The sequence below is a fragment of the Dokdonella aquatica genome (assembly GCF_051987395.1).
GTDB lineage: Bacteria > Pseudomonadota > Gammaproteobacteria > Xanthomonadales > Rhodanobacteraceae > Dokdonella.
Map to the genome: position 1 here is coordinate 1941231 of NZ_CP197094.1, position 57671 is coordinate 1998901.

Sequence of the window (57671 nt, forward strand, 5' to 3'; positions counted from 1 at the left end):
GTCGGCTTGAGCATCGGCAGCGTGATGTGGCGCAGCTGCTTCCAGAACGAGGCGCCGTCGATGCGTGCGGCCTCGTACAGGTCGTGCGGGATCGCCTGAAGGCCGGCGAGCAGGATGATCATGTTGTAGCCGAAGTTCTTCCACACCGCGAACAGGATGATCGTCGGCATCGACCAGTCGGCACTGCCGAGCCAGTCGATCGGCGGGATGCCGACGAGGTCGAGCGTGTAGTTCACGAGGCCGTAGCGCGTGTGGAAGAAGTAGCGCCAGATCACCGCGACCGCGACGATCGTCGTGACCACGGGCGCGAACAGCGCGGTGCGGAAGAAGCCCTTGAAGCGCGCGAGCTTCGAATCGAGCAGCAGCGCGGCGGCGAGCGACACCGCGATCGACAGCGGCACGCCGACCAGCACGAAGTAGAACGTGTTGCCGAGCGACTGCCAGAACATCGGCGTACGCAGCAGGTCGAGGTAGTTGCCGAGGCCGACGAAACGCAGGTTGTCGCGGTCGGCGAGCGCGTAGAGGTCGAAGTCGGTCAGGCTCAGCGCGAACGCGGCGAGCACGGGCAGCAGGAAGAACACGCCGATGACGGCGAGCGCGGGCGTGACGAACAGCCAGGCGGCGCGGTTCGGATTCACTCCGCTGCCTCCTTGCGGTGCTCGAGGATCCAGCGGCGCTTCTCGAGGATCGCGTCGACCTCCTTGTCGAGTGCGGCAAGCGTCTTCGCAGGATCCGCGCCGCCACGCGCGACGCGCTCGGCGGCGCGCTGCATCTCGATGACGATGCGCTCCCACTCGGCCACCTTCGGCGTCGGCTTCACGCGCTCGAGCTGCTCGCGGAACGCGGCAGCGTGGCGGTCGTCGGCGAGCTGCGGATCGCTCCACACGCTGCGGCGCGGCGGCAGGTCGCCGGTGAGTTCGTGGAAGCGCAGCTGCACGGCCGGCTCGGCGAAGTACTCGATGAGCTTCCAGGCCGCGTCCTGCTTGTCCGACTGCCTGAACACGACGAGGCTGGTGCCGCCTGCGACGCTCGCACCGGCACCGTCGGGGCCCGGAAGCGGCATCGTCGTCCACTTGTCCTGGAAATCGGCCGGCAGGCGGCGCTGGAACTCGCCGATGTTCCACGGACCGTTGATGTAGAAGGCGAAGAAGCCGCGCGAGAACTCGTTCCAGACGTTCGAGATCTGGGTGTCGCTCATGCGCGGCGCCCACTCGCTCGCGAACATGCCGGTGTAGAAGTCGAACGAATCGCGGAAGTCGGGGCTCGAGAAGTTGCCGCGCGTGTCGTCGTCCTTGAGCAGCGGTGCGTCCTTCTGGATCGCAAGGCTCAGCAGCGGGCCGAACTCGTCGAGCGGCAGCAGGATCGAATAGTTCTTCGCACCGCCGAGCTGCTTGATCGCAGCCATCGCGCGGCGCCATTCGTTCCAGTCGCGCGGTGGCGTGGCGAAACCGGCCTCGGCGAGAAGGTCCTTGCGGTAGAACACGAGGCGCGTGTCGACGTACCACGGCACGCCGAGGGTCGCGCCGTCGATGACGTTGGTATCCCAGATGCCGGGGAAATAATCGTCGCGCGCGACCACCGACGATGCGGCGACGCGCGCGTCGAGCGGTTCGAGCGCTTCGAGCGCGGCGAACTCGGCGACCCAGCTGTTGCCGAGCTGGCCGACGTCGGGCAGTGCATCGCCTGCGAACGCGGTCAGCAGCTTCTCGTGCACGGCCGTCCACGGCAGCTGCTGGAGGCGGACACGGATGTCGGGATGGCGGCGCTCGAACTCGGGCAGCAGTTCGGCGACGACCTCGCCCTCGCGGCCCATCGCCCAGAACGTGATCGTCGTGCGCGTGTCGCGCGACGGCGCGCACGCCGCGAGCAGCGCGAGGCCGAGCGTGCAGGTGCACGCCGCGGCTGCGCGCCACGCGCGACGCGCGGCCGTCGGCGTGGATCGCGTCATGGCGTCTTCGCGGGCTCGGCAGGCTTCTCGAGCCAGCCACCCGTGAAACCGGCGCGCTCGAGGCCCTTGCGGATGTAGGGGTTCTTCTTCATGACCTCCCACACGAAGCCGTTGCGGTGGTTCTCGATCATGAGGACGATCGGGCCCTGGTCGATGCCGATGTAGTTGTCGTCGACCCAGCCGACGTCGGGCACGATGTGGCCGGTCTTGATCTCGACGTCGGTCCAGTTGAAGCTCGGGTTGATCGCGTCGATGAAGCCGTACTCGCGGTAGATGTGCTCGCCGTAGCGCGCCTTGAAGGCCTCGATGGCGGGGATCACGATGTCGGGCGCGAACGCGATCGACGCGGCCGCGGCGGTCGGCGCGAGCGTGCCGTCGTCGTAGGGATCGGCGAGGCCTGCGCCGCGCGCGGAGTAGTGACGGAACTCGCGCGGCACGAGGTTGTAGACCTGTGTCGTCACGGCCGGCCCGTCGCTCGCGGTGAGTCCCCAGATCGTCTCGCCGTAATCCTTCCAGCCCATCGGGTTGGCGATCGCGTAGTTGCGCTGGGCGACCGTGGCGCGACGGCTGTTCTCGAAGTAGTCGAAATCGTGCTCGCGCATCCACTCGTCGCGGATGCCGCGGAAGTCGACCCACGAATGCGAGTACTGGTGGCCGAAGTGCGGACCGAACGCGAGATATTTCTCGCCGTGGAACTCGCCGTAGGCATGGTCGTAGGTCTTCGTCCAGGCGGTCCATGCGGCCGGATCGACCGGATGCGTCGGCGAACCGAGCGCGAGGATGTAGACGAGCATGGCTTCGTTGTAGCCGATCCAGTCGTGGCTGATGACGCCGTCTTCCGGCACCCAGCCCATCGAGATCAGCGGCGAACGCTCCTGCAGCCACGGCCATTCGACGCGGCGGTAGATCGCGTCGGCGAGTGCGCGGATCTGCACCTCGTCGGCATCGGCACCGTCGTAGTAGCTCTGCGCGAACAGCACGCCGCCGAGCAGCAGCGCGGTGTCGACCGAGGACACCTCGACCCAGCGCGCATAGCGCAGGCCATTGGCGAGGCCGAGGAAGTGGTAGAAGAAACCGTGGTGGCCGGCATCGCTCTCGATGCTCGGGCCTTGCGGCAGGTCGTGCAGGAAGCGCAGCACCTTGAGCGTGCGCGCGCGTGCGTCCTCGCGCGTGACCCAGCCGCGTTCGACGCCGATGCCATAGGCGGTAAGGCCGAAGCCGATGGCCGCGATGCTCGAGAACGGCTCGACGTGCGGCGTGCGGTCGGGGATGAGGCCGTTGTCCTCGCGCGTGTGGTCCCAGAACCACTGGAACGAGCGCTTCTGGAGGTCCTCGACCGAGGCGGGCAGCGCGGGCGCTTCCGGCTTCGGTGTGGTGGTGTCGGCCGTGGCGGCCGGAGCCGGCGCGCTGGCCGAAGGCGGTGCGGGAGAGGTGCAGCCGGCAAGGGTCACGGCGGCGGCGAGCAGGGCAGGGGCGAAACGGAAGGCCATCGGGAATCTCTCGGTGGGAAGAAAGAGCGGCCGCCGTGCCGAGACAGCGGCGGCCGCGAAAGGCTGTGGAGCGTGAAGTGATGGCGCGCCGCCGCGAGGGCGGCGCGCCGCTGGATCAGAAGCTCGCGCCGACCGACAGCTTGAACGTGCGCGTCGGCGTCGTGATGCCGTAGCCGTTGCGCTGTCCGAAGTTGGCGTTGGCGTCGCCCACGAAGCCGCGCCAGGTCTCGTAGTCGTTCCAGTTGTAGGTGTTGAACAGGTTGAGGACGTCCGCACGGAAGCGCAGCGAGATGCGGTCGTCGACGTGCCAGTACTTGGTCGCGGCGATGTCGATCTGCTTCGTGCCGAACGTGCCTTCCGGCGTGAACGGATCGAAGAAGCAGGCGTTGCCGTTGGCGGCGTCGTAGCAGTTCGTGGCGTCCTTCGTGGTCGGACTCGCGAAGGTGGCCTTGGCCGAGTACGTCACGTCCCACGGGCCGTCGACGATGGCCGTGGCCACCAGGCGATGGCGCGGGATGCCGACCGAACGGTAGAACGGCTGGTTGTCGAGGTTGGCCACGTCGAACAGGTAGTGCTCGTCGTTGATTGCCGCGTTGAGGCGGTTCTCCTTGGCATCGGTGTACGTGTACGAGAACGTCACGCCCCAGCCCGAATCCTGCGTGTACGGCTTCTCGAGCGACAGCAGCACGGAGTTCGTGCGCGTTTCGATGCCGTTGTCGGCAATGATCAGCGTGCCGTAGCCCGGGATCGGCTGGCCCCAGGGCTGGTTGCCCCACGTGAAGCTGGGGTTGTTGTGGAAGCTGCCGTTCGGCCAGCGGTTGCCGAGCGTGAACACGATGCCGTCGTGGCTGAGCACGTGCGACAGCGTCGCCGAGGTGTTCCAGTCGATGCCGAACATCGTCACGGTGTTGCGCATGCCGAAGCTGAACTGATCCGAGTACGGCGTCTTGAGATCGTTGTTCATGAGGTTGATCTCGCCGCCCAGGTTCGGGTTGGCCGCGACGAGCGGGGCGAGGTTGGCCGGGTTGTAGTACGACGGGTTCCACGCAAGGCAGGTCGACTGCGTGGTGTCGCAGGGATGCTCGGGCGTGTTGAACCGGAACGTGTACGCCGGGTAGGAGCCCTTCGAACGCTCGAGCGCGAGGTAGTCGAAGAGGTTGCGGTCGTAGGAGCGGCCCGCACCGCCGAAGATCACGTGGCGCTGGTCCTCGAACAGGTCGTACGAGAAGCCGAGGCGCGGCTGGAAGGCATCCTTGAACGCCTTGCGGTTGCCGTTGCCGATGTAGTCCTCGATGTTGTAGTCGGCGTTGTTGAGATTGGCCCAGTTGCGCAGCGCGGCGGCGAGCTCGGGACGAGGCTGGTAGTCGAGGTAGCTCGGCACCTTCTCGTAGTCCCAGCGGATGCCGAGGTTGAGCGTGAGCTTGGCGTTGACTTCCCAGTCGTCCTGCACGTAGAGGCCGAACTGCTTGGCCGTCGTGACGACGTTCGGGTTGGTGCCGGGTACCGGCACGCCGAACGTCACGCGCGTCGGCGTGGAGAGATCGCCGTAGGCGTCGTAGAAGAACTGCGGGCTGTACGGCTGCTGCTCGAGCGCGCTGATCTCGATTTCCTTGTACTTGAAGCCTGCCTTGATCGTGTGGTTGCCGGCCCAGGTGAAGCCGGAGTAGGTCACGTCGTCCTGCAGGCCCCAGCCTTTCTGGCCCTTGCGCTGGTAGTTCGGGCCGGCGCCGTAGTTGAGGACGGCGCGACCATCGCCGCCGGCCGTGTAGTCGAGCAGGCGGATGCCGTAGCCGGTCAGCAGGCTCGGGCGTGGCTCGTAGGTCGAATCCTCGAACGTGAGGTGGGCGTCGTTGAGCCAGTCACCGGAGGTGTACTGCCAGCGCAGGTCGCCGCGCGTCTCCTCCTGGTGCTTCGTGCTCGCGAACGGCGTCGTGTTGACGCCCGTGTTGCCCTGTACGTCGTCTTCGACACGGTAGCGGCCGGTCAGCTCGAACAGGTTCTTGTCGTCCGGCGTCCAGGTCAGCTTGGTGAAATAGAGGTCTTCCTCGAACGGCGTCGAGGTCGCACCCACGAGGTTCTGCGCCTCGGGCGGGAGCAGCGAGACCGGGAAGTTCTCGCCTGGAGTGACCTCGGCCGGCGTGATGATGTTCTTGTATTCGTACGAGGCAAAGATGAAGAGCTTGTCCTTGATCAGCGGACCGCCGATCGACGCGCCGTACTGCTTGTCCTGCGTGTCGACCTTGCCGCTGCCGGCCGCTTCGGCCGGGCGCGTCGCACGCCAGTCCTGGTCGGTGTAGTCGAAGAACGCGTCGCCGTGCCACTCGTTCGAACCCGACTTGGTCAGCGCGGTGATCGCGGCGCTGCTGAGCTGGTCGTACTCGGCCTTGTAGTTCTGCGTGATCACCTTGTACTCGGCGATCGCCGACTGCGGGAACGGATTGCCACGCGAGCCGTCCTGGCCCGTGATGCCGCCCTTGAGCACGTAGTTCTTCTGGCCGACGCCGTCGATGTAGACATTGACGCCGTTGGAGTTCTGGCCACCGCCGCGCAGCTTGGTGGTGCCGTCGGTGTTCTGCGAGAAGATCACGCCCGGCACGGTGTCGGCGAAGGCGAGGAAGTTGCGGTTGACCTGCGGGATCGCGTCGATCTGCTTCTGCGTGATGTAGGTCGAGATCTCGGAGGTCTTGGTCTCGACCAGCGCGTCGGCGGTGACCGTGACGGTGTCCATCGAGGCGACGTCGGGCGCCGCGCTCTCGAGCGGCACGTTGAGGGTCGCGACCTGACCGACCTGCAGCACGACGGTCTTGGAGGAGGTCGCGCCGTCACCGCTGACGTCGACGCGGTACGTGCCCGGCGGCAGGCCGGCCAGCGAGTAGGTGCCGTTCGCATTGCTCTGCACACGGCGCACGAGGCCGGTCGCGATGTTCGTGGCGACGACTTCGGCGCTCGCGGCGGGGCCGGAACCCGTCGTGACCTGGCCTCGCACGGTCGCCGCGGTGCCCTGTGCGAACGCGGCCGGTGCGGCGGCGAAGGCGAGGCAACTGGCGAGCGCGCACGCGAGGACGCGCGGCTGCGGGAATCGGCTGGAACGGATCGGGTGCTTCATGGCATCTCCCCTCCCAAGGGTGGCCGGGTGGTCTGTCGGTAGGTGCAACGGTGGGTGGACGGGTGGATCAGGACGGAGCACGCGGTGCCGTGCTTCCGCACGATCCGCGCACGATGAGTTCGGGGGTGGCGATGCCTTCCGCTTCGGCATCCTGGCCGGCGAGGCGGGACAGCAGCGCGCGTGCGGCGCGCTCGCCCAGCTCGGCGATGTTGACGCGCATGGTCGTCAGCGGCGGCGCGACATAGCGCGCCATCGGGATGTCGTCGAAGCCGGCCAGCGCGATGTCGCCGGGGACCTGCAGGCCGCCTTCGTGCAGCGCGAACAGGCAGCCGAGCGCCATCATGTCGTTGGCCGCGAACACCGCATCGGGCCGTTCGGACAGGCCGCGCAGGTGCACGCCGGCGGCGTAGCCCGAGGCTTCGCTGAAATCGCCCTCGATGACGAACGGCGCGTGGCCGGGGCGATGCACGGCGAGCGCATCGCGATAGCCTTGCAGGCGTTCGTCGGCGTCGAAGTTGTCGGCGGGACCGGAAATCATCGCGATGCGTGCATGGCCGAGCGAGGCGAGGTGGGCGACGATCGCACGCGCGCCGCCGCGATTGTCGACCGCGAAGCTCATCGCGCCGTCGGCGGGACAGCGCGTGTTCATCAGCACGGTCGGTATCGCCCGCGGCAGCGCGTCGACCAGCATCGCCGCGTCGGCATGCGGCGACATCACGAGCAGGCCGTCGACGCGTCCACTCAGGGCGCGCAGTGCGGCGACGGTCTCGACCGCCGAGCCGTGCGAACTCGACACGAGCAGGTGCATGCGATGTGCGCGCGCGGCGATGTCCATGCCGCGCATGAGCTCGGAGAAGAACTCGCCGTAGAGATCCGGAAGGATCGCGCCGATCGTGTCGGTGCGGCGCGTGATGAGGCTGCGCGCCGCACCGTGCGGCGTGTAGCGCAGGCGGTCGGCGATCGCGCGGATGCGCTCGCGCAGCTCCACCGTCACGTTGACATGCCCGTTCAGCGCACGCGAGACGGTGGCCACGGACACGTTCGCCTCGCGGGCGACATCTTTGATGGTCACCGTCATACCGTCCGAACCCTTCCCCCGGACCGCAATCTCTGGGCTGTAAACGTTTTCATCGTGCCGGTTGCCGGCGGGAAAGTCATGTTGCATCACAGCAAGAGCGCGTCCGGGGCGACCCGCCGCGGTCGTGTCCACCTGTATACGAAGCGCACTCCGCGCATTCGCCTCATGCGGCCTGCGCGAGACCCTCGGCAAGGCGCGCGAAGTAGTCGCGTGTCAGGCGCATCTGCAGCTCGGCCGATTCGGCGCCGTTGACGACGGCACGGAAGGCAGCGTTCTCGGGACGGTCCTTCGCATACCAGCCGAGATGCTTGCGCGCGATGCGCACGCCGGCAAGCTCGCCGTAGAACGCGTACAAGGCCTCGAGGTGCCCGCACAGGATCGTGCACACCTCGCCGGGTGTCGGTGGCGCAAGGTGCTCGCCGGTGGCGAGGAAGTGCGCGACCTCGCGGAAGATCCACGGGCGACCCTGCGCGGCGCGTCCGATCATGACGGCGTCGGCGCCGGTACCCGCGAGCACCGCGCGTGCCTTCTGCGGCGAGTCGACGTCGCCGTTGGCGAGTACCGGAATCGACACCGCGGCCTTGATCGAGGCGATCGTCTCGTACTCGGCGTCACCGTTGTAGAGGTCGGCGCGCGTGCGGCCATGCACCGCGAGCGCGGCGATGCCGGCCTGCTCGGCGATGCGCGCGATGCGCACGCCGTTGCGGTTGTCGCGGTTCCAGCCGGTGCGGATCTTGAGCGTGACGGGTACCTCGACGGCCTTCGCCACGGCCTCGACGATGCGCGCGACGAGCGGCTCGTCCTGCAGCAGCGCGGAGCCCGCGTAGACGTTGCAGACCTTCTTGGCCGGGCAGCCCATGTTGATGTCGACGATCTGCGCGCCGTGGTCGACGTTGTAACGCGCGGCCTCGGCCAGCATCACGGGATCGTAACCGGCGATCTGCACGCTGATCGGCGCGGGCTCGTCGACGTGGTCCATGCGTTGCAGCGACTTGCGCGTGTGCCACAGGCGCGGATCGGCCGTGGTCATCTCCGACACGGCGAGGCCCGCGCCGAGCCGCTTGCACAGCTGGCGGAACGGCTTGTCGGTGACGCCGGCCATGGGCGCGAGCACCACGGCAGGCGCGATGCGGTAGGGTCCGATCTGCATGCTGCGCATTGTATCCCGCGCGTTGCGCCGTCGTTCGCCGGCGTTCGGGCTGCGCCTGCTAGACTCCCTGCGCTTTTTCTCCACGATGTCGCGCCTGATGACGAAACAAAGCCTTTTCCAGGGAGCCACGCGCCGCCACGGCGGACGGCACGCACGCTGATGGACCTGCTCGACACGCTCATCCAGTTCTTCACGGCGAACGGTTACCTCGCCGTGTTCCTCGTGCTCATGATCTGCGGCTTCGGCGTGCCGATCCCCGAGGACATCACGCTCGTCGCGGGCGGCGTGATCGCCGGCCTCGGCTACGTCAACGTTCACGTCATGGTCGCGGTCGGCCTCGCCGGCGTGCTGTGCGGCGACTCGCTGATGTTCGCCGTGGGCCGCCTGTTCGGCGAGCGTGCACTGCGCCTGCGCTGGGTCGCGATGCTGCTGACGCCCAAGCGCTACGCCCGCGTGCAGGCCAAGTTCGCGCGCTACGGCACGCGCCTGATGTTCATCGCGCGCTTCCTGCCGGGCCTGCGTTCGCCGATCTACCTCACCGCCGGCATGACGCGGCGCGTGTCGTTCCTCAAGTTCTTCCTGCTCGACGGCCTGGCCGCGCTGATCAGCGTGCCGGTGTGGGTCTACCTCGGCTATTACGGCGCCCAGAACCACGAGTGGCTGCTGACCTGGCTGGGCCGCGGCAAGACCGTGGTGCTGGCCATCGTCGGCGTGCTGATGATCGGCGCGATCTGGTACTTCGGACGCCGCTTCCTGCGTCGCCGCGCGCTGTTGAAGCGTCGTCGCGAGCGTCGCCGCCATGCGCATTGAGCGCCGTCCGTCACAGTTCCCGCGCGCCGCCACGCGCCTTTGCGTGGAATCGTGAACGGCGCCACCAACCGCGCCGGGCCACTCGACAGAATCCGCATCCACGCGATCCTCGCGTATTCCGGGTGGCGGCCCATGTCGATCCTTTCATCTCTCCTTCCCCGTTTCGCGCCCGGTCGCGCGGCCCTCTCCGGAGCGTTCGCGCTCGGCCTGGCCGCCGCGGGTGCGTCGGCGGCGCCGGTGCTGCAGAACCCGGTGATGTTCGTCACGCAGTTCCCGATCACGGCCGACTTCGCGACGATCGGGTCGGTGTTCGCGAACCATCGCGGCGGCATCCAGCAGGCCGGCCGTGGCGGTGACCTCTACATCCGCTACCCCGACGGCACGCTGCGCAACCTGACCCAGGAAGCCGGCTACGGCACGACCGGGCTGCAGGGCGCCAATGCGATCGCGGTGCGCGACCCGGCCGTGAGCTGGGACGGCACCAAGGCCGTCTTCAGCATGGTCGTCGGCGGGCCGTCCCAGCAGTACGCGCAGGGCACGTACTACTGGCAGCTCTACGAAATCACCGGCCTCGGCCGCGGCCAGACGGCGGCGATCACGCGCGTCGCCGGCCAGCCGGTCGACTTCAACAACGTGCAGCCGACGTACGCCTCGAACGGCGACCTCATCTTCGTCAGCGACCGTCCGCGCAACGGCGAGCGCCATCTCTACCCGCAGCACGACGAGTACGAGTCGACGCCGACGCCGACCGGCCTGTGGAAGCTCACGCGCGCCACGCAGCAGGTCAGCCTCATGCAGCACTCGCCGTCCGGCTCGTTCACGCCGACCGTCGACAGCTTCGGCCGCGTCATCTTCACGCGCTGGGACCACCTGCAGCGCGACCAGCAGGCCGAGGCCGCAGGCGCCGGCACGTTCAACTGGACGTCCGAGGCCGCCAACGCGACGAAGGTCACGGGCACCGAGGTGTTCCCGGAGCCGCGTGCCGACACGAGCACCGCGTTCGGCCACCGCATGAACAACTTCCTGCCCTGGATGATCAACCAGGACGGTACCGCCGAGGAGACGATCAACCACGTCGGTCGCCACGAGCTGTTCTCGTACTTCAACCGCAGCCTGCGTGCAGACGGCAACCTGCGCGACTTCGCGCCGGGCTCGCGGCCCAACCCCAACAGCATCGTGAACTTCCTGCAGATCGTCGAGGATCCGCGGGTTCCCGGCCGTTACTGGGGTGTCGACGCGCCGGAGTTCTACACGCATGCGGCGGGCCAGATCATCCGCATCGACGCGCCGCCGTCGCGCAATCCCGACAGCATCGTCGTGACGTACGCGACGCCGCGCAGCACGCACAACGTGTTCGACGGCGCGCCTCCGACCGACTTCTCGGGCCACTACCGCCATCCGCTGCCGCTGGCCGACGGCCAGATGCTCGCCGCGCACGCCTCCGAGGCGCGCCCGGCCGGCAACGACGGCACGCGCGCCAATCCGCTGCCGCGCTACCAGTTCCGCCTGCGCACGCTGCAGGCCTCTGGTGCGAACCTGCTGCCCGTGTCGGGCGGCGAGCTCACCGGCGCGAACGGCATCCGCAAGACGATCAGCTACTGGGATCCGGACGTGCTCGTGAGCTACAACGGGCCGCTGTGGGAGCTGTCGCCGGTCGAGGTGCGTGCGCGCACGGCGCCGCCGGCGACCGCTGCCACGCTCGAGGATCCGGAAGTCGAGGTGTTCGCCCAGGCCGACGTCGACCTGATCGCGTTCCGCCGCTTCCTCAAGGACAAGGGGCTGGCCCTGCTCGTCGCGCGCGATTCGACCTCGCGCGACGGTGCCGACCGCCAGCAGCCGTTCAACCTGCGCGTGCCCGGTGGCGTGCAGTCGACGGCGTCGTCGGGGACGGTGTACGACATCGCCTGGATGCAGTTCTTCCAGGGCGACCAGGTGCGTGGCATCGGCGGCACGGCATCGCCGACCGCGGGCCGCCGCGTGCTCGCGCAGACGATGCACGACGCCGCCGCGCTGCAGTCGATGCCGCAGGTCGCCGGCGCGCCGGCGGGCAGCGTCAAGATCGCGACCGACGGCTCGTTCGCGGCGATCGTCCCCGCGCAGCGCGCGATGACCTGGCAGAGCACGACCGCGAACGGCACCCCGGTCGTGCGAGAGCGCTACTGGATCTCGGCGCAGCCCGGCGAGATCCGCGTCTGCGACGGCTGCCACGGCGTCAACACGGCGAGCCAGACCGGCACGACCGCCGCGCGCAATCCGCCGCAGGCGATGCGCGAGCTGCTCGTGTGGTGGAAGCAGAGCTACGACCCGCTGTTCCGCGCGACCTTCGACTGAGCATGGCGTGCACCGGCGCTGCCGGTGCACGTTGACGCAGGGCCCGCCGCGCGGCGCCGCGTGGCACGACGCCTCTGCTAAGGTGCGTGGCGCCCCGCTTCGCCACGCTTTTCGATGTCCGTCTTCTCGACCTTCGCGTTCATCCTCGTGCTGCTCGCCGTCGGCCGCGTGCTGAGCTGGCGCCGCATCGTGCCCGACAACGCGGCGGAGTCGCTCAACCTCGTCGTGCTCTACGTGCTGCTGCCCGCGGCCGTGCTGCTGTACGCGCCGAAGATCACGTTCGAGCGCGAGCTGCTCGGCCTCGTCGCGGTGCCGTGGGTCGTGCTCGCGGCCAGCATCGTGCTGTCGCTCGCGGCGGCGAAGGCGTTCGGGTTCGCGCGCGACAGCACCGCCGTGCTGCTCATGCAGGTACCGCTCTCGAACACGTCGTTCATCGGCTACTCGCTGATTCCGGTGCTCGCCGGTGCCGGCGCACTGCGTTATGCGCTGATCTACGACCAGCTCGGCACCTTCATCATCCTCGTGACCTACGGCCTCGCGCTCGTGGCGTGGTACGGCGGCGGGGCGCGGCCGACGCTCGCGTCGATCCTGCGCCGCGTGGTGTCGTTCCCGCCGGTGATCGCACTGGTCGTCGCGATCCTGTTCATGCCGGCCGAGCCGCCGCCGTCGCTGGACCGCTCGCTGCACCTGCTCGCCGATGCGCTGCTGCCGATCGTCGTGCTCGCGCTCGGCATGCAGCTGCGCCTGCGCCTGCCGCGTCGCTACATCGCTCCGCTCGTGGTCGGCCTCGTCGCCAAGCTCGTGCTGATGCCGCTGCTCGCGCTCGGTCTCGCGATCGCGTTCGGCCTGTCGCCGACCATGCGCGACGTCGCCGTGTACATGACGGCGCTGCCGCCGATGGTCACCGCGGGTGCGCTGCTCGCGATGGCCGGCCTCGCGCCCGAGCTCGCGGCGGCGATGATCGGCTACGGCATCGTGCTGTCGATGTTCACGCTGCCGGCCTGGCATCACGCGCTGTCGTCGCTGGGCTGATTGCACGCCGCGCGGCGTGCGACACTCGCCGCACGCCTTCCGACGACAGGACCGACGCATGGCGAACGCGCCGCCGCTCCCGCGCATGCCCGACGGTTTCCGCAAGCGCGGTGCCGAAGTCACTCGCCTGCAGGCGTTCGTCGACGCCGCGTTCGCGTTCGCGGTCACGCTGCTGGTCGTGTCGGTCGACGCGATCCCGCAGACCCAGGCCGAGATGCTCGTCGCGCTCAAGGGCATCCCCGCTTTCGCGGTGAGCTTCGTACTCGTCGCGGTGTTCTGGTACGGCCATGCGAGCTGGACGCGGCGCTACGGCCTCGACGACATGCCGTCGACGCTGCTGAGTCTCGCGCTCGTGTTCCTGGTGCTCGTGTTCGTGTACCCGCTCAAGATCATGTTCGCGTGCTTCTTCTCGCTCGCGACGGGAGGCTGGTTGCCCGCGAACTACGATCTCGCGATGTTCTCGGGGCGAGACTGGGCGGGGCTGTTCGCGCTGTTCGGCATCGCGTTCGCGTCGATGGGCATCGTGCTGGCGCTGCTGACACGCCACGCGTGGCGTCGTCGCGAGGCGCTTGGCCTGGATCTCGAGGAGCGCGTCGCGACGCGCTGCTACGAGCTCTCGTGGTGGCTCGTGCCAGCGGTATCGGCGCTGTCGATCGGCCTCGCACTGCTCGCGCTCGCCGTGCCGGGTGCTCCGTGGCTGCTCGCGTTGCCGGGGCCGGCCTACATGCTGCTCGCGGCGCAGTCGCCGTTGCTCGCGGCGTATGCGAAGCGCGAGCGGCGTCGACTCGCGGATGGCGCCGCGGGCTGATCAGGCGGCCGGCGATTCCTGGGGTGGTGCCGTGACGAGCTGGTTGCGGCCGCTGCGCTTGGCCGCATAGAGGCCGCGGTCGGCCTCGCGCAGCAAGGCTTCCACCGAGGTGGCCGGCGCGCCTTCGTCGGTCGCGGCGAGGCCGGCCGAAACGGTCACGCGGATCGCGTCGCCATCGGCTTCGGCCAGCGGAGTGCCCGAGACCTGTGCGACGAGCCGTTGCAGCACTTCGTTGGCGTCGACGTGGTGCAGGCCGGGCATCACGACGAGGAACTCCTCGCCGCCGTAGCGCGCGACGACGTCGCGGCTGCGCAGGCCGCGCATGAGCAACTGCGCGAACTGGCGCAGCACCTCGTCGCCGACGAGATGGCCGTAGCGGTCGTTGATGTTCTTGAAGTCGTCGAGGTCGAAGAACGCGATCGACAGTGGCCAGCCGTGCTGCACGGCCTGGGCGTACTCGTTGTGCAGTACCTCGTCGAGGTAGGCGCGGTTGTAGGCACCGGTGAGGGCGTCGCGGCGCGCGCGTTCCTCGAGCGAGCGCGCGCGGTCGCGCAGGTGGTCGGCTTCCTCGCGGCGGCGCATCGCCTCGTCGAGCTGGCGCAGGTTGCGCACGACGAGCAGTTCGCGCGCGTGGTCGAGGATGGACGCGGCGTGCTCGGCGTCGACGAGCCGGATGTCGAACAGCGACGAGACCTCGGGAATCGCCTCGGCGACGCCGACGAGGATCTCGGTGAAGGCATCGTGCTCGATGCCGAGCAGGCGTGTCGCAGCAGCCGTGGCAGCGGCGCGCGCGGCCTTGGGGTCGGGACCGAGCCAGATGTCGGCGACGATGCCCGAGAGCGCGACGACCGCATTGAAGCGGCTGGTCGGACTCGTCGAGTCGCTTTCGAAGATGGCCTGCTCGAGGTATTCGGGAAGGCCCCATGCACCGGCCATCCAGGCGCCGGCCTGGGCGTGGTCGCAGCCGAACGCGGCGCGCTCGGGCGCGGCGAGGTCGGCATGGCGTGCGGTGCCCGCGAGGATCGGCGCGTACTGCGCCGCGGCAACGTCCGCGAAGGCGAGCATGCCGATGTCCTGCAGCAGGCCGCAGAGCAGCAGTTCCTCTGACTTGGCGATGTTGAGGCGCGTGGCGATCGTGCGGCAGGCGCCTGCGGCGAGCACGCTGCGGCGCCAGATGCGCTCGCGGTCGATGCCCTGGCCGAGCGAGGCGCGCAGCACGTGGCTCAACGAGAAACCCAGCGCCAGCGTCAGCGTCGCGTTGAGGCCGAGCAGCGTCAAGGCCTGACGCAGGTTGTCGGTCTTGCGCGTCTTGCCGTACATCGCCGAGTTCGCGATGCGCAGGATCTTGGCGGCCAGCGCGGGGTCGGTGCCGACCGCGGCGGCCGTGGCGGTCATGTCCGCCTCGGGGTTGCCGGCGAGGTCGATCACGCGCAAGGCCGCGGCCGGAAGGCTCGGCAGCGTGCGCAGGACCGCCAGACGCGTCTGGATGTTCGGGTTCATGCTCGTATGGAAAGCCGGTTGACGATCCCCCAACGCGATCGACGGGCCCATCCCGGCGACACGCGCCGGGGCGGGCGTCGCCCAGTGTGCCGCAAATTCCGTGCCGGCGGGCGCTCCGGGGGCGCCGCGGTCGGCGTTAAGTCGCGACTGCGTAGCGTGGAGCCTCGTCCCTGCGGAGAACGCCATGCGCGGCTGGAAAGGGTTTCTCGTGTTCCTCGCGCTCGTGGCGGTCGCCGCGGCATTCGGTTCGCTGTCCCGCCCCGATGAATGGTATCGGGCGCTCGTCAAGCCCTCGTTCAACCCGCCCGACGCGCTGTTCGCGCCGGTCTGGACGATCCTCTACGCGGCCATCGCCGTGGCCGGCTGGCGCGTGTACCGCCGCGTCGGCTGGGACTACTCGCTCGGCCTGTGGGGCATCCAGCTCGCGCTCAACGCGGCGTGGACACCGCTGTTCTTCGGCGCGCACCGCATCGACCTCGCCCTCGTCGACATCGCGCTGCTCGACGTGTTCGTCGTCGCCACGCTCGTGGCCTTCTTCCGCCGCGACCGCATCGCCGCATGGCTGCTCGTGCCCTACTTGGGCTGGATCGCGTTCGCCACGCTGCTCACGGCGACCCTTCTGCGCCTCAATCCGCAGGCGTAGCCGGCAGCGCCGGCGACGCCGGAGCTGCCGTATGCGCGTCGCGGACGCGGATCTCCTGGGGGGAGCTCATCGCGATGTCGGCATCGCGCAGGCGACCGAGAATGTCGAGCAGCAGCTCGCTGCGGATGCCGCCGGCATTGCGCGGACTGATGATGTAGGCCGTCACGATGAACATCAGCGCGCCGGTCTCGACGTTGTCGAGCAGCACCGAAGGTTCCGGCGTCGGCAGGATGGCGGGCTGCGCGGCGAGCGCGTCGCGGATGATCTGGCGCACGGCGCGCGCGTCGGTTTCGAGCGGCAGCGGCAGGCGGATGCGCACGCGGCCCTCGGCGTTCGACAGCGTGACGTTGCGCACCGTCTTGGTGATGAACTCCGAGTTCGGCACGATGACGGTGGAGCGGTCGCCCATCTGGATCTCGGTCGCACGCACGTTGATGCGGCGGATGTCGCCCTCGAGGTCGCCGAGCGCGACCCAGTCGCCGACCTTGACCGGCCGCTCGATGAGCAGGATCAGGCCCGAGATGAAGTTCTGCACGATCGCCTGCAGGCCGAAGCCGATGCCGACCGACAGCGCGCTCGCGACCCAGCCGATGCGCTCCAGCGACAGCCCCAGCGCCGACAGTGCGAGCGCGAACACGACCACGCCGCCGGCGTAACCGAGCAGCGTCGTGATCGAGCTGCGCATGCCTTCCTCGATGCGCGTGGTCGGCAGGTAGCGGTCCGACAGCCAGCGCTTGGCCAGGCCGATCAGGAACAGGCCGACGAGGAAGACGACGATCGCGCTGAACACCGCCGACGGGGTGATGTGGATCTCGCCGATGCGGATGCCGGCGCCAAGCCGCGAACCACGGTGCAGCAGCTCGCCGGGGCCCGCACCGAACGGCGCGAGGATCGACACCACGACGAACAGCAGCGCAAGCAGGCGGAACGCGCCCGCGAGCACGACCGAGATCTGGTCGATCGTGTTCGGCGACAGGCCGGTGGCGCCCTGCGTCCACTTCGCCCGCGACGACAGCCACGTGGCGCAGATGTCCTCGACCAGCGTGACCGTCACGTAGTAGATGCCTGCGAGCAGCGAGATCCAGATGACCTGGTTGATCAGGAACGCGGCCAGGGCGACGTAGCCCGTCAGCGCGCAGCCGATCGACGCGAGCACGGCCAGCGTCGCCAGCGTGCGCGCGAGCGCGATCCACGCCGGCGGCTTGAGCTGGTCGCCGGCCGCCCCGTCCTCGCGCGACACCGCCAGCGCGCCGCGCAGGCGCAGCAGTACCCAGCCCGCGGCGACCGCATACAGCACCGCGACGACGAACGTCGCCGCGATCGTCGCCGACAGGCTCGTGCCGATCACGCTGTTGGTGCGGTTGAGCATGAAGCCGACCACGACGACGGTCGCGAACAGCGCAGGGAAGTGGCGCAGGCGCAAGGCGATCGCGTCGGTGACCGGCACGAGGCGCCAGGTCGGTCGTCCCGGCGACAGCAGCGCACGCCCGAGGCCGGTGATCGCGCCCCCGAAATACACGGCGTTGACGAACACCGAAGCGAGCGACGCGAACGGTTCGACGAAAACCCCGTGCCAGTTGAGGCCGAGGTAGATCGCGTGCACGCCCGTGCCGGGCAGCACGGCCGAGATCACGATCACCGCGAACGCGAGCGCGGATCGACGCAGGCGACCGTGCGGCATGCGGTCCGACGTCGCGCGCAGCCACGCGAGTTCGGCGGCCCAGCGCCCGAACACGAGCAGCAGGCCGCCGATCAGCACGCCGACCGTCGATGCGAGACGCCTGCCGTCCTCGACCGCCGCCGTGAGGCTCGTGACCGCACCGTCGCGCAGCGCGGCGAGGCGCGCACTGTCGCGATCCACCCCTTGCAGCGCGTCGTTCCAGAACGCTGGCGTCAACGGTGACGCGGTGCGCTGAAAGAGTTCCCGCTGGAACAGCGAGCGCCGCGCTTCCGCGACCTCGCCCGCGAGCTGCTGGCCATCGGAGACGACGAGCTTGGCGCGCTTGATCTCGGTCTCGAGCGTCGTGCGCGTCTTCACGAACGCGCTGCGCTGGGCGGCGATGTCGGGCGGTTCGGCCGGCGCGCCCTTGGCCGGTGCTTCGCCGAGTTCGGCGATGCGCGCGTTGAGTGACTCCAGGCGAGGTGTGCGGTCGGCGATCAGCGCATCGGCGGTGCCGGCGATCTCGCCGGCCTTGTCGCGGAATGCCATGAGCGCCGCCGCGTCGTACTCCTCGGCGACCACCTTCGCGCGCATCTCGGCGACCTGCTTCGGCGCATCGTCGAAGAACTTCGCGGTATCGAGTTCCTGTGCGGCGGCGGGGCAGGCGAGCGCGAGCAGCCAGACCGCGACGAGCGCGAGCAGGCCGGAGCGCGTGAAACCGTGTCGGCCCGTCATGCGCGACCTCCGCGATGCGTCGCGACGACGAGCCAGTTCTCGAACGGCGTGCGGCCGCGTAGCGGCTCGAACCTCGCCTCGAGGCCGCGCGCCTCGAACCAGCCTTCGAGCGCGGCGCGTGACGGGTAGCGTTGAGGACCCGCGTTCATCCAGCCCCACCAGCGCGAGAACACGTCGACCGCGCGCGTCACGCGAAGGCGCACGGTCTCGCGCTGCAGCCCGGTGCGGATGACGAGGCGACCCTCCGGAGCGAGGCGGTCGATCGCCGCGCCGACGATGCCGGCGTGGGTGTCCGGTGGCACGAACTGCAGCACGTCGAGCAGGCTCACGCTGCCGTGGTGTGCGGGCGGCGCCTCGCGGGCGAGGTCGACCGTCTCGAACGTCGCGTCGAGGCCGCTACGCGTCGCAGCCTCACGCGCGGCGGCGATCTTGCGCGCGTCGTTGTCGACGCCGTGGTAAGGCACGCGGATGCCGTGCCGGCGCAGCATGTGTGCGAACAGGCCGATGCCGCAGCCGAGATCGAGCAGTGGCGCGCGGCAGCCGTCGAGCGCACCGGCGACGCCGTCGTAGATCGGATCGGTCGCGAGCTTGATGCGCGCGTAGTAGTAGTGTGGCCGGTTCGGCAGGAAACGGGCGGCGATCGCGGCAGGGCTGGCATCGGACATCGGCGGACTTTACGCGAAGTCGCGCGCCTGGCGCGTGCACGCGGTCGAGTGCCGTTCAGGGCAGGAAGCGTGCCTCGAGCGAAGCATCCGGGACCAGACACACGTCGTGGCGGCCGAACCAGCGGTAGCGGTTGCGCGCAAGCACGCGGTAGGCCGCGTCGCGCCATGCACGCGGCAGGATGCGCAGCACCGACAACGCGCGCCAGGCGCCGCCGAATCCGCCGACCACGCGCAGGATCGCGTCGCTGTCGGTACGTCCGACGCCGTCCTCGACGAACAGGAACGACAGCGGATCGTCCGGATCGAGACCGTGTGCGGAGAGCAGCGCGCGGCCCGTGTCCGACTGCATCGTCGCGAAGCGGATGCGCGCGGCACGGTCGTGGCGCACGATGAAGTGCACCCAGCGGCTGCACAGCCGGCACACGCCGTCGAACACGACGATCGCCTCAGGCGCGGACATCGAGCCAGCCCCGGTAGCGGATCAGCGTCCAGTCGCCGAATGCGAGTCCGGCATCGAAACGGTAGCGGCCTTCGGCATCCTGCGACTCGCGCGCGTGCACGCCCGCGAACCAGCGTGCAGGCACCGGCGTGCCGAACACGCGGGCGCCCACGACATGCCAGTCCATGCCGTCGGTGCGCGGATCGAGGCCGAACACGAGGCGTGCCGGACCGACCCGCTCGTGCAGGTGCGCGTCGCGATCGGACAGGCGCGACACCATGCGATGACCGGCGAAATCACGTCGCCACGTCTCGCCATCGGCGACGGACTCGATCGTGACCGCGATGGTGCCTCGAAGGCTCGGCGGCAGCCGCGTCAGCCACGCGGCGCAGGCTGCGAATGGCCCGCGTGCACGCACGACCTCGACCTCGCCGTGCAGCGTGCGCGTGCCGTGACCGCCGTGCAGGGTGCGCAGCGCGGCGGGGAGCCGCGTGAACGCGGCATCGCCGAGCAGCCGTGCGAACAGCGGCTGCCCGGCCTGTGCCACCGCGACGGGCGCGGCGGCGGTCATGCTCAGACCGATTCCGGGTTCGGCTTGTCGGTGTCGAGCTTCCAGGTCTTGATCGCGCGGGCGACGTCTTCCGGATTCATCTTGCCGTCGGCCGCGAGCGCGGCGATCGCCGCGTGCGCGATCCAGTAACGGTCGACCTCGAAGAAGCCGCGCAGCTGCGCACGCGAATCGCTGCGGCCGTAGCCGTCGGTGCCGAGCACCATGTACCGGCGGCCGTCCGGCATGAACGCACGGATCTGGTCGGCGTAGCCGCGCACGTAGTCGGTCGCGGCGACGACCGGGCCCTGGCGCGACTCGATGCACTCGGTGACCCAGGCCTTGCGCGGCGTCTTGTCGAGCGGATGCAGGCGGTTCCAGCGCTCGACGTCGAAACCGTCGCGGCGCAGCTCGTTGAAGCTCGGGCACGACCAGATGTCGGCGGCGACGCCGAACTCCTTGTCGAGCAGTTCGGCCGCGGCGATCACCTCGCGCAGGATCGTGCCGGAACCGAGCAGCTGCACGGTCGGGATGTTCTTCGCCTTGCCCTTGCCCTTGGCGTCGCCCGCGGCGCCGTCGCGCAGCAGGTACATGCCCTTGATGATGCCGGCCTCCGCGCCCTTCGGCATGTCCGGATGCGCGTAGTTCTCGTTCATGAGCGTGAGGTAGTAGTACACGTCCTCCTGCTCGGTGAGCATGCGGCGCGTGCCGTCCTGCAGGATCACGGCGATCTCGTAGGAGAACGTCGGATCGTAGCTGCGGCAGTTCGGGATCGAACCCGCGAGCAGGTGCGAGTGGCCGTCCTCGTGCTGCAGGCCTTCGCCGTTGAGCGTGGTGCGGCCCGCGGTGCCGCCGAGCAGGAAGCCGCGCGCGCGCATGTCGCCGGCGGCCCAGGCGAGGTCGCCGATGCGCTGGAAGCCGAACATCGAGTAGTAGATGTAGAACGGCAGCATCGGCACGTCGCTGATCGAGTAGCTCGTCGCGGCGGCGATCCACGACGACATCGCGCCCGGCTCGCTGATGCCCTGCTGCAGCACCTGGCCGGACTGGTCCTCGCGGTAGTACATGAGCTGGTCGGCATCCATCGGCTTGTACTTCTGGCCGAACGGCGCGTAGATGCCGATCTGGCGGAACATGCCTTCCATGCCGAACGTGCGTGCCTCGTCGCAGACGATCGGCACGATGCGCGGGCCGATCGCCTTGTCGCGCAGCATGAGGTTCATGCCGCGCACGAACGCCATCGTCGTGGAGATCTCGCGGTCGCCGGAGCTCTTGATGATCGGCTCGAGCACCTCGAGCGCCGGCGTCGGCAGCGAGGTGGACTTGGCGCGGCGCTGCGGCAGCGAGCCGCCGAGCGCGCGGCGGCGCTCGAGCAGGTACTGCACCTCGGGCGAGTCCGGACCCGGGTGGTAGTACGGCACCTCGGGCAGGTCGGCGTCGGACACCGGGATGTTGAAGCGGTCGCGGAACGCGCGGATCGCCGCGTCGTCCATCTTCTTCTGCTGGTGGGTGATGTTCTGCGACTCGCCCGCGCCGCCCATGCCGTAGCCCTTGACGGTCTTGGCGAGGATGACGGTCGGGCGACCGACCGTGTTGACCGCCTCGTGGTAGGCCGCGTAGACCTTGTGCGGATCGTGTCCGCCGCGGTTGAGGCGCCAGATGTCGTCGTCGGAGAGGTTGGCGACCATCTCCTTGAGCTCGGGGTACTTGCCGAAGAAGTGCTCGCGCGTATACGCGCCGCCGAACGCCTTGCAGTTCTGGTACTCGCCGTCGACGGTTTCCATCATGAGCTTGCGCAGCGTGCCGTTCTTGTCGCGCGCGAGGAGCGGATCCCAGTAGCTGCCCCACAGCACCTTGAGCACGTTCCAGCCGGCGCCGCGGAACACGCCTTCGAGTTCCTGGATGATCTTGCCGTTGCCGCGCACCGGGCCGTCGAGACGCTGCAGGTTGCAGTTGACGACGAACACGAGGTTGTCGAGGCCTTCACGACCGGCCAGCGAGATCGCGCCGAGCGATTCGGGCTCGTCCGACTCGCCGTCGCCGATGAAGCACCACACCTTGCGGTCGCTCTGCGGGATCAGGCCGCGGTGCTCGAGGTACTTCATGAACTGGGCCTGGTAGATCGCCTGCAGCGGGCCGAGGCCCATCGAGACGGTCGGCACCTGCCAGTAGTCGGGCATCAGCCACGGATGCGGGTACGAGGACAGACCCTTGCCCTTGCCGGCGACTTCCATGCGGAAGTGGTCGAGCTGCTCGGCGCTGACGCGGCCTTCGAGGAACGAGCGCGCGTACACGCCCGGGCTCGAGTGACCCTGGTGGAACACGAGGTCGCCGGGGTGCTCGGCGCTCGGCGCGCGCCAGAAGTGGTTGAAGCCGACGTCGTACAGCGTCGCCGACGAGGCGAAGCTCGCGATGTGGCCGCCGAGGTCGCCGGGCTTGCGGTTCGCGCGCACGACCATCGCCATCGCGTTCCAGCGCACGAGCGAGCGGATGCGCCATTCCATCGCCGCGTCGCCGGGCGATTTCACCTCGAGGTGCGGCGGGATCGTGTTGATGTATTCGGTGGTCGGCTGGAACGGCAGGTGGCCGCCGGCGCGACGCGTCTCCTCGACCATGCGCTCGAGCAGGTAATGCGCGCGATCCGTGCCCTCGGCCTCGATGACCGACTTGACCGAATCGGTCCATTCGCGCGTCTCGACGGGATCCATGTCCTGATCGAGGATGTCCTGGAGCTGGTTCATGATGGTGACCTCTGCGGCCGCTCGTGGGGCGGCTTGGTGAACGGAAGTACGGACTGCACCGGACAGTTTAGCCCGCCGGGGCGGCCGAGGGGAGCGCCGAAGGTCCCGACGATGCCACGATGTCCGTTTCCGCCATGTGTCCTGCGTATCCTCCCCGGGCGCGACCGCGCCGCCACGCCGGGACCCCTGCCATGATCCGCCGCCACGCCGCCGTCTTCAGCCTGCTCGCCCTGCTCGCGCCGGGCCTCGCCCGCGCCGACCTCGTCATCTACGACGATGCGCTGCGCAACGGCTTCGAGAACTGGTCGTGGGGCGATGCCAACTTCGCCTCGACCGCCAACGTGCACGCCGGCACGTTCGCGATCGCGTTCAATGCGCACTCGTGGCAGGGCGTGTCGTTCGTGGACCCGGGGACGCCGCTGCAGGTCGTCGACTGGCCCGAGCTGCGGTTCTGGATCCGCGGCACCGCCGGCGGCGAGCGCCTGTCGATCACCTTGCAGCACGACAACGCCGCGGTCGCGAGCGCGCCGCTCGAGGGCTTCGTCAGCGGCGGCGCGATCGTGGCCGGGCAGTACCGCGAGGTGGTCGTGCCGCTCGCCGCGGCACCGCTCGGCTACACCGGGCCGTTCGAGCGCATCGACATCGCCGATGCGAGCGGCAACGCGGCCGCCTCGGCGCAGCGCGTCACGATCGACGACGTGCGCCTCGTCGCCGCGGGTGCGGGCGTCGTCGACCCGATCTTCGCCAACGGCTTCGACGGCAGCGGGCCGCCCGCCGCGGGCGGCCTCGTCATCGAGCGCGCGGTCGCGATCGACGGCTTGTCGGGCGACCGCTTCGGCTGGACCGACAGCGCCGGCCTGCCGCGCTCGGCGACGCTCGCGCTCAACAACGCGGGCAGCGCGCCGAACGGCAGCCGCGGCGGCGAGCTGCGCGAGTTCCGCTACCGCGTCGGTGCGGCCACGCGCACGGTCACGGCCGTGTCCGGCGGTGCGGGTGGTTTCGGCTACGTCGTCTCGCACCCGACCGACGCGGCGGTGTGCACGGGCGGCGGTGACTCGTCGAGCCTCGGCCATTTCACGCCGGGCACGTTCCAGCGCGTGTTCGAAGGTCGCCATCACGCGATCCTGCGTTTTACGCAGGCCTATCCGCGTTACTGCACGACGAACGCACCGGCGACGCGCTACGACCTGCCCGTGACGATCGACTGGGTCATCGCGAACGGCCGCGACCACCCGCTGTGGTCGGTCACCTGGGACATGTCGGGCGTGCCCGTGAACCGGCTCGAGGACGATGCGCGCGGCCCGTACGGTGAACTGCGCATCGACGGCGCCGCCAGCGACGCCGCACGCGGGCTCATCGCGGGCGTCGCCTGGGGTGACCGTTACCGCTTCACGAGCACGACCAACCCGGTCACGTTCGCGAGCGCCTGGACGTGGAACACGCCCAACACGATCCCGTTCGTGAAGCTGTGGACGCAGTCCGATGCGACGATGGGCATCGTGCAGACGCGCACGATCGACCAGCAGGACGCGGGCGGCTACTGGGGCCAGGACTCGTGGGGTCGCACGAGCGCGCAGGGCAATGCCTGCGCGGGCGGCGGCTACGCGATGCCATGCGACTACAACTGGCCGTTCCAGTCGATCAACTACGAACTCTATGGCGGCGCCACGCGCAACGCGCGCCTCGCCTGGGGCACCAACTTCGGTTTCCTCGGCCAGCAGCAGTACCGTATCCGCGGCAACGCGAACTACGGCGGCGGCGCGAACGGCACCGCGTTGCCGGGCGACCCGATGGCGTCGGGCTGGCCGCGCAAGAGTTACGCGACCCACATCGTGCTCGGCACGCATGCCAGCGATCCGGTCGGCGTGCAGGTCGGGCAGGTCGAGGCGATCCAGGGGCTGTCGCTGTCCACGACGATCGGCAGCGTCGCGACTTCGGGCCGTGCCGGTGTCGGCGACGCGACGTCGATGACCTACGCACCGGCCGGCTACGATCCGGTCTACGGCGCGCTGACCTTCGTCGCTGCGACGAACCGTATCGACGCCACGGTCACGGTGCCGGCCGGGCGCACGCTGCGCCGGCCGCTGGTCGTCGTGCGCCAGTACGGCGCGGGCATGCCGACCACGCTGCGCCTCGACGGTGCGACGCTGGTGCGCGACGTCGATTGGCTGCCGTCGCCGCGCGGCGATGCGCAGGAGCTGTGGATCACGCTCGCGCGCGACCTCGCGGCGGGCGCGCACCGCATCGAACTGGTGCCCTGAAGCGCGCGCCCGGCACGTTCGCCGGGCGCGGTGGCGATCAGCCTTCCTGTGCGTCGACGCCGTCCGCACGCGCCGCGAACGCCGCGCGGATCTGCGCCTCGACCGCCGCGATCGCGGTCATGTTGACGACGCGGCGCACGGTCGCCGCCGGTGTGAGGATGTGCGCGGGATGGGTCAGGCCCATGAGGATCGGGCCGAGCGCGACGCCGTCGGTCATCACGCGCGTGATGTTGTAGCCGATGTTCGCGGCGTCGAGATTCGGGCACACGAACACGTTGGCGCGGCCCTTGAGCATCGAGTTCGGGAACAGGCGGTCGCGCACCTCCTCGTTGAACGCCGTGTCGGCGTGCATCTCGCCTTCGATCTCGAGCTCGGGTGCGCGCTCGCGCACGATCTGCAGCGCCTGGCGCATCTTCGACGCCGACGCATCCTCGTGGCTGCCGAAGTTCGAGTGCGACAGCAGCGCGATCTTCGGCACCACGCCGAACAGCTTGAGGCGGCGCGCACCTTCGATCGTCGCCTCGGCGATCTGCTCGGCGTTGGGCTCGAGCTTGACGTGCGTGTCGAGGAAGAAGAACACGCCCTTCTCGTTGACCACGCCGGTCATCGCCGACGGCGCGTGCACGTGCGGGTCGAGCGGGATGATGTCCTGCAGGTAGCGCAGCTTCTTGTGGTAGCGGCCGACGATGCCGGTCAGCAGCGCATCGGCCTCGCCACGGCGCAGCATCAGTGCCGCGATCACGGTCGGGCGCGAGCGCACGATCGCCTTGGCGCCGTCCGGGGTGACGCCGCGGCGCTCGAGCAGGCTGTGGTAGAGCGTCCAGTATTCCTTGAAGCGCGGATCGTTCTCGATGTTGCAGATCTCGAAATCGACGCCGGGCTTGAGGCGCAGGCGCAGGCGCTGGATGCGCGACTCGATCACGGTCGGGCGGCCGACCAGGATCGGCCACGCGAGGTGCTCGTCGGCGATGTGCTGCACGGCCTGCAGCACAGTCTCTTCCTCGCCCTCGGCGAACACGACGCGCTTGCGGTCCGAGCGCGCGCGATCGAACACGGGCTTCATGACGAGGCCGCTGCGGAACACGAACGTGTTGAGGCGCTCGCGGTAGGCCTCGCAGTCGGGCAGCGGGCGTGTCGCCACGCCCGAGTCCATCGCCGCGCGCGCGACAGCCGGCGCGAGGTGGGTCAGCAGGCGCGGGTCGAACGGCTGCGGGATCAGGTAATCGGGACCGAACGAACGCGTCTGCCCGCCGTAGGCGCGCGCGGCGACGTCCGACATCTCGCGGCGCGCGAGTTCGGCGATCGCGTGCACGCAGGCGATCTTCATGTCCTCGTTGATCGCGGTCGCACCGACGTCGAGCGCGCCGCGGAACAGGTACGGGAAGCACAGCGCGTTGTTGACCTGGTTCGGGTAGTCCGAACGGCCCGTCGCGATGATCGCGTCGGGATTCGCCTCACGCACGAGCTCGGGCAGGATCTCGGGCGTCGGGTTGGCGAGCGCGAAGATGATCGGCTGCGCGGCCATGCGCTTGACCATGTCCTGGCTCAACACGCCGGGGGCCGACAGGCCGAGGAACACGTCGGCGCCGTCGATGATCTCGCCGAGCGTGCGCGCGTCGGTGTCGCGCGCGAAGCGCGCCTTGTTCTCGTCCATCTCCTCGGCACGGCCGCGCCAGACCACGCCGAGGCGGTCGGCGACCCAGATGTTGGCCGGATCGGCGCCGAGGCTCACGAGCATGTTGAGGCAGGAGATGCCGGCCGCGCCGGCGCCCGTGTGGACGATCTTGATGTCGGCGATGTTCTTGCCGACGATCGTCAGCGCGTTGATCAGCGCGGCGCCGACGATGATCGCGGTGCCGTGCTGGTCGTCGTGGAACACCGGGATCTTCATGCGCTCGCGCAGCTTGCGCTCGACCGTGAAGCACTCCGGCGCCTTGATGTCCTCGAGGTTGATGCCGCCGAAGCTCGGCTCGAGGCTCGCGATGATGTCGACGAGCTTGTCCGGATCCTTCTCGTCGATCTCGATGTCGAACACGTCGATGCCGGCGAACTTCTGGAACAGCATGCCCTTGCCTTCCATGACGGGCTTGGCGGCGAGCGGGCCGATGTCGCCGAGGCCGAGCACGGCGGTGCCGTTGGTGATCACCGCGACGAGGTTGCCGCGCGCGGTCAGCGTGGCCGCCTCGCCGGGCTCGCGCACGATCTCCTCGCAGGCGAACGCGACGCCGGGCGAGTAGGCGAGCGACAGCTCGCGCTGGGTGACCACGGATTTGGTCGGGACGACCTTGATCTTTCCGGCCGGCTCCTTGCGGTGGTAGGCGAGGGCGGCCTGCTTGAGTTCGTCGGGCTTGCTGGACATGGAATCGTCAGGGGATCACGTGGGATGCGTGGCGCTAGTGTAGTGGCTCGGCCGCCGCGGGGCGGCACGCGGCGTCACAGCGACAGCACGAGGTCCTCGGCCTGGATGTGGTCGAGGCGGATGCGGTTGGCGAACAGCGAGAACGCGAGCATCGCGGCGAGGCCGTTGGCCTGGCGTACCCAGCGCGGCAGCCAGGTCGGTGCGGCGATGTAGCCCGAGGCGAATTCGGCATCGAGCGAGACCACGTCGTGCAGGCTCATCTTGCCCGCGAACAGGTTGCGGCACAGGTCGAGGCGGCGGTTGCGCAACGCCCAGCGGAAGAACGTGTGCACCGAGAGCAGGCCATGCAGGTAGACGGTGTCCTTGGTGAACGCGGCGCCGCCGGTCAGCGGTGAGCCACGGTACACGCGCTGCGCTGACGCGAAGCTGTCGGTCTCGCTCTGCCCGGCATCGAGGAAGAAGCGGAACACCTCGATGAAATCCGCGCCCGCGAGCGCCTTGTCGATCGCGAGGATGCGCAGGCTGATGCGCTTGACGCGCTCGATGTCGAGCGAGCCGGTCATGAGTTCGGCGAACACGGCGAGGCCTTCCTGCGTCGCCGTGATGCGCGGTGAATTGAGGCCGAGCGAGGCGAGGTTGGGCTGGCGCCGCCCGTTGAGCGCCGTGAGCGTGTGCACGTAAGCCTCGTGCTCGAGCAGCTGGTTGCGGTCGAACTCGCTGAAGCACGTCGCCGAGCGCAGGCGGATGCGCTTGGCACCCGCGGCGGCCTTGGCGATCAGCGAATCGTCGATCTCCACGCGCACCATGCCGTTGCCGAAGAACGCGTCGAGCTGCTGCTGCAGGTCGTCGCGCAGCACGTCGGCCGGGATGCAGTAGTCGGCCGCATTCGCGGCGAGTTCGCCGTCGAGCTCGCCGGCCAGCGCGATGAAGTGGTGTGCCGCGTCGACGTTGGTGAGCTCACTGCCCGGCACGCGATGCCCGGGCCGGCCGAACAGACGGATCGAATGTTCCGTAAGCGCTGGCGTGCCCGCCGCGTCCAGAAGCTCCGTCGCGTGCCGCCATGCCACCGCGCTGCGCCGCAGGTACTCGCCGACCGGATGCTGCGGATCGGCCTCGGCATGGATCGCATCGAGTGCCTCGCGCACGGGTGCGTGATCCGCATGCGGATAGTCGATCTCCGGCAGGCGCGTCGTGCCGCGCCGCCAGTCGGCGAGGAAGCGCTCCTGCGCCGCCGCGGGCCAGCTCAACGCCCCGAGCAGGCGGATGCCCTTGACCGCCGCGACGAGGCGACGATCGAGCTCGGCGTGGCGTTCGAGGGGATCCCGCGTGCTGGCCATGGAGGGACTATAGTGGAAACAGATCACCGCACGGTGTAGCTCAATGAGTCTCGCGAGATTTTCCTGCGAGAATTCTTGGCAGCTTGAGTTGAGGACTACGAATGAATCTGAACAAGCCGAGTGACTTACTTACGCTTGCTGTCGGCGAAGTTGTCACTAAGCGTAACCTTTTCGATCTCATTAAGTTGTCGAAGGTAGACGGCTCCTCATGCTGGGAGGGGGAAGAATGGATGATCAGAAATACTCCTCAGCAAGGCATAAACTGGATTGGTGAGCTTCCGCTTTGCCGCGCGGTATTAATCAAGACCAAGAAAGGGTCTTACGATAATGATGGCTGGGAGAATGATGGAAAAGGGGTCTATCGTTATTCATTAAAAGCGCGTTTGGGGGAGATATCTTACACGGAGAAAGCTAATAGGGTGCTTCTTGACCAGCCTGAGCATGGTTATCCAATCATGCTTTTTAACGAAATTGCAGGTGATTGGGTTCACGAAGGAGAATTTGGGGTTGTTAAGGTAGCCGATGAGTACGTTGTACTTAGGAGAATGGCTGAGGTGCCTAGGAGTGCGCTTACAGAAGAGGATAGGCTACTTGGAGAAGAGACGCTGGATGCTGATGATAGCTACGCAATCGACTTGCTGCTAACCAGTAAAAGCATTGCTAAAACTGAGTGTATCCAGCTGATCAAGGCGAGAGTGGGTCAAGGAGTTTTTCGAGCGAGAGTTTCAGTTATTGAAAAATTCTGTAGAATAACGGGCATTAATGATGATCGCTTTCTTAACGCCAGCCATATTAAGCCATGGTCGAAGTGTGAGAATGTTGAGAGGCTTGATGGAAATAATGGACTGCTTTTGACGCCAAATATCGACCGGCTTTTCGACAGGGGTTACATCACGTTTGACGACGATGGGCGACTGCACGTAAGCACTCAATTGCCTATTGGTATATTAAAGCTTTGCGGCTTGGATGGTGCAATCGGATCGAAGCCTCTATCTTCCCAGCAGCAGCGCTATATGGCTTATCACAGAGATGTTGTTTTCAAGGCGTGACTTATTCTCTGAGGGGGAGCGGTTCTCGCGGGTTAAACTAGACGCGGCGCGCTTCTTAATTTCCATATGTGATATCTTCGCGTCGATTGTCGGTTTTATTGTATGCGTTGCGCGCGGATCATTTCGTCAGACACTTTCTGGCCGTCTCGGCTTCGAACAAGTTCAAATAGCTTTCTTGAAAGTTCTTCTTGGCGATCAGCGAGCGACCCGATCAGACAGAAGCCGTCTGCAGGAACATACTTATATGAAAGGGTACATGTTCCAGTAAGGGAGGTGTGTGCAGGAGAGCGTCCACCCAACGTTCTTTCCGCTGCTTCGATCGCCGAGGAATCCATTATTTTTCCTATTATAAGAGCGCGACTCCGCATTCGAAGGTCACTGTGCAAATACATCGAGCCTACTTCCTTTGACCATTTCGGCTTGACGACTAGCGCATAGAGGGTCGAGACACCCGCCTCATTCATGAGGCGCATCATGTTCAGCTCCCCATCATTGATTCCGAACCGAAGCGCGTCCTTTCCGAACGGGAACTTGTGTTTGGCTTCGAGCATCCATAAGCGATCGCCAAATAGGCAGATACGATCGAGATTCCATACGCTTCGGAAAAAGGGTTGCACCCCGAAATTAACGAGGAGTCGGAAGAGCACCAGTTCCTTCCAAAGCCTATCTCCTTTGTATGTATCTGCCAAATAACCCCAGAACGCAGTGCGCTGTCGATCGGCGTCTCGAACCGTGAGATCAGCTTGTTGAAAGATCGGTCTTCTGCCACTGAGGAGAGCCAGCATGTCCTGTAGTGGCGTCGGCTCACCGGCACGCTTACCTGCGCTGCATTTCGTGGCGAAGAACTCGTTCTCACGGAACTCGATGAGATGCACATCGGCTACTCGTTCAAGCGCTTGGAGGTAGCGCCCGAGGCCGGGAAACGTCAGCGATCGAGTCCAGATCAAGGCGAGCCTTCGTGCCGCTTTACGCCTCGTATCGACAATGATCGTCTCGATGTCCAGTCGCTGCATCGATGTTGGTGCCGCCTCTGTAAGCGGCTGCAGGATCTGGTCGAACGTGTTTTCCACAACGAGCCCTTCAAGCAGTTGGTGCTTGTCGTAGCTCAAGATCGTGAAGGCTAGCTCTCTGTTGGTCGCATCGAGGTCGGCCAATCTCCCCCAAGGAGTCTCCATTCAGGCGATTTTCCCGTCGAATCTTGCGACAGGATACCTGTGAGGCGGCACCTTCGCGACGGTTGACCTCAGGGATCATTCCTGGACAGAATGTCCACCAAAATTCCCAGGGAGCGCCGTGATGACCCAGGTGATCGACCCCCTTTCGTTGCTCAGGCAGGTCCGCCTGCGCATGACCCAGCAGGCGCTTGCTGACCGACTACAGACCAACAAAAAGACGATCTATCGCTGGGAGCGCGGGTTGACGCGCTGCCCTCAACTCGTTGCTCCCGCACTTCAGGAAATTTTGCGTATGAACCGCTCTTCCGCTCCTGACAAGCCTGCAAGCTTCACTTTCGCCGACCTCTTTGCGGGCATTGGGGGGATTCGGATTGGTTTCGAGCGCGCCGGGGGACGCTGTGTGTTCACCAGCGAATGGAATGAGTGGTCAAAGAAGACTTATCTCGAGAATTTTGGTGATGGGCATCCATTCGAGGGCGACATCACTCAAGTTGCGGCGAAAGATATCCCGGATCATGACGTATTGCTGGCAGGATTTCCGTGTCAGCCGTTCTCCATCGCCGGTGTCAGCAAGAAAAATGCGCTTGGCCGTCCACACGGATTTGAATGTTCTACACAGGGAACGCTGTTCTTTGATATTGAGCGAATCATCTCGGAAAAGAAACCTAAGGCTTTTCTGTTGGAGAACGTAAAAAATCTGGTCAGTCACGATCGTGGAAACACGTTTCGTGTGATCCGCGAAGTGCTTGAGGGGCTGGGCTACAAATTGCATTGGAGAGTAATCGACGGAAAGTCATATGTCCCACAGCATCGGGAGCGGATATTGATCGTAGGCTTCCGTGAGGATACCGATTTCACATGGGATGACCTGCAGCTACCACCTCAAGGCCCGGATGTCGTATCAATTTTGCATCCAGAGGACGGCAGCGAAGAAGCGGAGCGACATTACACCACCGGTCCACGGGCAGAAATTAGCCCGCGCTATACGCTTACTAAAAACCTTTGGGACTATCTTCGTGCATACGCGGCCAAGCATCAGGCTGCTGGTAACGGATTCGGCTACGGATTGGTCCGTCCTGGGACGGATCGCCACACTCGTACGCTCTCGGCTCGATACTACAAGGATGGCAGCGAAATTTTGATCGAGCGTGGACGCGGCAAGCGCCCGCGTCGATTGACACCACGCGAATGCGCGCGGCTCATGGGCTTTCCTGACGATTTCAGAATCATTGTCAGCGACACGCAGGCTTATCGACAGTTCGGAAACAGTGTGGTAGTCCCGGTTATGGAGGCCGTGGCGAAGATCATGGCGCCGCGAATTCTCGAGATAAAGGCGCGTGAAGCCGGTGAAGTAACACAGCCGCGCCTCAGGGCCGCCTGATCCAACCGCGAATGACCGACACGGTCAGTCCCGATGTGCGGAGCCGGATGATGTCCGGCATCCGCGATAGAGACACGAAACCCGAGTGGTTGGTGCGGCGTGCGCTGCACGCGCGAGGGTTCCGCTACAGACTGCATGCGCGTGAGCTTCCGGGCCGGCCGGACATAGTGCTGCCACGGCATCGCGCTGTGGTCTTTGTGCATGGATGCTTCTGGCACGGTCATGATTGCCGCTACTTTCGGTTGCCCTCGACGCGGCCGGAATTCTGGGCGAATAAAATCGCACGCAATCAAAGCAATGACACGCGCGCAAGTGCATTATTAAGCGAGGCGGGCTGGCGAGTCGCTATTGTCTGGGAGTGCGCAGTGCGCGATCGAAGGCGAGACATTGACGCTGTCGCAGACGCGTTGGCCCAATGGTTGCACGGAGAGAGTGCGATTTGGGAGATCAGAGGATGAAACGAGGTTACCTGTCAGAGTACTTCGAGGGCGTCGCAGCAAAGAGGCTTTCGGCTGTAGAGGCTGATGAGACGCGCTCCAATCAGCATGAGTACAATGCTACGAAGGCGATCTTGGGATTCATGGGCCGGCCCGCCGGGCGAACACAGCTTCCTGCGCGCTTTGTGTATATGAGCGATGAGGATGACGAGCCTGTGTTCGAGGACGCCTTCCTGACTGTCTACGATAGTCGCGAGCGGCATCCTACACGCTCAGAATATCGGTTCTATTTTCCAACAACAATGGTTTCACAGCTCGCCGGGGAAAATGATCTTTTGGTGATCGCAAAACGGCGCGACGGCGGCTTGTTGGTGATTGTCGCAGAATATGGCTCCAGTGCGGCAAACCAGATAGAGTGGCTTTTTGGTCTATCGGCTGACACTCTGCCCGGATTCTCCGTGCGAGCGGAGCTTGAGAACGATCAGGACCGCGTGGGATTTACCGCAACTTTCATCTTGGAAAGTATCGGAATCGTTGTTGAGCCACAGGAAGAGACTTGGCTAGATGTAATGCTCCACCGATTTGGCGGGATCTTTCCGAAAACGTTAGAATTCTCCAATTTTGCCCGCGGAACATTGAAAGGGGTTGATCCGCGCGAAGACCCGGATGCAGCTCTGATGGCATGGATGGAGCGCGAAGAAATCCTTTTCCGAACATTGGAAAGGCACTTAATAGGAGATAGGCTTTCAAAAGGATTCGCGGGGAATGGTGATGGCGCCGATATTGAAGGCTTTATGCGATTTTCACTTTCGGTTCAAAATCGCCGCAAGAGCCGGGTAGGACTGGCGTTGGAGAACCATTTGGCGCATCTGTTCGGCGTACTGGATATACGCTGCGTCAGGACAGCAACAACTGAGCGGCGTTCAAAGCCGGACTTCCTCTTTCCGAGCGCAGCTGAGTACTACGATCCATCATACGACTCGAAGCGTCTGATGATGCTCGGCGTCAAAAGCACCTGCAAGGATCGCTGGCGCCAGATCCTGTCCGAGGCTGACCGGATCAGTCCCAAGCACCTTCTTACTTTGGAGGCAGGCATTAGTGAAAATCAGACCAGAGAAATGCATGGCCAAGGCGTGCAACTCGTCCTTCCGAGAGCGTTGCATGAGACATACAACACTGCGCAGCGTGCTTGGCTTCAAGACGTTAGCTCATTCTCGCGCCTGGTCAAATCCCTGCAATAATGTGACTGAGACGGTCTGTCAGCTCTTATCCGGACATCCGGGCCGACAAAGTGGCCTTGGTCGCCTCCTTCAAGCATCGAGCTGTGAAGCTGTCAATTTCTTGGCTTTCCCACATCTCGAAGGCAATACCTGCGCCGAGAAGATTTACTGATTTCATGAACTCGCGGAACAACGCTTCACTCCTGAGCAGACTATTGTTTTGCTCCAACGCATGGATGATGGCGCGACCCAGCGCAGGGCGCATGCCGATGCCAGAGCGTTCGATGAGGCCTTGGCGAATATCGGCACGAGCCAGCATGACATTCAGTGCACGAATTGGACTCTCGGGGAGCATTTGCGCAGCGATGTAGTAGTTCCACCACAACCTTGAAATGGCATGGTCATCGCGGCAAGCCTGCAGCGTCGAAGCGAAGAAATGCTTGCGGATTTGCTTCTCCATAGCGTCTGAGGAGACATCGGCGTGTAGCCATCTCCGTCGGGAATACTCCAAGCACTCAACATGGCTTAGGCGGATCCATACCCTGTTCTCCCGAGCCAGCGTCGGTGTTAGCTGCCTGAGGGTGCGTCCGACCAAGATCGAGTTGTTGATCTCGTTCTCAGGGGCATTGCTTGGTGAAAGTTGCGCCAGTTGCTCGCGGTCCCCCTCCACCGAGAGCGGAATCTGCCAGTCTCCTGTGGCTTCCAAGTCAAGAAAATCGCCGCCAATGTACCGGTCGACATTGCTTTCGATTCCGTCGGAGAGGTCATCGGCGACCTGCTGGCCGACGTACAGCAGCTTGGCCATCATGATCCAAGCTCGACAACAGGCTTCAACAGCCCGAGCGGGCCATCGAGCAGCTTTTGTGCCGCTTCTGCGAGATCGCCGTTGACATCAATGCCAGCAGCGTCACAGCGTGCTTTCATGACCACGTGCCAACGCCGATCATCGAAGTTTCCACTTCTCATTGCATCGAGCGCAGACATCACGACGGGGAGGTAGAGCGCAGGGAGAAGCAGATTCTTCATTGCGTTCGCTCGTAGATTATAGAGCGTATCGTACAGTGATGGAGGTGCCAGTATGTGGATTGCTTCTGATTCAAAATCGGAAACAAATCGACCTTCGGGGAGATCTGTCACTTTCTTCAAGCGAAAGATAGATTCTAGGCGGGCCAACTTCTCAAGCCCGGCTTCAAATCTAAACTCCTCGGTAAGCGCTAGAAAATCACCTTTCTGGACCGTTCGTGAGGCAGCCGGAAATTCAGCATTGATACTTTCCGATTCGAGGGTAACGTTATTTTGCGTGGCCAGCAAAACCCCCCTGACGTAGACCGTTCCGCGGACTTTTCCGCCTGCCAGATCGATCCTGACGTCGTTGAGATCGCACTCTTGGAATCTATCAAAGTAGGTTCCAACGCACGTTATCATCAATCCGGACTTAGCTTTGCCAGTATCGATAGTCCTCCGTAACGCTTCATCATCCAAATGCATTGATCCTTCAAGGATGACGCGCGCTGTAGACGGCGTTTCCACAATTTCAAGCGTCAGATCAAATTTTTTCTCTCCATAGTCACCTGTGGAGTCGGAAAGTACCGGATAAGGAAAGCTTGTGTCGGGTCTAATCCGCATGGGACGAATCCTCGTTTGCGAGGACCATGCGGATTGGTCCGGTATAGGCTTGATCAAAACGAACGATTATACTTTCTCTCCGTCCCTCCTGAAGAATAATGCGGGGCATCTTGGCCGTCTTTTTCGCGTCGATTTCCAGCACCGCAAGCACTTCATCACCTGAAACGCCGACTGCGGAGAATTCCATCAATGCGGTTCCAGACGCGCTGGGGGTGAATGACACTAGTCGGGTTGCTGGGTCTCCGGATGGAGGTAGGGAATTGCGCATCGATGTGTAACCGATACTTCTTCCTCCGCGACCACCGCGCGATCCTCGCCCGCTGCCCTTACGACCTCCGGATGTTTTTCCGCCTTTCGCACCAGAACTCTTCTGTCCACCAGCCGATCCACTGGCACCCGCTGGTCCTGTTCCTACGCTTTTGGCAACACTAGGTGTTGTATCAAGTTTGATCTTTTCCGGGTCGGTGTTCGGATCATTGGGATCAGGTACCGCGACGACGTCTCCTGGCTTAGAGAAGAATCTGTTCATCTCGTCTAACAGGACCTCCGCTTCCGACGGTTTTGTAGTGGACGCTTTGATAGTCTCGCGGATCCACTGCCCTACCTTTTTCATCGAGCGGCGTATCTTGGGACGCTCGGTCATGTCGTCGAACCGCTCTGCAGAGATTTCGTCGTGCTTGGGGCTTTCCATGTCGCGGATTCTTCCGCTGGTCGCTCTATCCGCCGGTTCAAGAATGGCCACGAAATCCCGTGACAGGCTAAAGCGAGCGAGCGGTTGATTGAAATGTCTGAGATTGTCCGTGATGTACATGCCGTTGCGTAGAATTCCGACCCGCTTGGGAAAACGCTCCTGTTGCAGCAATCTGAGCTTAAACCTGCCGATATCGGAGAAGCTCTCTTCGTATATTTCTGTCTGCTCAGATGAAAGGACAGCAAGCATGGCCGCGCTAAACTGAAGATCCTCTGATGTTCCTGCCGTATCCGCCGCGTCTTGAACCGCGGGATTACTAAAAAGGCCGCTCAACGTGTTGGTTGATATTTCGACAGGGCCGCCACACTCTGGTTGGACGGTAAAGCGTACTGACTGATCGTGTATCGCAGAGAAAAAATTTCGCACTAGCGACTCGACAACCTGCCAGTGCCAATTGGTCTCTTCGATAAAGCCAATTGCAGCTACGGTCGTACCTACGTCGTTCCGCGCTAACCATTCGGGAACATCGGCTTTTCCAGTGACCGGCTGGAATTCGGGTTCCCCCCAATATCCCGCGGCGCGGCGCATTTTGCCGTCTTGTGTGTGAGAGACCAGAATACTCTTGCCTTGCGCGAGATAAAATGCGGTGCCGGTGTCCTCGTAAAGTGTCGAGTAGAAAACTGTTCTAAGGTTGGAAATTGCGAACGCTGCGTTCTTGCCAATTCCAAAAGATCCACCGGCATCGGCATCGGACTTTTGGCTTACTCCAGAAGACTTAACGAGCGCGTAGAAAGGCCTCCCAGGTTCTACAGGGCCAATAAGCCCTGTTGTCCCATAGTCCTCGATAGCTAAAATCGGAATGTCTGCAGCGTTCGCGACCGATATCGCCCTTTCAAAGAAACCCTGATCTTTCTTCAGGTTTCTGCATTTTGCTTGTTTTAAGCAGATATGAAGCGTGGCTCTAAGGGACTGGATGTCAGGGATTTCGTCTGTGGGAACTCGCAAAAATTTAAAGACCATGTGTACAGGCGTAGCCGTGCCATCTTGGAGTTTTGCGGCCGCATCTAAGCTGTTCTGGGAGCACTCGCGCGCTATGCCGGGATACTGCGAGCCCTTGAATGTCTCGATGCCTGCATGGCCGAGCCCTTCTTCTTCGCCACCCATGTTCGGAACGAACTCCCACCGAATCATAAATTTCCCCTGGAGGGCAGCCGCTAGGTCCGGAGCTCAATTAACCACCTGCGGACTTAGAATTCAACAGATCTGTTGAAGTGTCTGTTCTTAACACTCAAGCCTTGGTGGATGCTGTCTGATCTGTTGGGCACGCATCGTCCAGCGGGTACGAGCGAGAGGGTAGGCAAAGCAAGCCACTCCGTGTAGTCCTTACACATGAGAAGCTTGAACGAGTTCGAGCTTACTTCCGCGCGCCGCGGTGGTGCAGCCGCCATCCAGCCAACCGTCGCTACGCTGCGCTCTTATTTTATGGAGACGCCGCATGATCCTCCGCCTCGTATCTTTCGCCGCCTGCGCGGTGCTGCTTTCAGCCTGCGCCGCGTCAGGGAGTGGTCACGCTAAGAACCGCGATGTGCCAGCGACGGAATCCGCCTGCTTGGCACGCGGCGGATCATGGACGCAGCTCGGGCGTGCGCCCGTGAAGCAGTGCCTGCTGCAGACCGGTGATGCCGGCAAGGCGTGTACCGACCGCGAGCAGTGCGAAGGCCTGTGCCTTGCACCGGAAGGCACGGCCGACGGCGATCGCGTGCAGGGCACGTGCAGTGCCGACACGAACCGGTTCGGGTGTCGCTCGCTCGTGCGCGACGGTGTCGTCACGACGTTGTGCGTCGATTGACGTCACGGGTGCAGCGCGTACTTCGGACATGCTGCACGGCGGATGCCCAAACGCGCGACACTCAGCGCTTGCCGTACTTCTCGCCGAGGCGCTTGCCGAGCGCCTTCGTCAGCACGCGTGATTCGCTCTTGCGGCGCATCTGCGCCTCGAGGCTGTCGGCGGCGGCGGCGAGTTCGTCGCGCAGCTTGAGGTAGTTCTGCCAGCGCGCGGGGTCGAGGCGGCCGTCGGCGAGGGCAGCGCGCACGGCGCAGCCGGGTTCGGTCTGGTGGGCGCAGTCGCCGAAGCGGCATTGCTGGGCGAGTTCCTCGATGTCGCCGAACTGGCTGCCGTCGAGGGTCTCCTCGCCGGTCAGCTTGATCTCGCGCATGCCGGGCGTGTCGATGAGGCAGCCGCCGCTCGGCAGCTGGATCAGCGCGCGGTACGTCGTCGTATGGCGGCCGCGGCTGTCGCTGCCGCGCACGGCCTTGGTAGCCTGGCGCGTCTCGCCGAGCAAGGTGTTGGTGAGCGTGGACTTGCCGACACCGGACGAGCCGACCAGCACGGCGGTACGTCCGGGGCCGAGGCGCGCGAGCAGCGGCGCGATGCTGTCGGGCGATTTCGAATTGATGGCGAGGATGTCGACGTGCGCGGGCACACGGGCACGCACGGTCGCGAACGCCGCCTCACCCTCGGTCGAGAGGTCGGCCTTGGTCAGCACCACGACGGCCTCGGCGCCGCTGTCCTGCACGAGCACGAGGTAGCGCTCGATGCGCGCAGGATTGAAGTCGCCGTCGAGGCCGCACAGCACCATGACCGTATCGACGTTGGTCGCGATGATCTGGCGCTGGTGGCGTTCGCCGGCCGCGGCGCGTGCGAGCACCGAGCGGCGCGGCAGCACGTCTTCGATCACGGGCGGCTTGCCTTCGCGCACATGCACGAAATCGCCGACCGCGGGGCGTGCGACCGGATCGGCATCGGCCTTGAGGAAGCGCGCTGCGGGCTGCGCGTTGAACGCGCGCGTGCCGTCGTGCAGTTCGTAGCCGGCGCGGTGCTGCGCGATCACGCGCGCGAGCGCCAGCGAGGGATCGCCGTCGACGGGTTCGGGGAGGGGGCCGGCCCAGCCGATGCGGGCGAGGCGTGCTGCGGTATCCGCGGTCATCGCCGCGGATGATAGCCGCCAAACGTGACGATGCGCGCCGGTCAGCCGCGCTTGGCGCCCGTACTCGCAAGCGCACGCGACGACGCAACCGCCGCGGCATCCGCCGGCAGCACGTCGACGAGCGCGCCGTCGCTGAGTGCCGCGTGGCCCGTCACGACCACTTCCGCGCCGGCCGGCATGCCCTCGAGGATCTGCACGCGCGCGCCCGAAGCGTGGCCGATGCGCACCGGCACGCGCGTCGCCTTGCCGTCCTCGATGCGGTACACGATGGTCTCATTGCGGTTGCCGAGCACGGCGGTCTTGGGTACGAGCAGCGCATCGGGCACGTGCAGGAACGCGATCTCCATGCGCGCGAACAGCCCGGGGCGCAGCGTTTCGGCGGCGTTGTCGACACGCACGGTCACGGCGACCGTACCGCTGTCGCGATCGACGACCGGCGCGATGCGCTCGACGACCGCCTGGAACGGGCGCCCGGCGAGCGCGTCGACCGTGAAATCGACCTTCTGGCCCTTGGCGAGCGCGCCTGCGTCGCGCTCGGGCACGCGCAGGTCGGCGCGCAGGTCGCGGAAATCGGCGACGTCGAACACCGGGTCGCCGGCCTTGAGCAGCTGGCCCTGCTTGATCCAGCGGCGCGTGACCACGCCGTCGAACGGCGCACGGATCTCGCTGCGCGCGACGCCGACGCGGGCGAGGTCGACCTCGGCCTGGCGTACGGCGAAGTCGGCGCGCGTCTGGTCGTGCGTGTTGGCCGCGATGAGCTGACGCGCGAGCAGCGTGTCGCCGCGTTCGACGTCGTTGCGGCGGCGCTGCAGGTCGGCCTCGGCCTCGCGCAGTTGCAGGCGACTGCGGTCGGCGTCGAGGCGCGCGAGCACCTGGCCCTTGCGCACCCGGTCGCCTTCCTCGACGAGCATCTGCAGCACGGTGCCGGGCACCTCGCCTACCAGCGTGGCTTCGCGCTCGGCCTGCAGGGTCGCGGTGCCGGCGTAGCGTGCGGTGAGCTCGCCGCGCTCGACGCGTGCGGTCTCGACCGGCTGGCCGCTCGGCGTGGCCTTCTTCGCCTCGGCGACCGGCGTCGCCGAGCCCTGGCTGCAGGCGGCGAGGATCGTGGACATGATCACGATGGCAACGGCGGGTGCGAGGCGGGACATGACGGCATCCGTTATTGGATTGGTGTTGTAGTTAACTATAACACCGTGTCGGCGGGCGTCAATCATGACCAACGACAGGGTGCGCCGCCGGCGAGGGCTCGATCCGGCTCCTGCTTCGATGCAGCAGGCGCGACATTGGTTGCGTGGCGCAACAAAGTGTGCGCTGCAACAAGGTGTTAACATCGCCGCCCCACCGCCATTGCCGAAGCAGACCCCGCGCCATGTCGCAGCGACCCGTGCACACGAGCTCCCGCCTCGCCGAGGTGCGTTACGAGATCCGTGGGACGCTGAGCCATCGAGCCCGGGACCTCGAGGCCGAGGGGCGGCAGATCGTGCGGCTCAACATCGGCAACCCGGGCGCATTTGGCTTCGAAGTGCCTGCGCACATCCGCGAGGCGGTCACGCGTTCGCTGCCCAGGAGTGAGGCCTACTGCCAGCAGCAAGGCCTGCTGCAGGCGCGCCAGACGATCGCCTACCAGCAGGTCGCGCGCGGTTCGACCACGGCCACGGCCGAGCGCGTGTTCATCGGCAACGGCGTCAGCGAGCTCATCGACCTGAGCCTGCGCGCGCTGCTCGAGCCGGGCGACGAGGTGCTCGTGCCGGCGCCGGACTACCCGCTGTGGACTGCGGCGACGATCCTCAACGGCGGCCGCGCGGTGCATTACCCGTGCCCGGCCAGCCGCGGTCATCTGCCCGATGCCGACGAGATCGCCGCGCTGATCACACCGCGCACGCGCGCGATCGTGCTGATCAATCCGAACAATCCGACCGGCGCGAACTACCCGCGCGAACTGCTGCGCGCGATCGTCGCGCTGGCCGAGCGCCACCGCATCGTGCTCATGGCCGACGAGATCTACGACGGTATCCTCTACGACGACGCGACGTTCCAGCCGCTCGCGCCGCTCGCCGGCGACCTGCCGTGCATCAGCTTCGGCGGCCTCAGCAAGGTGCACCGTGCCTGCGGCTACCGCGTGGGCTGGTTCACCGTGTCGGGTGCCGACGTGCGCGTGCAGGACATGCTGCGCGCGTTCGACCTGCTCGCCGCACTGCGCCTGTGCGGCAACGTGCCGGGACAGTGGGCGATCCAGCCTGCGCTCGAAGGCGCCGACACGATCCGTGCGCTGACCCTGCCGGGCGGGCGACTCTACGAATCGCGCAAGGCCGTGCTCGATGCGGTCGAGCGCAGCGCGTTCCTCGACGTGGTCGCGCCGGCCGGTGCGCTGTACGCGTTCCCGGGCGTGCACGACGACGCGCTGCCGGGCCTCGACGACGAGGCGTTCGCGCTGCACCTGCTCGAGAGCGAGGACGTGCTGATCGTGCCGGGCTCGAGCTTCAACGTCGCCTACCGCAACCACTTCCGCATCACGCTGCTGCCCGAGGCACCGGTCATCGCCGACGTGTTCGAGCGCATCGAACGCGCGCTCGGCCGCTTCGCCGAACGCGCCCGCGCGCGCCACGTCGCCTGAGCGATCCGGGCGTGGCGGCGGCGTTCCTCGCGCTCGGCGATTCCTACACGATCGGCGAGGGCGTGCCGGCCGACGGCACCTGGCCCGCGCAGCTCGCGGCCCTGTTGCTCACCGAAGGGCACGACCTCGGCACACCCGAGATCATCGCGACGACAGGCTGGACCACCGATGAGCTCGATGCCGCGATCGACGCCCGCGATCCGGCCGCGGGCCGTGCGCTCGTGAGCCTGCTGATCGGCGTCAACAACCAGTACCGCGGCCGTGACGTCGACGCGTATCGCGGCGAGTTCGCGGCCCTGCTCGCGCGCGCGGTCGGCTTCGCCGACGGGCACGCCGGGCGCGTCGTCGTCGTGTCCATCCCCGACTGGGGCGTCACGCCGTTCGCGCACGACGGCCAGCGCGACATCGTCGCGATCGCGGCCGCGATCGATGCGTTCAATGCCGCGGCACGCGAGGAAACGGCGCGCCGTGGCGCACGCTGGGTCGATGTCACCGCGATCTCGCGCGGGCCTGCACGCGACCTGCTCGCGGATGACGGCCTGCACCCTTCCGCGGCGCAGTACGCGCAGTGGGCGCGCGCGGTGCTTGCGCAGGCGCGGGACGTGCTCGACGGGATGCCTCGCGTCCGATGATGCGGGGTCTGATCCGGGGTCAGGTTCATTTTCCTCGCAATGCCATCGAGGATGGAGCGTCACCCCACGGGAAAATGAACCTGACCCTGGTGTCGAACCCCGGACATGTCGGGCGTCGCCGCGATCTTGCGTGAGTCCGCAGTCTTTCCGCGGTAGCTAAGCTCCGTTCGCAAGAGCAGGGCGAAAACAGGACGCATTCGACGGGACGTGTCGAGCGATGGGACGCAGCCGGTCGTCTGATGGGCGGGGGTCAGGTTCATTTTTCCTGAGCCGCGAAAATCGGGGTCAGGTTCATTTTCCCCGGTATGACGCGTCATCCCCCTGTCGCGACCGAGGGAAAATGAACCTGACCCCGGGGCACCCGAGGGAAAATGAACCTGACCCCGGGGCACCCGAGGGAAAATGAACCTGACCCCGGGGCACCGGCCCGGGGCACCGCCCGAGCCACATAGGGCCGCAAAAAGAAAAAGCCGGGCGATGGCCCGGCTTTTCCGCTGCAGCATGACGCCCGGTCAGAAGTCGTAGAGCTCCCAGACTTCCACGCGCACCGTCGCCGTGGCCGTGCCGCCGCGACCGTCCGAGATCGTGTACTCGAAGAAGTCGTTGCCCGAGAAGCCGTGGATCGACTGGTAGTGGATCGTGTTGTCGGCGTTGATCGTGATCTCCGCCATGCCGGGACCCGTGTGGTTCACCGACACGACCGTCAACGTGTCGCCGTCCGGATCGCTGTCGTTGGCGAGCACGTCGATCTCGCCGCTGTAGCCCTTGAACACGTTGTCGTTGTCGTCGACGGCGATCGGTGCCCGGTTGTTCGACGGGGCCGACTCGGTGACCGTGATCGACACGGTGGCCGTCGCGGTCGCGCCGTGCGGATCGACGACGGTGTACGTGAACGAGTCCGGGCCGTGGTAGCCCGCCGTCGGCGTATACAGGATCGTGCCGGCCGCGATCGTCGCCGTGCCATGCGCCGGTGCCGACACCGACTGGATCGCCAGCGTCTCGCCGTCGGGATCGCTGTCGTTGGCGAGCACGTCGATGACGTTGCCGGTCGAATCCTGCGCGACCGTGGCCGTGTCGTCGCCCGCAGCAGGGCCGCGGTTGTCGTAGATGCGCGGGCCGAGCGTGGTCGTCGAGCTCGATTCCTCGAACTTGTACACATCGACCGTGCGCTTGTGCTCGGCCGGGTTGCGCAGCGCGCGCTCGATCCAGGCCGGGTTCGCCTTGACCGGCTCGCGCACCCACTCGACCTTGGCCGGTGAGGGCTCCGGAGCCGGTGCGGGAACGGTCGTCTCCTCGATCGTGAGGAACGCGATGTCGACGCGGCGATTGATCTGGCGGTTGCTCGGCGTGTCGTTCGGCACCTTGGGCTTGAGCTCGCCTTCGCCGCGCGTATCGATCTGGTCGGCCGGAATGCCACGCGAGACGAGGTACGCCTTGGCCGCCTCGGCGCGACGCTCCGAGAGCTTCTGGTTGTACGCCTCGGTACCGATCGAGTCGGTATGACCGACGATGGTGACGCGGCTCACGCGGTCGATCGACTGCAGCTTGGCGATGAGCTCGTCGAGCGCGCGCGTCGCATCGCCACGCAGCGCGGCGCGGTCGAAGTCGAACATCGCGTCGCCGTCGACGCGCACCTCGTTGCGGATCACCTGCGGTGCGGCGGGCGGCGCGCTGTCCTGCGGCGCCGGCACGCTGGTCTCGACCATGCGGAACGGCTCGCGCGCGCGGTAGCTCTCGCCGAGGTCGTAGCGCAGCAGCAGCCAGCCGCGCGAATCGGACTTGTCGGTCTCGAAGCGGCCCGACTTGCGCAGGAACTCGCCCTGCAGCGTGACGCTGAAGCCCGAGTTGCGGAACAGCTTGTCGACGCCGAGCGAGACGGTCGACTGGTCGCTGTCGAACTTGCCCTTCTCGTAGTCGAGGCCGCCGCGCACGCGCAGCAGCGGGCCGTCGAAGTAACCGCCGAAGCGGGCACCGATGCCGTTGTCGTACGGACGCTCGAAGAAGCGCGTGAGCGTCTCGACGGTCTGCACTTGCGTGAAGCTGCCGTTCGCATCGCTGCCGATCAGCGTCGAGATATCGGTCAGCACCGACGTGTCGACGAGGCGCCTGCCCGAGGTCGCATGCGTCACGTAGGCGCTCATGAAGAAGTCGTTGCGTTCCCAGCCGAGGCCGAGCGTGGCCTTGCGGTCCTTGAACACGTTCTGGTCGCCCGCGGCGAACACCTTCCAGACTGCCGCACTGCCCGATTCGGGCTCGCCGCGCAGGAAGTTGTAGCCGAACTTGACGCCGCCGGCGCTGTGCTGGCCGAGCCAGAGTTCCGCGAGCCACGCCGACGAATCGGTCTTGCCGAGGATGCCGAGGATCTCGCCGAGCACGTCGCCGTCGTCGTTGACGCCGAGCGAGACGCGCGCGTTGGAGCCCACGTACGTCAGCGGGATCGAGGCGTCGCCAGTGAGCGTTTCAGGCGTGTTCGCCGCATGTTGCGCGGACGCGTTCGCCGCGAGCGCCATGCCGATGCACAGCGAAAGTGGTCGGATCATCGTTCCTTCCCCATTGATTGCCAGCCCTGTGCCACGATTATCGGCTATCCGGGGGGCCACGGCCAAACCCGGGCCAATTCACTCCGTTATCATCCGCGCCTCACATCAGGATCCACGAGCCATGTCAGACCCGCAGCAGACCCGCCAGCGCATCGAGGCGTTGCTCGCCGAGAACCCCGTCGTGCTGTTCATGAAGGGCACGCGCCACGCACCGAGCTGCGGCTTCTCGGCCGCGACGGCAGGCGTGCTCAACGACCTGCTCGACGACTACCTCAGCGTCGACGTGCTCGCCGACGAGGCGATCCGCCAGGGCATCAAGGACTACGGCAACTGGCCGACGATCCCGCAGCTCTACGTCGGCGGCGAACTCGTCGGCGGTGCCGACATCGTGCAGGGCATGGCCGCGAGCGGCGAGCTTCACACGCTGCTCGGCTTGCCGGAGCCCGACCGCACGCCGCCCGAGATCACGATCAGCGACGAGGCCGCGAAGCAGATCCGCGCCGCGATCGACGATGCCGAAGGCATGGGGCTCTTCCTCGCGGTCGACGCGAAGTTCCAGCCGCAGTTCCAGCTGCGCGAGATCACCGGCAGCGAGATCCGCGTCGTCGCCAACGGCATCGACGTGCTGTTCGATCCGACCAGCGCGCAGCGCGCGCGCGGCGCGGCGATCGACTGGGTGTCGACCGCGCAGGGCGAAGGCCTGTCGATCACGCTGCCGCAGGCGCCGCCGCCGGTGCACGCGCTCGACGTCGTCGACCTCAAGCGCCTGCTCGACGACGGCCGCATCACCGTGATCGACGTGCGTCCGGCCGAGGATCGCGCGCTGGCGCCGTTCGCGCAGGCGCAGGTGCTCGACGCGGCCTCGCACGATCGCCTCGTCGGTTTGCCCAAGGACACGCCGCTCGCGTTCCTGTGCCACCACGGCGTGTCGAGCCGCCGCGCGGCTGAGCACTTCCGCGAGCGCGGTTTCCGCGTCGTGCACAACGTCGAGGGCGGCATCGAGGCGTGGTCGCAGCACGTCGATCCGTCGGTGCCGCGCTACTGACCGTGACCACCCGGCACGCTTCGCGTGCCGGGCCCGCGTGACGGCATCGCGGGGGCGCGTCCCCGCCACCCGGCGTGCCCGGGCCTCCGTTGCGGCAGCGCGGCGGGCGTTCATGCGCGCCGCGCGTATACTGTCGGCGTTCCGCGTATTGTGAAGCGTTCCACACTGCGCACGTGCCGATGCGGGTCCGACGATGCTTCGACTGCTGCCTCTGCTGATCCTGCCGTTGCTCGCCGCGTGCTCCCAGAGCCGCGAGACGCGTGCCGCCAACGCCTGCGTTGCCGAAGTCGGCAACCGGCTGGCAGGACGCAACGTCACCCTTGATGCGAAGGCGCTCGCCGCCGCCGTGACGCCGGCCACCGACGGCATGCTGCAGGTGTCGGGGCCGATCGTGTTCGATCGCGGCCTTTCGGGCGAATACACGCAGACACTCGACTGTCGCGTGCGCTTCGAGGCCGACGCGCCCGTCGTGATCTTCCTCCAGTTCAACTGGAGCATGGACGACGTGCGCAAGTCCGCTCCCGCGGGCTGATCCGCACCATTGAGTGGCGCCCGACGCGCCGCTAGGCTGCGCGGACCCTCCGCGGAACGCCCATGCCGATCGATTACCTCAAGCGCATCCTGACCTCGCGCGTCTACGACGTCGCGCGCGAAACCGAGCTCGGTCACGCGCCGTCGCTGTCGCGACGCACCGGTTGCACGGTGCTGCTCAAGCGCGAGGACGAGCAGCCCGTGTTCTCGTTCAAGCTGCGCGGCGCCTACAACCGCATGGCGCGCCTGACGCCGGAAGAGCTCGCACGTGGCGTCATCGCGGCCTCGGCCGGCAACCATGCGCAAGGCGTCGCGCTGTCGGCGGCGCGCCTCGGCTGCACGGCGGTGATCGTGATGCCCGTGACGACGCCGAGCGTGAAGATCGACGCGGTGCGCGCGTTCGGCGGCGCGGCGGTCGAGATCGTGCTGGCGGGCGAGTCGTACTCGGATGCGAAGGCGCATGCCGATGCGCTCGCGGTCGAGCGCGGCCTCGTGTTCGTGCATCCGTTCGACGATCCCGACGTGATCGCGGGGCAGGGCACGATCGGCATGGAGATCCTGCGCCAGCATCCGCGCCCGATCCGCGCGATCTTCGCGGCGATCGGCGGCGGCGGCCTCGTCTCCGGCATCGCGGCCTACGTCAAGGCGGTGCGTCCCGAGATCCGCGTGATCGGCGTGCAGACGCACGATTCCGACGCGATGGCGCGCTCGCTCGAGGCCGGGCGCCGCGTCGCGCTCAAGGATGTCGGCCTGTTCTCGGATGGCACGGCGGTCAAGCAGGTCGGCAAGGAGACCTTCCGGCTGTGTCGCGAGCTCGTCGACGAGGTCGTGCGTGTCGACGCCGACGCGGTCTGCGCGGCGATCAAGGACGTGTTCGAGGACACCCGCAGCATCCTCGAGCCGGCCGGCGCGCTCGCCGTCGCGGGCATGAAGGCCTGGGCTGCGCGCGAAGGCGTGCGCGGCGAGACGCTCGTTGCGGTCGCCTGCGGCGCCAACATGAACTTCGATCGCCTGCGCTTCGTCGCCGAGCGTGCCGAGGTCGGCGAGGCGCGCGAGGCCGTCTTCGCGGTGACGATCCCCGAGGAGCGCGGCTCGTTCCGGCGCTTCTGCGCGGTGCTGCAAGGCCACAGCATCACCGAGTTCAACTACCGCATCGGCGACACCGACGCGGCGCACCTGTTCGTCGGCATCCAGATCCGCGACCGCGGTGATTCCGCCGCGATCGCGTCCGCGCTGCGCGGCGAAGGCTTCGCCACGCTCGACCTCGGCGACGACGAGCTCGCCAAGCAGCACCTGCGCCACATGATCGGCGGCCGCAGCGCGCGTGCCGACGACGAGCTGCTTTACCGCTTCGAGTTCCCCGAGCGGCCCGGTGCGCTCATGCGTTTCCTGTCGGCGATGAGTCCGAACTGGAACATCTCGCTGTTCCACTACCGCAACGAGGGTGCCGACTACGGACGCATCCTCGTCGGCATCCAGGTGCCGCCCAAGGAAATGAAGGCGTTCCGCGGCTTCCTCGGCACGCTCGGTTACCCGCATCGCGACGAGAGCGCGAACCCGGCATACCGACTATTCCTGCGCGGCTGACGCCCTGGACGGAAGCACCCCTCTCCCCCGGCCCCTCTCCCGCAAGGGGAGAGGGGAGATGGCAGGCTCTCCCGTCTCGTGTGGACACACTCGACGAGCGCGCGAGCCTTCTTCCCGGCCATGGAGCGACCAGGTGTCGTCCACGGAGATGAAGGCCTTCCGCGGCTTCCTCGGCACGCTCGGTTATCCGCACCGCGACGAGAGCGCGAACCCCGCTTACCGGTTGTTCCTGCGCGGCTGACGTCTGCGGCAGAAGCACATCCTCCCCCGAGCTCTCTTCCGCGAGAGGGGAGCTGCCGTACAGCTCGCGAGCTTGCGGATGCGCTGCCGGTTTCGGTGTGAACAGAGTGCGCGTCGACCGTTCGTGTGTGGTTGACGCTCGGGGCACAAGCACCCCTCTCCCCCAGCCCCTCTCCCGCAAGGGGAGAGGGGAGGATGCAGGCTCTCTCGTTGCATCGCGGTACGCTTTCGGAGTCATGGCTTCGAGCGAAACTCGACGCATCCGAGCGGTACGCTTTCGGAGTGAGGGCTTCGAGCGAAACGTCGACGCATCCGAGCGGTGAGCTTTAGGAGTGAGGGCTTCGAGCGAAACGTCGACACATCCGACGACGCGCTTCGAGCCCCTCTCCCCTCGTGGGAGAGGGGTTGGGGAGAGGGGGCGCAGCGGATGCGGGAACGTCTGCTACGCAGCGCGAGGCGATCGAAGCACGCGGCCTGCGTACCTGCGGGCACTACTCGAAATCGTGCGCGAAGATGCGGTCCTGGCACTCGAACACCTGCGCGGGATCGATCACCACGTTGAACGACGTGCCGATCGGATACGGAACCGGCGAGAAGATCCCCCAGCGGCCGGTCGACTCGCTGTAGTCGAAGTCGAAGCTCGAGACCGGAGCCGATCCCGGCACCGCGACGACGCGCGTCGCATGCGGGGATGCGCAGGGCACGCCGTTGATCAGCGGGTGGTCGATCGTGACGGTCTGCGAGCCGGGATTCGCCGCGATGCGGAACGCGTTCGGGCTCGCGCTCTGCGAGTAGACGTTGAAGCCGCTCGTCGCGGGCAGCGCGGCCTGGTCGAGGTTGAGGATGTTCCAGCGCCCCGAGCTGCCGCTGCCGGTATAGGTCACGCCGATGTGGTGCAGGTTGTAGGTCGTTGCCGCGGTCCAGTTGTGGGCGACCAGCACGATGCGGTCGGGCAGGCTGTTGGTCGCGACGTTGTCGATGCGTGTCGACGCTCCGGTCGTGTTGCTGCCGTCGCCCAGGTGCGTGAACGATCCGCTGGCGGTCGCCGGCACCCAGGCGCTCCATGCGAGCCCGTTCGCGATCGGCACCGAGACGTTCTCGTTGTAGATCGTCCATTCCGGCAACTGGTAGTAGACGCCGAACGGTTCGGTCGAGGCGACCGCATTGGCGAAGATGCGCGTCGGCAGCACGCGTGCGGTGGACGCGCCGTTCGTGGAAGCGTCGTCGAGCGACGTGATGTGGCCCGACGTGTTGCCCGCATTGGCCGTGTGGCGGAACGACCGGTCGCCGAACTCGTAGGCGCCGATGTCGGCGCGTGCACCCTTGATGCGACGCAGGCCGTCGGCATCGAGCGCGGGCATGCCGGCGTCGAGGATGGCGATCGTGAGCGAATTGGCGTCCGCGGCGTTGATCGCGGGAGAACTCGCGGTGAGGCGAGGTGCGACCTTGGCGACGAGGCGTGGCGCCGCGAAGATCGTGTTCGGGCCCGAGGTCGCACTGTTGGCGGGCGCTTCGATGAGGTTGTAGTCGGCCGAGAGCCCCGATGCCAGGCCGGTCGTGAACGTGAGTCCCTCGGTGCTGGTCTGGATCAGGTTGTTCGCGACCGATCCGTTGATGCGCGAAGCGCTCGTGCCGGTGTTCCAGCGCGTCGCGGTGATGCCGCGCGCGCAGTCGACGATCGTGTTGTTGACGAGGCGCGTGTTGATCGTGCCGCTGCCGGCGGCCTGGCCGATGCCGTAGGCGTTGACGCCTCCGCAGACGATGACGTTGCCGACGGCGGTCGCATCGAAGGCGACCGGGGTGGACGAGCCGATGCCCTCGCTGAGGAAGATGCCGCCGCGCGCGAAGCGCCCGCGGACCTCGTTGCCGAACAGCCGGATCGTGCCGCCGCCCGAGGTGCCGGGCGTGCCCTCGATGTCCGCGAGGATGCCGGAACCGGATGTCGTGGTGGTGCTCGAGCGCTGGATGCGGTTCCATGCCGCGTAGGCGTTCATCGTGCCGCCGTCGGTGTCGAAGGCGAGCAGGCCGTTGTTGATGCCGGCCGGCTCGCCGGTGATGCGCGTGTTGTACGCGGTCGCGTTGACCGTGTTGAACGGGTTCGCGGTGAAGCGCAGCGTCGCGGTCAGGTTGCCGGGCGAGCCCTCGATGTCGAGGTCGCTGGCTTCGAACGTCGCGGTGCCGGTACCGCCGTGGTAGAACTGGACGCGACCGTCACGCACCTGCAGCCGGCTGATGCGCATGGTCTTGCCGGGTTGGGTCGCCGAGATGCGCAGGTCGATGTTGCGGCCCGGCGCGAGGCGGGCACGGCCTCCGCTGATCGTCGTCAGCTCGATGTCGATGTCGGCGATGAGCAGGTTCTCGTCGATCTCGTCGTTGGTCGCGATCTCGATGCGGTCGCCGTCGGACACGGCGACGATGCAGGCCTGCAACGTGGTCGGGCACTGGGACGAAGGCCAGACGCGCGTGGCCGCGGCGGCGGGCGTCGATACGCAGGCGAGCGCGAGCGGAAACGCAAGGGAACGAAGCGAAAAGGTCACGGTGGACTCCGCGTGGCTTAGGGGATACCCATGAAGCGCGGAATCGTGCCGGCGCAGGACATCGCGCCTCGGGGAATCCTCAGCGGGTCGTTGCCATGCCCGTGTCGAGTGCTGCGCGCAGGCGTCGCGGCACGTAAGGCAGCGCCGCCGCGAGCTCCGAGGCGCGCAGGCGGGCGGCTCTGGAGGCCTCGCGATCGCCTTCGCGTGCGAGGCAGTCGGCAAGCGCGAGCTCTGCGGTGGCCTGATCGGCGCGCAGGCCACCGCCGCCGCGCGCAAGTGCGGCCGTGATCGCCGGCAATCGCGTGGTCGCGTCACCGCACGTCGCTGCCCGCGCGTCGAGTCGTGCGGCGACCAGATGCGCGCGCGCGTCGCGCGGCGACAGGCTGGCCGTATCAGCCGGAAACGCCGGCTTCCCGAGCAGCGTGCGCGCTGCATCGTCGTCACCGGCGTGCAGCAGGCTGTCGGCGAGTGCGGCGCGAGCGAGTCGCGTATCGGCGTGATCGGCGCCGAGCGCGGCTTCGAGCACGTCCAAGGCGCGGCGCTGCTCATCGACGGCCTCCGCGTCGCGTGCCTGCTCGACGAACACGCCGGCAAGTCCAAGGCGTGCGACGCCGGCGAGGTAGTGGCGCTCGCCGAGCGAGGCCTCGGTGGCCGCGAGCGCGGCGCGCTGGTCGCGCTCGGCCGCGTCGAGCCGGCCCGTCATGCGCTCGAGGCTGGCCAGGTTGCCGAGCATCGTCGCGACGGTCGGATGCTGCTCGCCGTGTGCGGCGCGTGCCACGGCCACCGCTTCGCCGAAGCGCGTGATCGCGTCGTCGAGCCGGCCCTGCTGCACATCGAGCGCGGCGATCGAGTTGAGCGTCGAGGCGACGTCGGGATGCCGGCCGCCAAGCAGCTCGCGTTGCAGCGCGAGCGCGTCCGTGAACATCGCGCGTGCGGTGTCGGCCTCGCCGAGGCGCTGCCGCGCGACGGCGAGGTTGAAGCGGCTCTGCGCGACGTCGGGATGGCGTGCGCCGAGCAAGGCGATGCGTGTCGCGGTGGCCTCCTCGAGCAGCGTCGCAGCCTCCGCGGTCGCGCCACGCTGCAGCAGCACGACGGCGAGATCGTGCGCGGCGCGTGCACTCGTCGTGTGCTGCGCGCCGTAGGCCGCGAGTGCCTTCGCGTGCGCCTCGCGCAGCGCGGTCTCGGCGCCCGGCAGGTCGCCGGCGCGGAAGCGCACGGCGCCGAGCACCGCGAGGTCGCGTTGCAGGCGCTTCGCATCGGCCTGGTCGGCGGCGAGTGCTTCGTCGAGCAAAGCGAACGCCTCGTCGGGGCGACCGCGGTCCGCGATCACGCCGGCGAGGCGCACGCGCGCGTCGTGCGCTCCGCGTGCATCGGTCGCGTTCGCGAGAGCCGTGCGCAGCGCGGCTTCGGCGGCTTCGGCCTGGCCTTGCGCTTCGCGCACGGCGCCGAGCTCGAGGCTGGCGGCATGGCGTGCGGCGGGCGATGCCGCCTCGCCGTCGGCATGCGAGGCGAGTGCCTCGGCGCGGTCGAGCGCGCCGAGCTGGCGCCACGCACCCGCGAGCACCGTGCTGAGCTCGGCTTCGAGTTCGGGTTGCGACGCGAGGGTTTCGGACATCCTCGTCTCGCCGCGCTCGAGCAGTTCGCGTGCGCCGATGTCGCGTCCGCGACTCTCGTCTGGCGTCACGCCCGCGAACAGCGCGAGCACGAAATCCCTGACCGCGTCGGCACGCGTCGCTTCGAGCGTGGCGCGCGCGGCGGCTTCGCGTGCGCGATGCGCTTCGCGCCAGGTTGCCGCAATGCCGACGACGAGGCTCGCGACGAGCAGCGCCGAGAGCGCGACGACGGCGGGCTGGCGGCGCGCGAAGCGGGCGAGCCGGTACCCGATCGACGCCCGTCGCGCGAGGATCGGACGGCGCGTGCGGCAACGCGCGAGATCCTCGCCGAGTGCCGCGACGCTCGCGTAGCGCCTCGCGGGATCGTGGGCGAGCGCGGTCGCGGCGATCGTGGCGAGGTCGCCGCGCAGGCGGCGTTCTAGCGCCGTCGGTGTCGTCGCCCGAGCATCGGCGATCTCTTTGGCGCGATCGGACGGCAGCGTGAGGCGCGGAGGGCCATCGGGCGTGCTGCGTGGCGGGCGCGTGCCGGTCAGCAGCTCGACGAGCAGCACGCCGAGCGCGTAGACATCGGTCGCGGTCGTGATCGCGCCGCCGTCGAACTGCTCGGGCGCCGCGTAGCCCGGCGTGAGGCGACGCAGTCCCGTGCGCGTCTGCTCGGTGTCGTCGCCGTCGTCGAGCAGCTTGGCGATGCCGAAGTCGAGCAGGCGAGGACGGCCCGTGGCGTCGACGAGGATGTTCGCGGGCTTGAGGTCGCGGTGCACGACGAGCGCGCGGTGTGCGTGCGCGACCGCGGCACAGACGTCCTCGAGCAGGCGCAGGCGTGCGTCGACATCGAGACGGCGTGCATCGCAGGCGGCGACGAGGGGCTCACCCTCGACGTACTCGAGCGCGAACCACGGCACGCCGTCTTCGGTGAAGCCGCCGTCGAGCAGGCGTGCGATATCGGGATGTTCGAGGCGCGCGAGCACGCGCCGCTCGCGGCGGAAGCGTTCGCGCTCGGCGGGATCGTGCACGCCGTTGCGCAGCAGCTTGAGCGCGACACGTTGCGTGTAGCCGTCGGCGGCGCGCTCGGCGAGATGCACGCTGCCGCTGCCGCCTTCGCCGAGCAGGCGCACGAGTCGATACGGCCCGGCGTGCGTGCGTGGCGGCGGCGCGGGGGTATCGGCATCGAGCAGTGCGCCGGCGAAGCGCCCGCTGTCGGCGTCGAGGATGCCTTGCGGCTCCGACTGCGCGAGCAGTCCGCGCAGCAGCATGCGCAACTCGTCGTCGCCGGCGGCACGTGCGATGAAGTCCTCGCGATCGTCGGGATCGAGGTCGAGCACGCGATCGAGCAGTGGCGCGAGATCGCGCCAGCGCGCGCGAACCGCGGGGTTCATGCGACCTGTCCGATCGCCGCGTGCAGGAACAGGCGCGCCTTCTGCCAGTCGCGCACGACCGTGCGCGGCGTGATGCCGAGCAGTTCGCCGGTCTCCTCGACCGATAGGCCCGCGAAGAAACGCAGTTCGACGACGCGCACGAGGCGCGCGTCGACTTCGGCGAGCTGGTTCAGCGCGCCATCGAGCGCGACGACCTGGTCGGCGACCTGTTCGACCGGGATCGCCTCGGCCTGCAGGTCCAGCGGCACGAGGCCGCCGCCGCGCTTCTGCGCACCCTTGCGGCGTGCGTGGTCGACGAGGATGTGGCGCATCGCCATCGCCGCGTAACCGAGGAAGTGACCGCGGTCCTGCCAGGCGATGCCGTCGCGCGCGGCGAGGTCGAGCCAGGTCTCGTGGACCAGCGCGGTCGTGCTCAGCGTGTGTGCACCCTGGCCGGCGAGATGACGGTGGGCGAGCCGACGCAGGCGGTCGTAGACCTCGGGCAGCAGGCGGTCGATGACGGGTTGTCGCCCCGTGGTGGGCAGGGAAGGCGCGGGGTTCGCGTCGACGATCGCGTTCATGGCGCCTGCTGCGCGGGGAGGGCGATGGGCATGCTAACCCCGACGGGACCTTGCGACCGGGCATGGCCCGCAACCACGGTGTGAACCATGCCGCATTTCCGTGACCATCGGACCTTGGTCGAGGTGGCAGCGCCGTGCGCGCCGAGGCTATCGTCGGCGCCCCTGCCCGACGTGGACCCCGCCATGCGCACGACCGTTCTCGCCTCCCTGATCGCCCTCGCCCTGCCGTCACTCGCCGCCGCCCAGGTATTCGACTACGCGCACCAGTCGGCGTGGCAGTCCGTGCACGACAAGGCGCAGTCGCCGATCGACATCCGTCGTGCCGATGCGGTCGCGGGCGATCCGCAGGAGGCCCAGGATATCGTCGTGCGCCATACCGAGGCCGCGCTCGAGGTGGTCGACAACGAACACGCGGTCGAGGTCGAGGCGCACGGTCCCGACGCGATGATCCGCGGTCGCCACTTCGAACTCGCGCAGTTCCACTTCCACGCCACGAGCGAGCACACGATCGACGGCGAATCGTTCCCGCTCGAGGGCCACTTCGTGTTCAAGGCGAAGGACGGCCGCCTCGCCGTGGTCGGTGTGATGTACCGCGAAGGCGAGTCGAACCGGCTCGCCGGCAAGGTGCTCGAGGCGCTCGGCGATGCGCGCCATGGCGAGATCGAGCGCGAGGACATCGCGGTGATGCTGCCGCGCGACAAGAGCTACCACCACTACCTCGGTTCGCTGACCACGCCGCCGCTGACCGAGAACGTCGAGTGGTACGTGCTCGATACGCCGGTGACGCTGTCGGCCAAGCAGATCGCGGGCTTCGAGAAGCGCTACAGCCACAACAACCGCGCCGTGCAGCCGCTCAACGGCCGCCCGCTCGTGCACATCGCGCAGCACTGAGCGCGCAGCGGGGTTCAGCGGCGGCAGGCGCATAATCGGGCTCCGTCGCCACCGGAGCCCCGCCCATGTGGATCGCCGTCGCCGCGGCCCTCGCCGTGTTCCTCGCCCTGGCCTTCCGCGGGCTCGGGTTCCTCGCCTGGCTCGCCGCCGCGGGCATCGTGCTCGTCGGCTGGCGCGTCACCGGCATCGCGTCGCCCGTGTTGTTCCAGTCGGTCGTGGTCGTGCTGGTGGTCGCGGCGGTGATCTTCGGCCCGCCGCTCGTGCGGCGCGTGCTGGTGTCGCGCGCCGTGATGCCCGTGTTCGCGAAGGTGCTGCCACGTCTCGGCGACACCGAGCGCATCGCGCTCGAGGCCGGCACCGTGTGGTGGGATGCCGACCTGTTCTCGGGCATGCCACCGTGGCAGAAGCTGCTCGACTTCGAGCCCAAGCCGCTCAGCGACGAGGAACAGGCCTTCCTCGACGGGCCGGTCAACGATTTCTGCGCGAAGCTCGACGACTGGCAGGTCTACCAGCAACGCGACCTGCCCGAGGCGATCTGGCAGCTGATCCGCGAGTACCGGTTGTTCGGCCTGATCATCCCGAAGGAACACGGCGGCCACGGCTTCTCGGCGCTCGCGCAGTCGCGCATCGTCACGCGCATCTCGAGCCGTTCGGTCACCGCGGCCGTCACGGTCATGGTGCCGAACTCGCTCGGACCCGGCGAACTGCTCATGCACTACGGCACGCAGGCGCAGAAGCAGCGCTGGCTGCGCCGCCTCGCCGAAGGCCTCGAGATCCCGTGCTTCGCGCTGACCGGTCCGGAGGCCGGCTCCGACGCTGCGGCGACGCAGTCCGAGGGCATCGTCGAGAAGCGCGTGATCGACGGCGTCGAGGTGCTCGGCGTGCGCTTCCACTGGAAGAAGCGCTACATCACGCTCGCGCCCGTGGCCACGTTGATCGGCCTCGCGTTCCGCCTCAAGGATCCCGATGGCCTGATCGGCGACCGCGAGGATCGCGGCATCACCTGCGCGCTGATCCCGCGCAACACGCCCGGCATCGAGATCGGCGATCGCCATGATCCGATGGGCGTGCCGTTCCACAACGGTCCGATCGTCGGCCACGACGTCTGGGTGCCGTTCGACGCGGTCATCGGCGAGCACGAGGGCGTCGGCAACGGCTGGCGCATGCTCATGGAATGCCTCGCCGCGGGACGCTCGATCTCGCTGCCGGCACTGAGCATCGGCGCCGCGCAGATGGCCACGCGCATCTGCGGCGCCTACGCGACCGTGCGCGAGCAGTTCGACACGCCGATCGGCCGCTTCGAGGGCATCGAGGAGCCGCTCGCACGCATCGCCGGCATGACCTACCTCATGAGCGCGACGCGCGACCTCACATGCGGTGCGCTCGACGCGGGCGAGAAGCCCGCCGTGCTCGGTTCGATCGCCAAGGCCTACCTCACCGAAGGCATGCGTACGGTCGTGTCCGACGCGATGGACATCCGCGCCGGCGCGGCGATCCAGCGCGGGCCGCGCAACTCGCTCGCGCGTGCCTGGGCCGCGGTGCCGATCGGGATCACGGTCGAAGGCGCGAACATCCTCACGCGCTCGATGATCATCTACGGGCAGGGCGCGATCCGCTGCCATCCGTTCGTGCAGCACGAGATCGCCGCGGTTGCGGCCGGCGACCTCGCCGCATTCGATCGCGCACTGTTCGGCCACGTCAACCTGATCGTCACGCGCAGCGTGCGTGCGCTGTTGCTCGCGCTGACCGGCTCGCGCCTCGCCGGCGTGCCGCACACCGAGGACACCGCGCGCTACTACCAGCACCTGTCGCGCTTCTCGGCCGCGTTCACGATCGTCTCGGACACGGCGATGGGCACGCTCGGCGGTTCGCTCAAGCGTCGCGAGAAGCTGTCGGGCCGCCTCGCCGATGCGCTCGCCTACCTCTACCTCGCCTCGGCCGCGCTCAAGCGCTACCACGACGAGCCCAAGACCACGGCCAACTACGGCCTCGTGCGCTGGTCGGTCGAGCTGTGTCTGCTGCGCATCCAGGAGGCGCTCGTCGGCGTGCTCGACAACCTGCCGTCGCGTCCCGCGGCTTGGCTGCTGCGCGCGTTGATCTTCCCGCTCGGCGCGCGTTTCCGTCCGCCCTCGGATCGACTCGGCCGGCGCGTCGCGCGCGACATCCTCGAGGATCGCGAGGCGCGCCGCACGCTGACCGGCGACGTGTTCGTGCCGCCCGACGACGAGCCCGGACTCGGCACGCTCGAGGCCGCGCTCGACAAGGCCGTGCGTGCGCTGCCGATCGAGACCAAGCTGCG

42 protein-coding genes (2 of these 42 cut by a window edge) are annotated in these 57671 nt (G+C 67.0%); 18 read left to right on the forward strand and 24 right to left on the reverse strand.

Annotation, left to right across the window (positions count from 1 at the left end; all coding sequences use genetic code 11):
- The 6 genes from ACQQ2N_RS08625 to dusB form a co-directional block, all read right to left on the reverse strand.
- Window positions 1-638 carry the 5' portion of a carbohydrate ABC transporter permease gene (locus tag ACQQ2N_RS08625; protein ID WP_440225305.1) on the reverse strand. Its footprint begins 241 nt before the window's first position, so only the first 638 of its 879 coding nucleotides appear in the window; the start codon lies at window positions 636-638; its stop codon lies beyond the left edge, outside the window.
- Window positions 635-1948, reverse strand: a complete 1314-nt coding sequence (locus tag ACQQ2N_RS08630) for a sugar ABC transporter substrate-binding protein (RefSeq protein WP_440225306.1) — start codon at window positions 1946-1948, stop codon at window positions 635-637. The genes ACQQ2N_RS08625 and ACQQ2N_RS08630 overlap by 4 nt, the downstream gene beginning before the upstream one ends.
- On the reverse strand, window positions 1945-3438 hold the full coding sequence (locus ACQQ2N_RS08635; protein WP_440225307.1) for a glucoamylase family protein: 1494 nt from the start codon (window positions 3436-3438) through the stop codon (window positions 1945-1947). The genes ACQQ2N_RS08630 and ACQQ2N_RS08635 overlap by 4 nt, the downstream gene beginning before the upstream one ends.
- 115 nt (window positions 3439-3553) lie before the next feature.
- On the reverse strand, window positions 3554-6544 hold the full coding sequence (locus ACQQ2N_RS08640) for a TonB-dependent receptor (protein WP_440225308.1): 2991 nt from the start codon (window positions 6542-6544) through the stop codon (window positions 3554-3556).
- Window positions 6545-6611: 67 nt separating this feature from the next.
- Complete coding sequence (locus ACQQ2N_RS08645; protein ID WP_440225309.1) at window positions 6612-7622, reverse strand: LacI family DNA-binding transcriptional regulator; 1011 nt, start codon at window positions 7620-7622, stop codon at window positions 6612-6614.
- A gap of 163 nt (window positions 7623-7785) precedes the next feature.
- Entirely contained in the window at window positions 7786-8772 is a 987-nt protein-coding gene (gene dusB, locus ACQQ2N_RS08650) for a tRNA dihydrouridine synthase DusB (protein ID WP_440225310.1), read from the reverse strand.
- A 159-nt stretch (window positions 8773-8931) separates the two neighbouring features.
- On the opposite strand from dusB, the gene ACQQ2N_RS08655 reads away from it, so the two are divergent.
- The 4 genes from ACQQ2N_RS08655 (at window position 8932) to ACQQ2N_RS08670 (ending at window position 13753) form a co-directional block, all read left to right on the forward strand.
- Window positions 8932-9582, forward strand: coding sequence for a DedA family protein (locus ACQQ2N_RS08655; RefSeq protein ID WP_440225311.1), 651 nt, complete (start codon window positions 8932-8934; stop codon window positions 9580-9582).
- A gap of 132 nt (window positions 9583-9714) precedes the next feature.
- On the forward strand, window positions 9715-11913 hold the full coding sequence (locus ACQQ2N_RS08660; protein ID WP_440225312.1) for a hypothetical protein: 2199 nt from the start codon (window positions 9715-9717) through the stop codon (window positions 11911-11913).
- Between the two features lie 114 nt (window positions 11914-12027).
- Window positions 12028-12945 carry an AEC family transporter gene (locus ACQQ2N_RS08665; RefSeq protein WP_440225313.1) on the forward strand — a complete coding sequence of 306 codons (918 nt, stop codon included), beginning with the start codon at window positions 12028-12030 and terminating at the stop codon, window positions 12943-12945.
- A gap of 58 nt (window positions 12946-13003) precedes the next feature.
- Entirely contained in the window at window positions 13004-13753 is a 750-nt protein-coding gene (locus tag ACQQ2N_RS08670) for a TMEM175 family protein (RefSeq protein WP_440225314.1), read from the forward strand.
- Here ACQQ2N_RS08670 and ACQQ2N_RS08675 read toward each other — a convergent pair whose 3' ends face one another.
- Complete coding sequence (locus ACQQ2N_RS08675; RefSeq protein WP_440225315.1) at window positions 13754-15253, reverse strand: sensor domain-containing diguanylate cyclase; 1500 nt, start codon at window positions 15251-15253, stop codon at window positions 13754-13756.
- Between the two features lie 184 nt (window positions 15254-15437).
- Here ACQQ2N_RS08675 and ACQQ2N_RS08680 point away from each other — a divergent pair, with 184 nt between their 5' ends.
- Window positions 15438-15896: a TspO/MBR family protein gene (locus ACQQ2N_RS08680; RefSeq protein ID WP_440225316.1), complete on the forward strand. Its 459-nt coding sequence runs from the start codon at window positions 15438-15440 to the stop codon at window positions 15894-15896.
- On the opposite strand, the gene ACQQ2N_RS08685 is transcribed toward ACQQ2N_RS08680, so the two are convergent.
- Genes ACQQ2N_RS08685 through aceE form a run of 5 tightly spaced genes read right to left on the reverse strand, consistent with a single transcriptional unit; the run spans window position 15880 to window position 22683 of the window.
- The gene (locus ACQQ2N_RS08685; protein ID WP_440225317.1) at window positions 15880-18291 is read right to left on the reverse strand and encodes a DUF3772 domain-containing protein; all 2412 of its coding nucleotides are present in this window, start codon (window positions 18289-18291) and stop codon (window positions 15880-15882) included. The two genes, ACQQ2N_RS08680 and ACQQ2N_RS08685, sit on opposite strands and share 17 nt — an antisense overlap.
- The gene (locus ACQQ2N_RS08690) at window positions 18288-18956 is read right to left on the reverse strand and encodes a class I SAM-dependent methyltransferase (RefSeq protein WP_440225318.1); all 669 of its coding nucleotides are present in this window, start codon (window positions 18954-18956) and stop codon (window positions 18288-18290) included. The genes ACQQ2N_RS08685 and ACQQ2N_RS08690 overlap by 4 nt, the downstream gene beginning before the upstream one ends.
- Window positions 18957-19011: 55 nt before the next feature.
- Complete coding sequence (locus tag ACQQ2N_RS08695; protein ID WP_440225319.1) at window positions 19012-19416, reverse strand: thiol-disulfide oxidoreductase DCC family protein; 405 nt, start codon at window positions 19414-19416, stop codon at window positions 19012-19014.
- Window positions 19403-19966, reverse strand: a complete 564-nt coding sequence (locus ACQQ2N_RS08700; protein WP_440225320.1) for a DUF4166 domain-containing protein — start codon at window positions 19964-19966, stop codon at window positions 19403-19405. Before ACQQ2N_RS08700 ends, ACQQ2N_RS08695 begins: the two co-directional genes overlap by 14 nt.
- Before the next feature lie 2 nt (window positions 19967-19968).
- Window positions 19969-22683: a pyruvate dehydrogenase (acetyl-transferring), homodimeric type gene (gene aceE / locus ACQQ2N_RS08705; protein ID WP_440225321.1), complete on the reverse strand. Its 2715-nt coding sequence runs from the start codon at window positions 22681-22683 to the stop codon at window positions 19969-19971.
- A 191-nt stretch (window positions 22684-22874) separates the two neighbouring features.
- Between aceE and ACQQ2N_RS08710 the strand changes: the two genes are divergently transcribed.
- The gene (locus ACQQ2N_RS08710; RefSeq protein ID WP_440225322.1) at window positions 22875-24944 is read left to right on the forward strand and encodes a hypothetical protein; all 2070 of its coding nucleotides are present in this window, start codon (window positions 22875-22877) and stop codon (window positions 24942-24944) included.
- 37 nt (window positions 24945-24981) lie between these two features.
- On the opposite strand, the gene ACQQ2N_RS08715 is transcribed toward ACQQ2N_RS08710, so the two are convergent.
- Entirely contained in the window at window positions 24982-27303 is a 2322-nt protein-coding gene (locus tag ACQQ2N_RS08715) for an NADP-dependent malic enzyme (RefSeq protein WP_440225323.1), read from the reverse strand.
- Between the two features lie 74 nt (window positions 27304-27377).
- Window positions 27378-28640 (reverse strand): flavohemoglobin expression-modulating QEGLA motif protein, encoded by a 1263-nt coding sequence (locus ACQQ2N_RS08720; protein ID WP_440225324.1) that lies wholly within the window; start codon window positions 28638-28640, stop codon window positions 27378-27380.
- Window positions 28641-28741: 101 nt separating this feature from the next.
- Between ACQQ2N_RS08720 and ACQQ2N_RS08725 the strand changes: the two genes are divergently transcribed.
- Window positions 28742-29689, forward strand: coding sequence for an HNH endonuclease (locus ACQQ2N_RS08725; RefSeq protein WP_440225325.1), 948 nt, complete (start codon window positions 28742-28744; stop codon window positions 29687-29689).
- Between the two features lie 95 nt (window positions 29690-29784).
- Here the strand turns inward: ACQQ2N_RS08725 and ACQQ2N_RS08730 are convergent, their stop codons facing one another.
- Window positions 29785-30864 (reverse strand): hypothetical protein, encoded by a 1080-nt coding sequence (locus ACQQ2N_RS08730; protein ID WP_440225326.1) that lies wholly within the window; start codon window positions 30862-30864, stop codon window positions 29785-29787.
- Window positions 30865-30985: 121 nt separating this feature from the next.
- Between ACQQ2N_RS08730 and dcm the strand changes: the two genes are divergently transcribed.
- From dcm to ACQQ2N_RS08745, 3 genes are read left to right on the forward strand one after another with little or no spacing between them, the layout of a single operon-like run.
- On the forward strand, window positions 30986-32245 hold the full coding sequence (gene dcm, locus ACQQ2N_RS08735; protein WP_440225327.1) for a DNA (cytosine-5-)-methyltransferase: 1260 nt from the start codon (window positions 30986-30988) through the stop codon (window positions 32243-32245).
- A 50-nt stretch (window positions 32246-32295) separates the two neighbouring features.
- Window positions 32296-32703, forward strand: coding sequence for a very short patch repair endonuclease (locus tag ACQQ2N_RS08740; protein WP_440225731.1), 408 nt, complete (start codon window positions 32296-32298; stop codon window positions 32701-32703).
- Window positions 32700-33923, forward strand: coding sequence for a type II restriction endonuclease (locus ACQQ2N_RS08745; protein ID WP_440225328.1), 1224 nt, complete (start codon window positions 32700-32702; stop codon window positions 33921-33923). Before ACQQ2N_RS08740 ends, ACQQ2N_RS08745 begins: the two co-directional genes overlap by 4 nt.
- Before the next feature lie 25 nt (window positions 33924-33948).
- Here ACQQ2N_RS08745 and ACQQ2N_RS08750 read toward each other — a convergent pair whose 3' ends face one another.
- Genes ACQQ2N_RS08750 through ACQQ2N_RS08760 form a run of 3 tightly spaced genes read right to left on the reverse strand, consistent with a single transcriptional unit; the run spans window position 33949 to window position 37383 of the window.
- On the reverse strand, window positions 33949-34710 hold the full coding sequence (locus ACQQ2N_RS08750; RefSeq protein ID WP_440225329.1) for a DUF6339 family protein: 762 nt from the start codon (window positions 34708-34710) through the stop codon (window positions 33949-33951).
- Window positions 34707-35528: a hypothetical protein gene (locus ACQQ2N_RS08755; protein ID WP_440225330.1), complete on the reverse strand. Its 822-nt coding sequence runs from the start codon at window positions 35526-35528 to the stop codon at window positions 34707-34709. Before ACQQ2N_RS08755 ends, ACQQ2N_RS08750 begins: the two co-directional genes overlap by 4 nt.
- Complete coding sequence (locus ACQQ2N_RS08760) at window positions 35518-37383, reverse strand: hypothetical protein (RefSeq protein WP_440225331.1); 1866 nt, start codon at window positions 37381-37383, stop codon at window positions 35518-35520. Before ACQQ2N_RS08760 ends, ACQQ2N_RS08755 begins: the two co-directional genes overlap by 11 nt.
- Window positions 37384-37714: 331 nt before the next feature.
- Here ACQQ2N_RS08760 and ACQQ2N_RS08765 point away from each other — a divergent pair, with 331 nt between their 5' ends.
- Window positions 37715-38068 carry a hypothetical protein gene (locus ACQQ2N_RS08765; protein ID WP_440225332.1) on the forward strand — a complete coding sequence of 118 codons (354 nt, stop codon included), beginning with the start codon at window positions 37715-37717 and terminating at the stop codon, window positions 38066-38068.
- Between the two features lie 61 nt (window positions 38069-38129).
- Here the strand turns inward: ACQQ2N_RS08765 and rsgA are convergent, their stop codons facing one another.
- Entirely contained in the window at window positions 38130-39206 is a 1077-nt protein-coding gene (gene rsgA, locus ACQQ2N_RS08770; RefSeq protein ID WP_440225333.1) for a ribosome small subunit-dependent GTPase A, read from the reverse strand.
- 41 nt (window positions 39207-39247) lie between these two features.
- Window positions 39248-40420 (reverse strand): efflux RND transporter periplasmic adaptor subunit, encoded by a 1173-nt coding sequence (locus ACQQ2N_RS08775; RefSeq protein WP_440225334.1) that lies wholly within the window; start codon window positions 40418-40420, stop codon window positions 39248-39250.
- A gap of 155 nt (window positions 40421-40575) precedes the next feature.
- Here ACQQ2N_RS08775 and ACQQ2N_RS08780 point away from each other — a divergent pair, with 155 nt between their 5' ends.
- Together ACQQ2N_RS08780 and ACQQ2N_RS08785 are read left to right on the forward strand one after the other, a co-directional pair.
- Entirely contained in the window at window positions 40576-41820 is a 1245-nt protein-coding gene (locus ACQQ2N_RS08780) for an aminotransferase class I/II-fold pyridoxal phosphate-dependent enzyme (protein ID WP_440225335.1), read from the forward strand.
- Window positions 41817-42452 (forward strand): GDSL-type esterase/lipase family protein, encoded by a 636-nt coding sequence (locus ACQQ2N_RS08785; RefSeq protein ID WP_440225732.1) that lies wholly within the window; start codon window positions 41817-41819, stop codon window positions 42450-42452. The genes ACQQ2N_RS08780 and ACQQ2N_RS08785 overlap by 4 nt, the downstream gene beginning before the upstream one ends.
- A 512-nt stretch (window positions 42453-42964) precedes the next feature.
- On the opposite strand, the gene ACQQ2N_RS08790 is transcribed toward ACQQ2N_RS08785, so the two are convergent.
- Complete coding sequence (locus ACQQ2N_RS08790; protein WP_440225336.1) at window positions 42965-44992, reverse strand: Ig-like domain-containing protein; 2028 nt, start codon at window positions 44990-44992, stop codon at window positions 42965-42967.
- A gap of 121 nt (window positions 44993-45113) precedes the next feature.
- On the opposite strand from ACQQ2N_RS08790, the gene grxD reads away from it, so the two are divergent.
- The 3 genes from grxD (at window position 45114) to ilvA (ending at window position 48155) form a co-directional block, all read left to right on the forward strand.
- Window positions 45114-46037, forward strand: a complete 924-nt coding sequence (gene grxD / locus ACQQ2N_RS08795; protein ID WP_440225337.1) for a Grx4 family monothiol glutaredoxin — start codon at window positions 45114-45116, stop codon at window positions 46035-46037.
- A gap of 193 nt (window positions 46038-46230) precedes the next feature.
- Window positions 46231-46569 carry a hypothetical protein gene (locus ACQQ2N_RS08800; RefSeq protein ID WP_440225338.1) on the forward strand — a complete coding sequence of 113 codons (339 nt, stop codon included), beginning with the start codon at window positions 46231-46233 and terminating at the stop codon, window positions 46567-46569.
- A 62-nt stretch (window positions 46570-46631) separates the two neighbouring features.
- Window positions 46632-48155 carry a threonine ammonia-lyase, biosynthetic gene (ilvA, locus tag ACQQ2N_RS08805; RefSeq protein ID WP_440225339.1) on the forward strand — a complete coding sequence of 508 codons (1524 nt, stop codon included), beginning with the start codon at window positions 46632-46634 and terminating at the stop codon, window positions 48153-48155.
- A gap of 731 nt (window positions 48156-48886) precedes the next feature.
- On the opposite strand, the gene ACQQ2N_RS08810 is transcribed toward ilvA, so the two are convergent.
- The 3 genes from ACQQ2N_RS08810 to ACQQ2N_RS08820 all read right to left on the reverse strand — a co-directional run bounded on the left by ACQQ2N_RS08810 (window position 48887) and on the right by ACQQ2N_RS08820 (window position 54481).
- Window positions 48887-50932: a DUF7452 domain-containing protein gene (locus tag ACQQ2N_RS08810; RefSeq protein WP_440225340.1), complete on the reverse strand. Its 2046-nt coding sequence runs from the start codon at window positions 50930-50932 to the stop codon at window positions 48887-48889.
- Window positions 50933-51011: 79 nt separating this feature from the next.
- A complete protein-coding gene (locus tag ACQQ2N_RS08815) occupies window positions 51012-53921 on the reverse strand; it encodes a tetratricopeptide repeat protein (protein ID WP_440225341.1) in 2910 nt (969 codons plus the stop codon).
- The gene (locus tag ACQQ2N_RS08820) at window positions 53918-54481 is read right to left on the reverse strand and encodes an ECF-type sigma factor (RefSeq protein ID WP_440225342.1); all 564 of its coding nucleotides are present in this window, start codon (window positions 54479-54481) and stop codon (window positions 53918-53920) included. The genes ACQQ2N_RS08815 and ACQQ2N_RS08820 overlap by 4 nt, the downstream gene beginning before the upstream one ends.
- A 183-nt stretch (window positions 54482-54664) precedes the next feature.
- Between ACQQ2N_RS08820 and ACQQ2N_RS08825 the strand changes: the two genes are divergently transcribed.
- The gene (locus ACQQ2N_RS08825; protein WP_440225343.1) at window positions 54665-55372 is read left to right on the forward strand and encodes a carbonic anhydrase; all 708 of its coding nucleotides are present in this window, start codon (window positions 54665-54667) and stop codon (window positions 55370-55372) included.
- Between the two features lie 65 nt (window positions 55373-55437).
- Window positions 55438-57671, forward strand: partial view of an acyl-CoA dehydrogenase gene (locus tag ACQQ2N_RS08830; RefSeq protein WP_440225344.1) — the 5' portion only. Its footprint extends 181 nt past the window's final position; 2234 of the gene's 2415 nt are visible here — the first part of the coding sequence; the start codon lies at window positions 55438-55440; the stop codon falls past the right edge of the window.

Coding starts and splice junctions, on each gene's coding strand:
- ACQQ2N_RS08630 (WP_440225306.1), bottom strand. CDS start 1,948: ATGACGCGATCCACGCCGACGGCCGCGCGTCGCGCGTGGCGCGCAGCC.
- ACQQ2N_RS08800 (WP_440225338.1), top strand. CDS start 46,231: ATGCTTCGACTGCTGCCTCTGCTGATCCTGCCGTTGCTCGCCGCGTGC.
- ACQQ2N_RS08725 (WP_440225325.1), top strand. CDS start 28,742: ATGAATCTGAACAAGCCGAGTGACTTACTTACGCTTGCTGTCGGCGAA.
- ACQQ2N_RS08720 (WP_440225324.1), bottom strand. CDS start 28,640: ATGGCCAGCACGCGGGATCCCCTCGAACGCCACGCCGAGCTCGATCGT.
- ACQQ2N_RS08680 (WP_440225316.1), top strand. CDS start 15,438: ATGCGCGGCTGGAAAGGGTTTCTCGTGTTCCTCGCGCTCGTGGCGGTC.
- ACQQ2N_RS08655 (WP_440225311.1), top strand. CDS start 8,932: ATGGACCTGCTCGACACGCTCATCCAGTTCTTCACGGCGAACGGTTAC.
- ACQQ2N_RS08730 (WP_440225326.1), bottom strand. CDS start 30,864: ATGGAGACTCCTTGGGGGAGATTGGCCGACCTCGATGCGACCAACAGA.
- ACQQ2N_RS08675 (WP_440225315.1), bottom strand. CDS start 15,253: ATGAACCCGAACATCCAGACGCGTCTGGCGGTCCTGCGCACGCTGCCG.
- ACQQ2N_RS08695 (WP_440225319.1), bottom strand. CDS start 19,416: ATGTCCGCGCCTGAGGCGATCGTCGTGTTCGACGGCGTGTGCCGGCTG.
- ACQQ2N_RS08690 (WP_440225318.1), bottom strand. CDS start 18,956: ATGTCCGATGCCAGCCCTGCCGCGATCGCCGCCCGTTTCCTGCCGAAC.
- ACQQ2N_RS08700 (WP_440225320.1), bottom strand. CDS start 19,966: ATGACCGCCGCCGCGCCCGTCGCGGTGGCACAGGCCGGGCAGCCGCTG.
- ACQQ2N_RS08765 (WP_440225332.1), top strand. CDS start 37,715: ATGATCCTCCGCCTCGTATCTTTCGCCGCCTGCGCGGTGCTGCTTTCA.
- aceE (WP_440225321.1), bottom strand. CDS start 22,683: ATGAACCAGCTCCAGGACATCCTCGATCAGGACATGGATCCCGTCGAG.
- dusB (WP_440225310.1), bottom strand. CDS start 8,772: ATGCAGATCGGACCCTACCGCATCGCGCCTGCCGTGGTGCTCGCGCCC.
- ACQQ2N_RS08760 (WP_440225331.1), bottom strand. CDS start 37,383: ATGGGTGGCGAAGAAGAAGGGCTCGGCCATGCAGGCATCGAGACATTC.
- ilvA (WP_440225339.1), top strand. CDS start 46,632: ATGCCGATCGATTACCTCAAGCGCATCCTGACCTCGCGCGTCTACGAC.
- ACQQ2N_RS08665 (WP_440225313.1), top strand. CDS start 12,028: ATGTCCGTCTTCTCGACCTTCGCGTTCATCCTCGTGCTGCTCGCCGTC.
- ACQQ2N_RS08660 (WP_440225312.1), top strand. CDS start 9,715: ATGTCGATCCTTTCATCTCTCCTTCCCCGTTTCGCGCCCGGTCGCGCG.
- ACQQ2N_RS08645 (WP_440225309.1), bottom strand. CDS start 7,622: ATGACGGTGACCATCAAAGATGTCGCCCGCGAGGCGAACGTGTCCGTG.
- ACQQ2N_RS08820 (WP_440225342.1), bottom strand. CDS start 54,481: ATGAACGCGATCGTCGACGCGAACCCCGCGCCTTCCCTGCCCACCACG.
- grxD (WP_440225337.1), top strand. CDS start 45,114: ATGTCAGACCCGCAGCAGACCCGCCAGCGCATCGAGGCGTTGCTCGCC.
- ACQQ2N_RS08815 (WP_440225341.1), bottom strand. CDS start 53,921: ATGAACCCCGCGGTTCGCGCGCGCTGGCGCGATCTCGCGCCACTGCTC.
- ACQQ2N_RS08670 (WP_440225314.1), top strand. CDS start 13,004: ATGGCGAACGCGCCGCCGCTCCCGCGCATGCCCGACGGTTTCCGCAAG.
- ACQQ2N_RS08745 (WP_440225328.1), top strand. CDS start 32,700: ATGAAACGAGGTTACCTGTCAGAGTACTTCGAGGGCGTCGCAGCAAAG.
- ACQQ2N_RS08710 (WP_440225322.1), top strand. CDS start 22,875: ATGATCCGCCGCCACGCCGCCGTCTTCAGCCTGCTCGCCCTGCTCGCG.
- rsgA (WP_440225333.1), bottom strand. CDS start 39,206: ATGACCGCGGATACCGCAGCACGCCTCGCCCGCATCGGCTGGGCCGGC.
- ACQQ2N_RS08755 (WP_440225330.1), bottom strand. CDS start 35,528: ATGCGGATTAGACCCGACACAAGCTTTCCTTATCCGGTACTTTCCGAC.
- ACQQ2N_RS08780 (WP_440225335.1), top strand. CDS start 40,576: ATGTCGCAGCGACCCGTGCACACGAGCTCCCGCCTCGCCGAGGTGCGT.
- ACQQ2N_RS08750 (WP_440225329.1), bottom strand. CDS start 34,710: ATGATGGCCAAGCTGCTGTACGTCGGCCAGCAGGTCGCCGATGACCTC.
- ACQQ2N_RS08740 (WP_440225731.1), top strand. CDS start 32,296: ATGTCCGGCATCCGCGATAGAGACACGAAACCCGAGTGGTTGGTGCGG.
- ACQQ2N_RS08640 (WP_440225308.1), bottom strand. CDS start 6,544: ATGAAGCACCCGATCCGTTCCAGCCGATTCCCGCAGCCGCGCGTCCTC.
- dcm (WP_440225327.1), top strand. CDS start 30,986: ATGACCCAGGTGATCGACCCCCTTTCGTTGCTCAGGCAGGTCCGCCTG.
- ACQQ2N_RS08685 (WP_440225317.1), bottom strand. CDS start 18,291: ATGACGGGCCGACACGGTTTCACGCGCTCCGGCCTGCTCGCGCTCGTC.
- ACQQ2N_RS08825 (WP_440225343.1), top strand. CDS start 54,665: ATGCGCACGACCGTTCTCGCCTCCCTGATCGCCCTCGCCCTGCCGTCA.
- ACQQ2N_RS08775 (WP_440225334.1), bottom strand. CDS start 40,420: ATGATTGACGCCCGCCGACACGGTGTTATAGTTAACTACAACACCAAT.
- ACQQ2N_RS08635 (WP_440225307.1), bottom strand. CDS start 3,438: ATGGCCTTCCGTTTCGCCCCTGCCCTGCTCGCCGCCGCCGTGACCCTT.
- ACQQ2N_RS08790 (WP_440225336.1), bottom strand. CDS start 44,992: ATGATCCGACCACTTTCGCTGTGCATCGGCATGGCGCTCGCGGCGAAC.
- ACQQ2N_RS08715 (WP_440225323.1), bottom strand. CDS start 27,303: ATGTCCAGCAAGCCCGACGAACTCAAGCAGGCCGCCCTCGCCTACCAC.